A 56,573-nucleotide genomic window follows, 5' to 3' on the forward strand; every position below is an offset into this window, starting at 1 on the left:
TCCTCAAGCCGCTGCCGTCTGCGCCCGGCTTGGCTGGCTGACAGGTTCAGATGCTCGCCCAGATCCTGCGCTGTCATCTGCGCGTTGCGCTGCAACGTCTTGAGCAGTTTGCGATCCGTTTCATCCATACGCGTATATCCCGCAATATCTGGTCTAGTGTGCGTAAAGTGCGCAAAATACCCATGAAATCATGCAAAGAATGCGCGGAAAATTCAAGCATAATGCAGGATAGTCACTCCATAACGTGTTAACGAACAGGAGTGAGCCAATGGGTCCGTTTCCACATGACGCGCCACGCGCCGAAATCAATGCCGAAAACCCCGCCGGGACAGACGGGTTCGAGTTTGTCGAATTTGCCCATCCCGAACCGCAAGAGCTGCGCGATCTGTTCGCCAAGATGGGGTTTGAACACACCGCCAACCACAAAGCGCGCAAGATCGAGCTGTGGCAGCAGGGCGATGTCAGCTATCTGATCAACATGGAGCCCGGCAGCCACGCTGCAGAGTTCATCGCCAAACACGGCCCCTGCGCGCCGTCGATGGGCTGGCGGGTTGTCGATGCCCAGCACGCCTTCGATCACGCGGTCAAGATGGGCGCCAAGCCCTATGAAGGCGACGGCAAGGCCATGGACGTGCCTGCGATCTATGGCATTGGTGGGTCGCTGATCTATTTCATCGACCAGTATTTCGACACCAGTGCCTATAATGAGGAATTCGACTGGATTTCGAACGCCCATCCCAAAGGCGTCGGTTTCTATTACCTCGACCACCTGACCCACAACGTGTTCAAGGGGAACATGGATGTTTGGTTCAAATTCTATGGTGATCTGTTCAGCTTCCGTGAAATCCGGTTCTTTGACATTCAGGGCAAGCATAGCGGGCTTTACAGCCGCGCGCTGACCTCGCCCTGTGGCAAGATCCGCATCCCGATCAACGAAGACCGGGGCGAAAAGGGGCAGATCGTCGCCTATCTTGAAAAATATAAAGGCGAAGGCATTCAGCACATCGCGGTCGGGACCGAAGACATCTATGCCTCGGTCGATGAGATCGCATCGCGTGGTCTGAAGTTCATGCCCGGCCCGAACGAGACCTATTACGACATGTCCTATGACCGGGTGAAAGATCACGAGGAACCCAAGGACAAGATGATGAAGCACGGCATCCTGATCGACGGCGAAGGCGTGGTCGGAGGGGGCGAGACGCGCATCCTGCTGCAAATCTTCTCGAAAACCGTGATTGGGCCGATTTTCTTCGAGTTCATTCAGCGTAAAGGCGATGACGGGTTTGGCGAAGGCAACTTCAAAGCCCTGTTCGAATCCATCGAACGCGAGCAGATCGAGAACGGAGAGTTGGGCGACGTGGCCTGACCCCCAATCTGCATAATCGAATTGAAGCGCCCGGTGGTCCATCTGCCGGGCGTTTTATCGTTCAACCGAAAGGCAGCACCTCTAACGTGATGGACCGCGACCCTTTCTTGTAGACCAGCGCCGTGGCCGAGATCGACACGACCTTGCCGCCGTCCAATCGGCTGCCGACGCCCACTTTCTGATAGCGGCCGGAGGGCAGGCGGACGAGCGCCCGGCGGGAAGAGGACGATCCATAAATGCCGATCAGGCTGATCTTGCGCAGGTTGATCGCATTCTTGATCGTGGCCTGCTTGGCAACCGATGTGCGCGTCGGGATGCTGGGCGTCACGCTTTGTTGTGCCGACGCGGCGGCCACGGCAACCGATCCGTCCGACGCATCGTCGCGGGCGGCGTTGCTGCGGGCGACGATGCGGTTGAACCCTGACGGGCGGTGGCGCGGCTCAAGCGATGTGGCGATGGCCTGTTCGGTCGGGGCGATGATCCCGGCCGTGGATGGGTTGCCCGCTTCCTGATTGGCGGAAGGTTCGCCCGCGGCTTGCAGCGCGGCGGTGATGGCGGCGGCCTGAACCGCGGCCTGCGGTGTGGTCGGGCGCGCGCGGGGACGCAAAACGGCCAGTTCGGTTCGGGTCCGACCACCCAGCAGCAGACGTTCGTTGCCTTCGATCAGCCCCTCGGGCCGGGCGCGCGGGCGCACACGCGGAAGGGTGGTGGTGGCATCCACAGTGGCTTCGGTGGCAGGGGCGGTGACCGCGCTGCCGGGGCGTGGCGCAGGCACAAGCGCGGGCTTGCCGGCAAAGACCATGATCCCCTCTGGCGTCAGCGCACCATCAGGCGTGGCGATGACGAGACCGTTTTCGTCCAGCGCGAAAGTGGTCCCCAATGGCGGAGGCGGGGCGGTATTGATCTCTGCCGCCGCCCCTGCGGGCAGGGTCGCGTCAGGCAGGGCCACGGCATCCTGCGCCGTTGTGGCCGGGTCGATCGACGCGATATAGAGGTCATCCAGATCGGTGGTTTCAGGGCTGGTCAGTGGTTCGGGCGCGCGTTGCCAGATGCCGGTCGCCGCGTATCGGGCCTGAGCGGCCTCTGGCGTCAGCGGATCATGTGCGCCAGATACGCCCGACGACGCGGGGGCCGGATCGGCGTCGCCATCCGGGGCGGTGGCGATACCGTCCTGTGCGTCATCCGGTAGGCTGGCATCCGGTTCGACCGAGATCGCGGCCTCGAACGGATCATCACGTTCGGGAAACAGCCAGGTGGTGCTGTCGTTCAGGAAGAACATCGACCAGATCGCCACGATGGCCATGAGAAGCAGAAGGCCCAGAACCAGAAACAGGCCCAGATATCTGGGCTTGCCGCCGACCGCCTGCGTCTGCCTGGCACCAAAAACGGTCATTGTTTCGGCTTCGCGGGCGCGTGGCGAGGGGGCTCTGGCAGGCTTCGGCCCGCGCGCGTGGGGCGTAGCCGGGCCGTCACCCATACGCGGCGGAGGCGGCGCGACGGCGGTGTCGCTGGGGTGGGTGCTGTCGTCGCTCTGGCCCGTGTCGCGTTTACGCAATTTGGCAAACGATACTTTGGGCCTGTCCGCCGGACCCGCGTCGGATTTTTCGCGCCGGCGGTCATCGAATTTCTGCGCCGCCTTGCGCCCGAACTTGCCCGCAGCATCCGCCGCACTGGCCAGACCTGACGCCCCCTTGCGGGCCGCAGCGGTCAGTTTTTCGGCCCCCTTGCGGTCGCCCGCGCCGGGTTCCTTCCGCCCGCGTTTGCCAGATGCAGGCGAAGGGGTCAGTGCAGGATCATCACCAAACGCGACGGGCGCAGTCACAGGCACATGGACGGGTGTTTGAACCGGCGGTTCGGCGGGGGTGGGCGGCGGCGGCGCCTTGCCATCCGGTGCCGTACGGTCGACCCCAAAGGACAGACGGGGTTTGACTTCGATCCCGGTGGGTTCGGGCGCAGGGGGGCTGGAGCGGTCTGCGGCAACCGCCGCCTTGCCCGGCTCATAGTCATCTGTCCGGCGGGACGAGAAGGTCGGGGCGTCGGACGTGTCGGGGGCGACGGCTTCGGACGCATTGTCCGGCGCCAATGGCGGCGGGGGTGGGGGTACGATGCCCGATATTTTTGTCCGGGCGTCTTTCGCGGCAGGCAGCGATGCGGTGTCTTCAGACGACGGCGCGTCTGTTCCGGCATCGGGTGTGGCGGGTGACGCGGTCGGGACGGGTTTCGCCGGTGCATCGACTGCCGGAGGACGGACCGGGGCGGGTTCACTCTTTCCAACACCTCCGGCCTGCGGTTCGGACTTGGACACAGGCTCGGGCGAAGGCTCGGGAAAAGGCTCGGATACAGGCGTTGGCGCGGGTGTCGATGAGCCGGCAGGCGCAGACGCGGGCGGCGCGGACGGTCCGCTGGGCGCGGGCACGTCGGGGGTTGGCGGAAAGGGTGCAAGCTCGGGCAAGGGAGTCCCCCCGGCAGAGCTTTTGGCGTCCGTACCGGTCGTCGCGGGCTGGTCCGTCTGCGCCGCATCCCGGGCTGACAGCTTTGCCTGCCGGTTGTCAGCCAGACCGCCCAGAACGGCGGGCACCGGCGCGTTGTCGGGTTCAACCGTGGCGCGCCCCTTTGCCACGGCGCTGTTTGTGGGGCCAAAGAACGCCTCGCCCTCGAAACTGCCCGACGGACGGGCCACGAAGCTGAGCGGGTTCAGCTTGTGGTCATTGGCAAAGGTTTCCGCCTCGTCCAGTGTTTCGCGCGCCACGACGGCCACGTGAACCATTCCGTCTTCCTGCGGATCGGCGCGCCAGTCAAAGACCAGATCGTCAACTTCATAGGGGGTCAGACCCTCAAGCCCTTCGCGAATGCGCGCCACACGGGTCGCATCGTCGGGGCCGGGCGCGGTCATGCTGGTGAACAAAAGCTGCGAGGGCGGGATGATCAGCTTGCAGGAAAACCCGCCGCTTTCCAGATCAGCCGCCTTGCGGCGCAACAGGTCCAGCCCGCTGGACAGGTCGGGATGATCCAGCGACACCTCGCCCACCAAGACCCAGCCGCCCTTGCCGCGATGGACAAGGCCGATGCCGTCATGGCTGAGATCAAGCGCAAAATTGGGCTTCATGTCGTTTGTCGTCCTGCTAACACCCGTCCGGAAAATGCCGGACCCCCCGAACGTGCAGATAAAACCCACTGGCTGGGCGCACCTCTTTGAAACTATAGCAGCTTTTCGCTCATGAAAAGGGCAGCCGGTATTCCTGTCTTGCACCCGGCAAAGATCGGCGCAGAGTGGCCCAAAACAGGAGAGCAAGATGCGGAAAATGATAGCGGTTTTGGGTCTGATGATGACGACGGCATCGCCAGTCTGGGCGGATGACGCGGGCGCGCGGTTGACCGTTACCGGGCAGGGCATCGCCGAGGTTCAGCCCGACATGGCGCGGATCAGCCTTGGCGTGACGAAAGAAGCGACCGAGGCAGGCGCTGCGCTGGATCAGGTCGCGCAGGTCGCACAGGATATCTTTGCGCGGCTGACCGAACAGGGGATCGAGCCGCGTGATATGCAAAGTTCGCAGATCAACCTGTCACCGAAATATGACTACAACCGCAACGCGGACGGCCCACCGAAACTGGTGGGGTTCACCGCCAACACGATGGTGTCGGTGCGGGTGCGCGATTTGGACAAGTTGGGGTCAATCATGTCGGCGGTGACGGCGGATGGGGCCAATCAACTCAATGGGTTGCAGTTCGATCTTCAGGATCGTGGTCCAGCCGAGGATATGGCGCGCACGAACGCCGTCAACGATGCAATGGCGCGGGCGAAGGTGCTGGCGGAGGCGGCAGGTGTGAAGCTGGGGTCAGTCGTGTCGATCCAGGAAGGCGGCGGATATTCCCCTGCGCCCGCCTTTGGCCGTATGGCGATGGAAGCCGCGCAATCGGATATGCCGATTGCGGCGGGTGAGCTTGAGATCGGATCAAGCGTGACCATGGTGTTTGAGCTGGATCAGGAATGACGTGCAACAGACTGATAGTAAAACAGAAAAGGCCGCATCCTATGCGGCCTTTTCCCGTATGAAGGTTCGGTTTACGCCGTGGCCTTCGCCAGCGCCTGATCCAGATCGGCGATGATGTCTTCGGCATCCTCGGTCCCGATGGAAATGCGCACAACGTTGGGGGCTGCGCCTGCGGCCTCTTGCTGCTCGGGCGACAACTGCCGGTGGGTGGTGGACGCCGAGTGGATGATCAAGGACCGCGTGTCGCCAAGGTTGGCCACATGGCTGAACAGTTCCAGACTGTCCACCAGTTTGACGCAAGCGTCATAGCCACCTTTCACAGCAACCGTGAACAGCGCACCCGCGCCTTTCGGGCAGACGGTCGCCACGCGGTGTTTGTAGGGCGAGCTGTCCAGCCCGGCATAGGTCACGGCATCCACGCGCGGGTCAGCCTCAAGCCATTTGGCGACTTTCTCGGCGTTGGCGACGTGTTTTTCCATGCGCAGCGACAGGGTTTCGATCCCCATCAGCGTGTAATGCGCCGCTTGCGGGTTCATCGTCATGCCCAGATCGCGCAGGCCGATGGCGATGGAGTGGAAGGTGAAGGCCATCGGGCCTAGTGCCTCGGCGAAAACCAAGCCGTGATAGGCCGGCTCTGGCTGGCTGAGCGACGGGAACTTGTCCGACGCCATCCAGTCGAACTTACCCGAATCCACCACGCAGCCGCCCATGACGGTGCCGTTGCCGGTCAGGTATTTGGTGGTCGAATGCACGACCAGCGTCGCCCCCAGCGAGATCGGATTGCACAGGTAAGGTGTGGCCGATGTGTTGTCGACGACCAGCGGCACGCCGGCCTTGTCGGCAATCGCGGCAATCGCTGGAATGTCGGTGATGTAACCGCCGGGGTTGGCGATGGATTCACAGAACACCGCGCGGGTGTTGTCGTCGATGGCGGCGGCCACCGCAGCCTCGTCATCGAAATCGACGAATTTGGTTTCCCAGCCGAAACGTTTGATCGTCTGGCTGAACTGCGTGACCGTGCCGCCGTAAAGACGGGTCGAGGCGACCAGGTTCTTGCCCGGCCCCATCAGGGGAAACAGTGCCATGATCTGCGCGGCGTGACCCGAGGAACAGCAAACAGCGCCTGCGCCGCCTTCAAGGGCTGCGATGCGGTTCTGCAGCGCGCCGACAGTGGGGTTGGTCAGGCGGGAATAGATGTATCCGACCTCTTCCAGATTGAACAAACGCGCGGCGTGTTCGGCGTCTTTGAACACATAGGCGGTGGTCTGGTAAATCGGCACCTGACGGGCACCCGTCGCGGGGTCAGGCTCGGTCCCTGCGTGGATTTGCAGTGTGTCAAAGCCCAGTTGGCGGTCGTCGGACATGGATGTCTCCCTTGTTTTGTTGCGCGCAGGCTAGGGCAAAGGGCGCGGGGCTTCAACGGGTCAAAGACGCAGGAATGGTCCAATTTGCGCATCGGAACCATGTCCGGCCCTGCGCTTTCGGGTGGTCCTTTTTTCGCGCCCTGCTATGATTTTCAGAACCTTTTTTCGGAGCCTTCCATGCTGACCCCGTTCCACCTTGCCATCAATGTCACCGATCTGGATGCCGCGCGTGCCTTTTATCGCGATTTGCTGGGGTGCGAGGAGGGACGATCGACCGATTCCTGGGTCGATTTCAGTTTTTCCGGTCATCAACTCAGCCTGCATCTGGGCACGCCATTTGTGACGGCGGACACCGGTAAGGTCGGCGCGCATATGGTTGCGATGCCGCATTTCGGCGTGGTGCTGGCGTATGATGACTGGCGCGCGCTGGCAGATCGGCTTGAGGCAAATGGCACCGAATGGGTGATCCCGCCGACCGTCCGGTTTGAAGGCGAGGCGGGGGAACAATGGACCATGTTCTTTCGCGACCCGTCCGGCAACCCGATCGAGGTGAAAGGCTTTCGCGATCTTGAACAGGTCTTTCACAGGTGATGCGCGTGGGCGACTGCGCAGAAATCTTCCGATCAATCGCCGTACAAGAAAAACACTTGTATTCCAGACGCAAGAGCCCCATGTAGGGCCTGCGACGTTACCACTATCGACTACACTGCTCCTGAAGGCTCAGTCTCTCGATCTTGTACTGACTTTGCCGACCTGCCGCATAACGTGGGCAGACTAACTAGGAGAAGAACTATGGCTACTGGAACCGTCAAATGGTTTAACGCAACCAAAGGTTTTGGCTTTATTGCACCCGAAACAGGTGGCAAAGACGTATTTGTGCACATTTCTGCTGTCGAGCGCGCAGGCCTGACCGGTCTGGCAGACGACCAGAAAGTGACTTTCGACATCGAGCCCGGCCGTGACGGCCGCGAAAGCGCGACGAATATCGCTCTGGCATAAGGACCGGCCCTTGAGCCAGTCCTTTGCAGACAAAGAAGGCGTATCGGAAACGATGCGCCTTTTTCGTTTGCGCGGGCAGCCCGGTCACCGCATCCAGAACCCTTCGCGCTTGATCATGTTGCGGATCTTCTGTTCGCGCCGGGGCAGGGCGTCGCGATCAAACATGGCACGCACTTTCTGGCCACGCCCCTGATAGATCATCCGCTTCATCGGCTCGTATTCCTTCAGGATCTTCTTGATCTTGTTGGGCGCAGACGCGGTTTCGATCACATCAATCACCCGGTCGCTTTCGCGCGCATAGGCCAGGGGCAGGATGCGCCAGTGACAGGTGATGTCGCCGTCCAGCCCATCCAGTTCCGGCCCCGGACGACCCCCTCCGAAACTTGACACGACGAGGGGCAGGGCGATCTGATCGAGCCACGGAAACAGTTCTTGACAGACCAGCGCGTCGGGCCGGTCATCGCGGATCGCACACGCATAGTCCAGAAATCTCTGCCCGAATGCCTGCGGGCAGGGGCCAAAGAACCAGCCCGCGTTGAAATAAAGATAGCGTTGCCAGTATTCGTCCGGCTGGCTCAGGTCCAGCGACGCAGCATAATCCAGCCCGAACTTGTCATACAGCGATTTCCACGTCTCGCCATAGCCCGGCCCGTAAAGCTCCACCTTAGGCCATGTCCCCTCGCGCTTCATCGAAGCGGATGGGTGGGCAAAATCGAACGGCACCTGTGACAACGGACCGGTGATCACTGTGTCGGTATCGAAAAACACGAACGGCACCCCTTCGGGCATTGCAGAAAGCGCCTCGATCTTGTTGCCATTGGGGTAGTCATGTCCGAAATGATGGTTCTTGAAGGGAATGATCCGGGCACCCAGCGCTTCCAGCGCCTCGCGGATATGGAGTTTAAGACGCGGATCGTTCGGCCAGAGGTCCGATGGTTGCGGTTCGGCCACCAGCAACTCCCCACGAAAACCCGGATCCGACAGGCGCAGGGACGCGGCAAACAGCAGCGCTTCATAGGACAAGCGCCCCGCCTGAGCGACGATCACGATGTTGAAATCAGGGCATGTTTTCGCCGATTTTTCGGGGGCGGTGGTCATCTGTGCTTTGCCTGCTCTTGGTGTTTGGGGCAGTATAGGCACCATGGGTGCGAGTCTGAAAGCGTTTCAGACCGGGCGCAGGTCTGTCGGGCTGGCGGCGCGGGGCAGCGACCGTGCATCACATTGTAAACATTGGCGTGTCACTGTGCCCTTGAAGGAGTTGAGTATGCTGAGAACACTGACCACAACGGCCTTTCTTGTGGGATTTGCGGTGCCGGCACAGGCACAGAACTTCACCACGGCGAACGAGGTGCGACCCATTCTCGACGCCACCAAGGGCAGTTGGGTCGCCGTGCGCGAATATGACGGCAAGGATCTGTTGTATTTCACGCATCTGCTGGCATGGCGCTGCGGGCTGGACCAGATCCATTATGCGCTGAATGGCGGGAGTGAACGGCAGTTCGACGCTGAACCGTGCTATGAGGACGAGCCGCAGCCCAATGCGATCAAGGCGGAAGACAAACTGCCCTATGTCGCATTCGACCTGAAGTCGATCGACTTGGTGTCGGTGCGGCTGGTCTATGATGACGGGACCGAGGCGGTGACCAGCTATGAACGTGCGCAGATCATGACGCCCTGATGGGCGCGGGCGGCGGTCATGGCGCGTCGCCAAACCCGCCGAAACGGCCGGCATGAAAGGTCAACGGGCGGCCTTCATGCGCTGTGACCCGATGCACGTGCCCCAACACGATCGAATGATCCCCGGCATCGACAATCCGTTCGGTTGTGCAGTCGAAGCGTGCCAGACATGGCTCGATCACCGGCACGCCGTGAAAATCCTCGCGGCAGGACAGGCCCGAGAAATCCTCGCCCTGATGGGCAAAGCGGCGGGCGATATCGACCTGGTCATCGCACAGCAGATGGATCGCGAAATGTTCGGCGGTGACAAACGCATCGTGGCGGGCCGAGACCTTGGCCGGGCACCACAGAATCAAGGGCGGGTCCAGCGAGACCGAGGTGAAGCTGTTCACCGTCATCGCCAGCGGGCCGCGCGCGGATTTGGCCGTCACGATGGTGACGCCTGTGGTGAACAGGCCAAGGGCTGCGCGAAACGCGGCGGCGTGATCCGGGCTTGGGGTGAAATTCGTCATGACCCAGCGGTGTCCTGTCTTCCTGTTCGTCCGATTGCGGGCAACCGGGACGGTTCAGGGGCGGACCCTAGCTTGTGGAAACATGCGTGAAAAGGGCGAATGCACCCTGACGCGGCGTGGCGTTGCAATTTCGGGGCGGTTTGGCAAGGTAGGCGTCATTCGGCGACGGCAAAGCCGGAAATCAACTGCCGCAATCCAAGCGCGGCCCCGGCGACGATCGCCAGGAATGTCACCGGCGCGCCGTAGTACAGGATGGCGAATGCAGACAGGCCTTGCCCGATGGAACAGCCGAAGGCAATGACCGCGCCCAGCCCCATGATTGCCGCGCCGCCAATCTGCCGTTTCAACTCGCGCGGGTCCTCGCAGGCTTCCCATCGGAAATGCCCCTTGAACAGGCTGCCGGTGAATGCCCCGATCAGCACGCCCGCGACGCTGCCCACACCGAAGTTCAGCGATGATCCCGACGAGGTCATCAGATAGATCATCGTATCCCCCAGGGGGGCCGAGAATGTGTGGCTTTCCACCGGAGTGGGTGCAAACCCGTTGCCAAAGACCCAGGCTGTGCCGCCCCAGCCGATCACCACCGCAAGCCCGGCAATGGCCGCCCAGAACGCGGCCAGGGGGCTGTGGCGCATCTCTTTCGTGGTGAACATGGCGAGGATCAGAATGATCCCGGCCCCGATGCCGATGGCAGGGGCCGGCAGTCCCGTCAGGCTTTCCAGCTTGACCGAAAGCGACGGCAGCGCGGCGGGGTCGGCCAGCGTTTCAGGGAAGGCCAGCACCCGCAGATGGGCCAGCGGACCGGATATGGCGACATAGGCGGACAGCCCCATCACCACCACGATCACGAAGGCGAGCAGATCGCCGCCGCCCAGCCGTGCCAGCGCGCCGAAGCCGCAATTCCCCGACAAGGCCATGCCATAACCGAACATGAGACCGCCGAGGATCGAGGCCAGCGGGCTCCATCCGAGCCGCAGATAGATCGCCTCGGCCGCGGGAAGAATGCCCGTTCCGATCAGAAGATGCGTCCCGATCATCGCCACGCCGATGGCGATGCCCCACATCCGCATCCGAAGCGACGACCCGGCATAAAGCGCGTCTTCGATGGCCCCCAAGGTGCAGAACCGCCCCAGCCGGGCCGACAGGCCCAGCATCACGCCGCCCACAAGCCCGATCAGGGCGGTAAGGTTGGCGTCGCTGATCCAGTCGAACATGGGTGAATGCTCCTGTATCCCGAACCGGGAGGTGAGCCGCCAGCTTTTCGGTCAGCGGCGAAAACCGTTTGTCTGCCGTCGTCATGGACGGGGTGGGTGCGGGGCGTGGCAGGACGGAGGTTATTCGGCCGCCTTCTTCATGCCTTCCGTGTCACCGGTCGAACAAAAAAGTTCGTAGATCACTTCCAGAATGCGGCGCGGACGTTCATCCGTCAGCGAGTAGTAGATCGTCTTGCCCTCACGGCGCGGGGTCACGAGGCCCTCAAGCCTCAGGCGCGCCAGTTGCTGGGACACGGCAGCCTGACGGGCGTGCAACAGATGCTCCAGCTCGGTCACCGATTTCTCGCCGGTGACAAGGTGGCACAGGATCATCAGCCGCCCTTCGTGGCTGATTGCCTTCAGAAGAGTCGAGGCGTCGCAGGCGCTGGTCATCATCTTGTCCAGATCGTCGCTCGTCATATCCTCGCGGATGACAGGCAGTGCCATAGTGGTGTCCTTTTCGTTGATACCGCTTTGTCTTGTCATATAGACGCATTGCGGTTTTTGCAATCTGGGCGCGGTGTCGCGCCCCCGCGGCGTGGTCCGGCAGGCACAGCCGCACCGCCCGGATGGCACGCGGCTTAGTCGGGCGTCTGGTCGGTGGCCCCGGCCGGCGGCGTGGCGTCGGGTGTAAACCCGGTTTTCTCGACCAGCATCACCTTCAGAAGACCCCAGAAGAAATCCTCGCCCGGATAGCCTTCGATCCGCGCCAGTTCACCGCCGTTTTCGATCAGCAGAAAGGTCGGGGTGAACATCACCGGACGCTCCAGCGCGATGCCAAGGCTGTCAGGTCCGCCCTTGCGGCGCAGATCATGCAGTTGCACTTTGCGCAGCGGCGCGGCCTGACCCTCGGCGGTCTTGGGATAGATCGCGCCCAGTTCACGCTCCCACTTGGCGCACCAGGGGCAGCCGGGTTCTTCAACCATGACCAATTCCACCGCCAGGGCGGGCAGGGTGAAGACCCCCAGAAAGACGGCGGCCAGAACGGCACGGAAAGGCGACATGATGTAATCCTGTGGTTGAGCCGATTTCGGGAAGTGGTTGACCTTGTTTCGATACAACATCTAATTTGAATATGTCCTGAGTTCAAGGAATGGTCATGCTCGACATCTCATTCGCCGGTGCAGCCCTTGCGGGGCTGCTGTCTTTCTTCACACCCTGCATCCTGCCGATGGTGCCGTTCTATCTGTGCTATATGGCGGGCATTTCGATGAGTGAGCTGACGGGCGAGGGGCGGATCAGCCCTGGGGCGCAGCGGCGGCTGGTGATCTCGGCCATCGCGTTTGCCCTGGGGGTGACGACGATTTTCATTCTGCTGGGGCTGGGGGCGACGGCGCTGGGGTCTGCCTTTGCACGTTACAAGGAGCCGCTGAGCTATCTGGGGGCGGCGTTGCTTCTGGCGTTCGGCCTGCATTTTCTGGGCATCGTGAAGATCCCGCTTCTGTATCGCGAGGCGCGGCTGGACAGCAGCGCCGCCCCCAGCACCCTGATCGGGGCCTATCTGATGGGGCTGGCCTTCGGGTTTGGCTGGACGCCCTGTGTCGGGCCCGCGCTGGCGTCGATCCTGATGATCGCCTCGGGGATGGGGGATCTGTGGCGCGGGGCGCTGCTGTTGGCGGTGTACGGGTTGGCCATGACCACGCCCTTTGTGATCGCGGCGCTGTTTGCGCGTCCGTTTCTGGCCTGGGCCGGGCGCAATCGAAAATATCTGCCATGGGTCGAACGCACGATGGGGGTGATGCTGGTGGTCTTTGCGATTCTGATCGCCACCAACAGCGTGAACGCCATCGGGCAATTCATGTTGGAATGGATGCCCTGGTTTGGCAATATCGGCTGACCGACGGCGCGGTCCTGGCATCGGGTTGACGCTTGCCAGAAAGGCCTTGCGCAGGGCCGGGCGGGCTTAGCCCCGATTGGCGCAAATAGAAATTCAAAAATTAGAATTTGATGTTGCGGAAATTACTTAGCATGTTACGTTAGCACACAGTTGTGCACACAACGGTCATGGGAGGTATCATGAAGCGGACAACGATCACGCTTTTCGCTCTGCTTGCGGGGCTTGGGATGGCAAATGCAGAAACGGTAGCGCCTGCGGATGTCACATACGAGGACGGGGCGATCGCCCAGTCGCTGACAGGTGTCGCGGGCAACCCGACAGAGGGCGCCAAGGTCATATCGACGAAGTCGCTGGGCAACTGCGTTGCCTGTCACGAAATCACCGATCTGGCGGATGTGCCGTTCCACGGTGAAGTGGGGCCGCTGCTGGATGGCGCGGGCGACCGCTGGAGCGAAGCCGAACTGCGCGGCATCGTGGCAAATGCCAAGATGATGTTCGAAGGGTCGATGATGCCGTCATTTTACAAGACCGATGGATTCATACGCCTGGGCAATGCCTATACAGGCAAGGCCCATGAGGGCGAGGTTGAGCCGCTGCTGACAGCGCAGCAGATCGAAGATGTTGTCGCCTATCTGATGACGCTGCAATAAGCGCACGGATCGGCAAACCCTATCTACAGGAGACTCAGATGAAGTTCACACGACGTGAAGCTCTGGCACTTGGCCTCGGCGCGACTGCCGTTGCGATGTTGCCGATGCGCGCCGCCGCGGCTGCGGATGACGCGATTGCCGCCTTTACCGGCGGCGCTGACATGGGCGAGGGCGGGATCACCCTGACCGCGCCCGAGATTGCCGAGAACGGTAACACGGTTCCGATTTCGGTCGACGCGCCCGGTGCGGAAAGCATCATCGTGCTGGCCGCGGGCAACCCGACCCCGGGCGTGGCCCAGTTCAACTTTGGCGAAGCGGCAGGCAGCCAGGCAGCCTCGACCCGGATGCGGCTGGCCGGCACGCAGGACGTGATCGCCATTGCAAAGATGCCCGATGGCAGCTTCGTGAAAGCGTCATCCACGGTAAAAGTCACCATCGGCGGCTGCGGCGGCTAATCAGAGGAGCTTGAAGACATGGCAAAAGGTGTAAAACCCCGCGTGAAAGTCCCGAAATCGGCAAGTGCCGGTGAAGTGGTGACCCTGAAGACCCTGATCAGCCACAAGATGGAATCGGGCCAGCGCAAGGATGGCGACGGCAACCTGATCCCGCGCTCGATCATCAACCGGTTCACCTGCGAGCTGAACGGCAAGATGGTCATCGACGTGACGCTGGAGCCGGCGATCTCGACCAACCCGTATCTTGAGTTCGATGCCCGCGTCGACGAGGGCGGCGAGTTCAAGTTCACCTGGTACGACGATGACGGCTCGGTCTACGAAGAATCCAAGCCGATCGCGGTCAGCTGAGCCTGGCGCAAGGGAGGAGACATAATAATGAAAAAATTTCACGGCATTGCAGCCCTGGTCGCTGCCTCGTTCACCGGGGCGGCGATTGCCACAGCCGATGAAAACGCTGAACTGGTCATCAATGGCGACATCGAGATCGTCACCAAGACCGCCGCGCCGGCGCATTTGTCGGACGCGCTGGACGAGGTCATGTCCGGCTGGCGGTTCCGGTCGGATCAGACCCAATCCATGCAGATGGATGATTTCGACAACCCCGGTATGCTGGGGGCCGAAAACGGGGCCGAGATCTGGGCCACGGCGGATGGGACCGAAGGCAAATCCTGTGCCGATTGTCACGGTGCGCCGGAAGAAATGGCCGGTGTGAAAGCGGTCTATCCCAAGTGGAACGAAGAGGCGGGCGAGGTGCGCACGCTTCAGATGCAGGTCAATGATTGCCGCGAAAACCGCATGGGGGCCGAGCCGTGGGGCTATGACAAGTCCGACGCCATCGACGTCGAGGCGCTGCTGGCCTCGGTGTCGCGGGGGATGCCGGTCAATGTCGCCATTGACGGTCCCGCGCAGGAGGCTTGGGAAAAGGGCAAGGAAATCTATTACACCCGCTTTGGCCAGCTGGAGCTGAGCTGCGCGAACTGCCATGAAGACAATTATGGCAACATGATCCGCGCCGACCATCTGAGCCAGGGCCAGATCAACGGGTTTCCGACCTATCGCCTGAAGAACACCAAGCTGAACGGGGCGCATTCGCGTTTCAAAGGCTGCATTCGTGACACCCGCGCCGAGACATTCAGCCCCGGGTCGCCTGAATTCGTGGCATTGGAGCTTTACGTCGCTTCGCGCGGTAACGGCCTGTCGGTCGAAGGACCCTCGGTCCGCAACTAAGCCATTCACCCCGTCCGGGTTGTGCCGGGCGGGGTTTCTTTACGCGTATACATTCAAAGCACTGCATGGATCGTGTTGGTCCCTGCGCTGACGAACAAAGGGAAACCGCACATGATCTCTCGTCGTGATTTTCTTCAGGTCTCGATGGCCGCATCGGCGCTGTATGGCGCGTCGGGCTTTGGAAACTGGGCGCGTCTGGCCGCGCAGCAGGCGCTGACGCAGGATGACCTTTTGAAGTTCGACACGTTCGGCAATGTCAGCCTGATCCACATCACCGACATTCACGCGCAGCTGAAACCAATCTATTTCCGCGAGCCCGAGATCAATCTGGGCGTCGGGCCCGCCAAGGGGCAGATGCCGCACATCACCGGGGCGGCCTATCGCGAATTTTACGGTATCAAGGATGGGTCGCCCTCGGCCTATGCGCTGACGTATAATGACTTTACCGCCTTGGCGCGCGAATATGGGCGTGTGGGCGGGATGGATCGCGTTGCGACCGTGGTCAATGCCATCCGGGCCGACCGCCCCGATGCGCTGCTTCTGGACGGGGGCGACACCTGGCACGGATCCTACACCTGCTATCACACCGAAGGGCAGGACGTGGTCAACGTGATGAACGCGCTGAAACCCGATGCGATGACCTTCCACTGGGAATTCACGCTGGGGTCGGACCGGGTGAACGAGATCGTTGAAAATCTGCCCTTTGCCGCGCTTGGTCAGAACATCTTCGATGCCGAGTGGGACGAGCCCGCCGAGCTCTTCAAACCCTACAAGTTCTTCGAACGCGGCGGGGTGAAGATTGCGGTGATCGGGCAGGCCTTCCCCTATATGCCGATTGCCAACCCCGGCTGGATGTTCCCCGAATACTCGTTCGGCATTCGTGACGAGAACATGCAGGCGATGGTGGACGAAGTGCGCGCGGCGGGGGCCGAGCTTGTCGTCGTGCTGAGCCACAACGGCTTTGATGTCGACAAGAAGATGGCGGGCAAGGTCACGGGGATCGACGTGATCCTGTCGGGTCACACGCATGACGCTCTGCCCGAACCGGTGCAGGTGGAGCAGACCTTCATCATTGCCTCCGGATCGAACTCGAAATTCGTCAGCCGCGTCGATCTGGACGTGCGCGACGGCAAAATGATGGGCATCCGCCACAAGCTGATCCCGATTTTCGCAGATGTGATCACGCCGGACGCCACGATCACCCAACTGATCGACGAACAGCGCGCGCCCTATAAGGCCGAGTTGGAAGAGGTGATCGGCACCACCGACACGCTTCTCTATCGTCGCGGCAATTTCAACGGATCGTGGGATGACCTGATCTGCGACGCGCTGATCAACGAACGCGAGGCCGACATCGCCATGTCGCCCGGCGTGCGCTGGGGGCCGTCGATCCTGCCGGGGCAGGAGATCACGCGCGAGGATATCTGGAACGTGACCTCGATGTCCTACGGGCAGGCCTATCGAACCGAGATGACCGGCGAGTTCATCCACACGATCCTTGAGGACGTGGCCGACAACCTGTTCAACCCTGACCCCTATTACCAGCAGGGCGGCGACATGGTGCGCATCGGTGGCATGGGCTACCGGATCGACATCACCAAGCCGCAGGGCAGCCGGATCACCGAGATGACGCTTTTGAAAACCGGCGAGGCGATTGATCCGGCCAAAAACTATGTGGTCGCAGGCTGGGCCAGTGTGAACGAAGGCACCGAAGGGCCGCAAATCTGGGACGTGGTGGAAAGCCACATCAAGAAACAAGGCACCGTCAAACTGGACCCGAACAACTCGGTCACAGTGGTCGGCGCCTGACCTGACACGGCCCGACCCTTTTTTGGGGCGGGCCATTTTTCCAAGCCTATCCATGCACATAGGCGAATGTTGAGATGTTAAAGGAGAGATGCCAAATGACTGACAGCTCTGCAAAATCCGGGGCGTCACGCCGCGCGTTCCTGAAAGGGGCCGCCGCCACCGGGGCAGCACTTGGTGCCGCCGGGGCCGCGCATGCCGAGGGTGATCCGTTGATCACCGAGGTGCAGGACTGGGCCGCGGGCCTGGGCGACGGGGTGGACGCCACGCCCTATGGGATGCCGATTGAATTTGAGGATCACGTGATCCGGCGCACGGTCGAATGGCTGACGGCAGATACGATTTCGTCGATCAACTTCACGCCCATTCACGCACTGGACGGCACGATCACCCCGCAGGGCTGCGCGTTCGAGCGCCACCATTCAGGCGCAATCACGCTGCGCAAGGAAGATTACCGGCTGATGATCAACGGCATGGTCGATACGCCATTGGTCTTTACCTATGAAGACCTGGAACGCTTCCCGCGCGTCACACGCACCTTCTTTCTGGAATGCGCCGCCAACACCGGCATGGAATGGGCGGGCGCGCAACTCAATGGCGCGCAATACACCCACGGTATGATCCACAACATGGAATATACCGGCGTGACCCTGCGCACTTTGCTGGAAGAGGCCGGGCTGGACGCGGCGGGCGATCTGGCGGGCAAATGGGTCTATGTCGAAGGGGCGGATGCGTCCTCGAACGGGCGGTCGATCCCGATGGAAAAGGCACTGGACGACTGCATGATCGCCTTCAAGGCCAACGGCGAGGCGCTGCGCATGGAGCACGGCTATCCGGTGCGCCTTGTGGTGCCTGGTTGGGAAGGCAATATGTGGGTCAAATGGCTCCGCCGGATCGAGGTGATGGACAAACCGGTCGAAAGCCGGGAAGAGACCTCGAAATACACAGACACGATGGCCGATGGCACGTCGCGCAAATGGACCTGGACGATGGACGCCAAGTCGATCATCACCAGCCCCAGCCCGCAAATGCCGATCACCCATGGCAAGGGGCCTTTGGTCATCACCGGGCTTGCCTGGTCCGGCAATGGCGCAATCACGGCGGTCGATGTGTCGCTGGATGGCGGTGTGACCTGGCAAGAGGCGCGATTGGCCGAACCCGGCAAACCCATGGCGCTGAGCCGCTTCTATCTGGATATCGACTGGGACGGGTCCGAGATGTTCCTGCAATCACGCGCGATGGACGACACCGGCTATGTCCAGCCCACCAAGGCGCAACTGCGCGAGGTGCGCGGGTTGAACTCGATCTATCACAACAACGGCATCCAGACATGGCACGTGAATGCTGAAGGGGAGGCAAACAATGTCGAAGTTTCCTAAGGTCTTGATGGCAACCGCGCTTGCCACCCTGACAGCCGCACCCGCTTTGGCCGAAAAGCTTGGTCTTGGTCGCGCCGCGACCGAGGCCGAAGTGGCCGCGTGGGATCTGGATGTGTTCCCCGATGGCTCAAATCTGCCCGAAGGGTCGGGCGACGTGTTCACGGGCGAAGAGGTGTTTGCCGAGCATTGCGCCGTTTGCCATGGTGATTTCGCCGAAGGTGTGGGCAATTGGCCGAAACTGGCGGGCGGTGAAGATACGCTGGCGGACGATGATCCGCTGAAAACCGTCGGGTCATACTGGCCTTATCTGTCGACCACATTCGATTATGTGCGCCGGTCGATGCCGTTTGGAAACGCGCAAAGCCTGTCCAACGACGACGTGTACGCGATCGTGGCCTATATCCTTTATTCGAACTATCTTGTGGATGACGATTTCACCTTGTCGAAAGAAACGTTCCTGGATGTTGATATGCCGAACGCGGACGGGTTCTTCGTCGATGACCGCCCGGAAACGGAATACCCGGTGTTCACCGAACGCTGCATGGAAAACTGCAAGCCCGGTGCGGTCGAGATCACCAAGACTGTGGTATTCAAAGGCGATCCCAACGCAGGCGCGAGCGCGGACGAAGTTGAAACGTCCGCCCCCGCTGCATCGGACGAAGCCGCTGCACCGGCTGTCGAAGACGCGGCCCCCGTGACCGTGGCATTCGACGCTGAACTGGCCGAGAAGGGCGAGAAGGTGTTCAAGAAATGTAAAGCCTGCCACAAGGTGGGCGAGGGCGCGAAGAACGGTGTTGGCCCGATGTTGAATGGCGTCTGGGAACGGGCTGCGGGCACGGTTGACGGCTTCAAATACTCCAAGCCGATGATGGCGGCGGGCGAAGACGGGTTGGTGTGGAATGCTGAAACCCTGTCAGGCTATCTGGCCGACCCACGCAGCTATCTGAAAGGCAACAAGATGTCTTTTGCAGGTCTGAAGAAGGACGCGGATATCGAGGCCGTGCTTGAGTTTCTGAAATCTCACAGCCAGTAGTTCGGCAAGCGGTTCATACTCTGACTGGGCGCCGTTGAATGACAACGGCGCCCTTTTTCGTTGGTTTGGCGAATGACGGCGTCTGTGCTAGTTTTTCACAGCTACATACAGGAGGGTCAAATGCGTGTTCTCGCTCTATGTCTTGGCATTCTTGCCTTGGTGCTCGGCTTCCCCGCAAACGCGGCTGAACTGGGCGATGACGGGTTGCACAAGCAGCCGTGGTTCACCGACAGTTTCCTTGAAATGCCCGATGATCTGGCCGAGGCGGGGGCGGAGGGCAAAGATCTTCTGATCCTCATTGAACAGCAGGGCTGCCCCTATTGCCGTGAGCTGCACGAGGTGAATTTCGCACGCCAGCAGATCGTCGATCACCTGACCGAAAGCTTCATGGTCGTGCAGTTGAACATGTTCGGCGCGCGCGAAGTGGTGGATTTCGATGGCGAAGCACTGGAGGAACGTGATCTTGCGGTGAAATGGGGTGTGAATTTCACGCCGACCGTGGTGATCTTTCCCTCTGATGCGCCCGATACCAGCACCGCCCGGGCGGCCGAAGCATTCCGTATGCCCGGTTATTTCAAGCCGTTTCATTTCCTGAAATCGCTGGAATACGTCACCACGGACGCCTATCGCGATCAGGTGTTTCAGCGTTATCTGCAAGACGTGTTCCAGAAGATGGAGGAAAACGGCGAAACGCCGGATGTCTGGTAGGTGACGCCCGAATGCACGCATCAATATATGAAATTTATTGAGTGGGTTAACTTAACAGGTTAGCCTTCGGTCATGGGGTGGAATCGACACATTATATTGGGCTTGGTTGCAACTTTGGTCTGGGCAAGCCCCGCGTCCTCCAACGAACTCGGTGATGCCGACAAAGGGGTCGAGGTGTTTGATGAATGCGCAAGCTGCCATTCCGTTGGGCAAGGGGCAAAAAACCGCGTCGGGCCGCATCTGAACGGTCTGTTCGGGCGCCGTGCCGCCGGGATCGAGGGATTCAGGTATTCGGCCGGACTGACGCGCATGGGCAAGGATGGGCTGGTCTGGAATTTTGACCTGCTGGATCGCTATGTCGAAAACCCGAAGGCCTTTACCTCGGACACGCGCATGGCTTACAAAGGGTTGAAGGACGCGGGGCAAAGGGCTGATTTACTTGCGTATTTACGCCGTTTTTCGGACGACCCCGCGAATATCCCCGAGGCCGCTCCGACCGCCTCGGGCACCGACCATTCGGTCGATCCGACGATCCTGGCCATTCAGGGCGACCCGGACTACGGCGAATACCTGTCCTCGGAATGCACATCCTGCCACCAGCTCAGCGGAGACAATGACGGCATTCCACCCATCATCGGCTGGCCGGCCGAGGATTTCGTGGTCGCCATGCATGCCTACAAGGACAAGTTCCGCCCGCATCCCGTGATGCAGATGATGGCAGGCCGCCTGTCCAACGAAGAGATTGCCGCCCTGGCCGCCTATTTCGCGGCGGCCGGGTCATAGGCAGGGGGGCCGGGACGGGCCCGCCCAACGCGACAGGTGCGCGCGGTTTTCGCACCAAACCGGGAGGAAACCAGATGAAACTGAACAGACGTCTTTTCATGGGCGGTGCTGCGGCAGGGGCGGCTGTGGCCACGTTGGCGGCCCCGATGGCGCAGGCCTCTAACCATGGCAAACCCAAGGTGGTTGTGATTGGCGGCGGGGCAGGCGGGGCGACCGCCGCACGCTATATCGCCAAGGACAGCAAGGGCGAGATTGATGTGACGTTGATCGAACCCTCGCGCAGCTATTACACCTGTTTCTTCTCGAACCTCTATATTGGCGGCTTTCGCGAGCTCAACTCGATCGCGCACAGCTATGGCACGCTGGCCGCGGAATATGGCATCAACGTGGTACATGACTGGGCCGTCGGGATTGACCGCGACGCGCGCACCGTCACCCTGGCCGGGGGGGCTGTGCTGCCCTATGATCGTTTGATCCTGTCCCCCGGCATTGATTTCGTCGATGGCGCGGTTGATGGCTGGGATGTGTCCCACCAGAACGCAATGCCCCATGCCTATAAGGCCGGGTCGCAGTCCGAGCTTCTGAAGGCGCAGATCGAGGCCATGCCCGACGGCGGCACCTTCGCCATGATCGCGCCCCCAAACCCGTTCCGCTGCCCACCCGGGCCGTATGAGCGGATTTCGATGGTGGCGCATGTGCTGAAGGACCGGAACCCGACCGCGAAGATCATCATCGCCGACCCGAAAGAGAAGTTTTCGAAAATGGCCCTGTTTCAGGAAGGCTGGGCGGATCATTATGACGGGATGATCGACTGGATCGGGCCGGAGTTCGGGGGCGGCAATGTCTCGGTCAACCCCGAAGCGATGACGGTGACGATTGATGGCGAGGAAACCAAGGTCGATGTCTGCAACGTGATCCCGGCGATGAAGGCCGGACGGATCTGCGAGATTGCGGGCGTCAACGATGGCAACTGGGCCCCGGTCAACCCGCATACGATGCAATCGCGCGCGGACGAGAACATCCATGTTCTGGGCGATGCCAGCCACCAGGGCGACATGCCCAAGTCGGGCTTTGCCGCCAACAGCCAGGCCAAGGTGGCCGCGATGGCGGTGCGCGCCGCGCTGACCGGGTCAAAGCAGTTCCCGGCGAAGTTCACCAACACTTGCTGGTCGCTGATCGACACCGATGACGGCGTGAAGGTGGGCGCAAGTTACGAGGCGACGGACGAGAAGATCGCCAAGGTTGACGGCTTCATCAGCCAGACCGGAGAGGACGCCGCGCTGCGCAAGACCACCTATGAGGAAAGCATTGGTTGGTATGCGGGGATCACTGCTGACATGTTCGGCTGATCCTGTTGCTAATATTCGCCTGACCGAATATGTTTCAGGCAAAGGCGGGGGTCACCGATCCGGCCCCTGCAAAACCAAAGGACGAGGCAGGGGCCTTGGCCAAAAACCGCAAGGGAAGTCTTCATGAAACCGTTTCTGACCCTCACCCTGACCGCCGCGCTTCTGGCCACCCCGGCCTTGGCGGACAATCATGCCATGCAGGAAACCGACCACGCGATCACCTATGCGTTTGAAGGCGATTTCGACGACGCCACTTTCGCGGTGGAGACAGCCATCGTCGGCAAGGGGCTGGTGATCGACTATGTCAGCCACACCGGCGCGATGTTGGAACGCACCAAGGCCGATGTCGGCTCCGACGTCAAAATCTATGACGCCGCGGATATTTTCCTGTTCTGTTCGGCCCAGATCAGCCGCGAAGTGATGGAAGCTGATCCGATGAATATCAGCTTCTGCCCCTATGGTATCTTCGTCACCGACAAGGACGGCGAGGTGCGTGTTGGATACAGCAAGTATCCCGAGGGCGACATGCAGAAGGTGCAGGCGTTGCTGGACGAGATTGCGCAAGAGGCCGTTGCAAACTGACCCGTGCCAAAACCCTTGTAAAAACAGACCCCGCATGTCCGAATGGCAGGCGGGGTTTTGCATGACGCCACGGCAGGAATAAAAACATTCAAAAAAATGAATGTAACCCTTGTTCCCGGCGTGGGCCGCCATTAACTTAACGTGCGAACTGGATGAATGGTGAGGCAAACATGATTGAAACGGATTTCACACCCTGGGCCTCTGCTCTTGGAGGCGCGCTGATTGGCTTGGCCTCGGTGCTGTTGATGTGGCTGCGCGGCAATGTGCTGGGGGCCACCGGCATTCTGGCAGGCTTTTTGCAACCTGACAGTTCGACCGACTGGTCGTGGCGGGCCGCGATCCTTGCGGGGATGCTGACCGGTCCGCTGGTCTTTCTGGCGGCAACGGGCGGTTTTCCGACGATTCAGGTGCCGGTCTCGACCCTGTCGATGATCATCGGCGGGCTGATCGTCGGGGTTGGCGTCACCTATGGCTCGGGCTGCACGTCCGGGCATGGGGTCTGCGGCATGGCGCGGTTCTCGCCACGTTCGATCGTTGCCACGCTGACCTTCATGGCGGGCACGGCGGTGATGGTGTTTCTGACCCGTCACGTGTTCGGCCTTTAGGAGGATTGGCGATGAAACTTCTTCTGATATATCTGACGGGCGTCGTGTTTGGGCTGGGGATTGCGATCTCGGGCATGGCAAACCCGGCGAAGGTGCTGAATTTCTTTGATGTGTTCGGCGCGTGGGATCCCAGCCTGGCCTTCGTGATGGGCGCGGCGCTTCTGGTCGCGGCACCGGGCTATGCGCTGGTGTTCAAGCGCCCGAAACCGATCTTTGCCCAGTCCTTCAAGCTGCCCGGCACAAAACTGATCGACCGCAAACTGGTGCTGGGGTCGTTCACTTTCGGGCTGGGATGGGGACTGGCCGGGTTTTGCCCCGGTGCGGCGCTGCCGGTGATTTCGACCGGCAACCCATCGGTTCTGACCTTCACGGCCTCGATGATCGTGGGCCTGTTTCTGGCCCGCTGGATGATTGCGACCACCGCCCGACGCCAAGATGCGGCGCAGGCCAACTGACATCGGGGCGACAATCGCACCCGCACAGACAGGAAAGGACATGACATGAAAAACTATCCCGTCAACACGTCCCTCAAACCCGAGGTGAAAGCCTTTTTCGAGGAAGATTCAAACACGATTTCCTATGTGGTCAAAGACCCGGCGTCGAAATCATGCGCCGTGATCGACAGCGTGATGGACATCGACTATGCGGCCGGGCGGATCACCCATGACCATGCGGACGAAATCATCGCCTATATCAAAGCCGAAGGGTTGGAGCTTGAATGGCTGATCGAAACCCATGTCCATGCCGACCACCTGTCCGCCGCGCCTTATATTCAGGACAAACTGGGCGGCAAGATCGGTATCGGATCGAAGATCACCGTGGTGCAAGAGGTCTTCGGCAAGGTTTTCAACGAAGGCACCGAGTTTCAGCGCGACGGCAGTCAGTTCGACCGGCTGTTCGAGGATGGCGATACTTACAAGATCGGCACGATGGACGCCTTCGTGATGCACACGCCGGGCCACACGCCTGCCTGCATGGTGCATGTGATCGGGGACGCGGCCTTTGTGGGTGACACGCTGTTCATGCCCGATGGCGGATCGGCACGGGCCGATTTCCCGGGCGGCGATGCGGGCGAGCTTTACGACTCGATCCAGAAGGTGCTGGCGCTGCCCGATGAAACGCGGCTATTCATGTGCCACGATTACGGGCCGAATGGGCGCGACATTCAGTGGGAAACCACGGTGGCGGACGAAAAGGCGCACAATATCCACGTGGGCGGCGGCAAGACAAAAGAGGAATTCGTGAAGTTCCGCACCGAGCGTGACGCGCAACTGGACATGCCGCGGCTGATCATCCCGTCGCTTCAGGTCAATATGCGCGCGGGCGACATGCCGCCTGCGGACGAGGATGGCAGGACCTTCCTGAAAGTGCCCGTGAACACGTTGTGAATTGTTGCTTGGAAAGGCAGACCAGATGCAGATGAAGAAACTCGATGACAAGGTGACGGTCGCGCCGCAGATCACCGTGGATGACATCCCCGCCATCAAGGCGGCAGGGTTCACCGTGGTGATGTGCAACCGACCCGATGGCGAAGAGCCAGGGCAGCCGGCCTGGGCCGAGATCAGCGCGGCAGCCAAGGCGGCCGGGCTGGGCACATCATTCCTGCCGATGTCGAACCGGGACGATGCCTTCGCCGTGATGGACGCGTTCAAGCGCGTGGTCGAGGATGCATCGGGACCGGTCTTGGCCTATTGCCGGTCCGGCGCACGTTGCGAGATTTTGTGGATGACGGCACAGGCCAACGCGTGACCTGCGCGGGGTAAGCCGCTTGATGAACTAGGAAAAATCTCATGAGCCAGGTGTCGAACAAGGTGGCGCGCGGCGCTGCCCTCAGACGTTTTGTGCCGATTTTGGACTGGGGCGCGCGTTATGACAACGCGGCTTTCACCTCGGACATGGTGGCGGCGGTGATCGTGACGATCATGCTGATCCCGCAATCGCTGGCCTACGCGCTTCTGGCGGGCCTGCCGCCGGAAATGGGGTTGTATGCGTCGATCCTGCCGCTGGTGGCTTACGCGATCTTCGGCACCTCGCGGGCCCTGGCGGTGGGGCCGGTGGCTGTGGTTAGCCTGATGACGGCAGCGGCCGTGGGCAATCTGGGGCTGACCTCGCCCGCAGAATACGCCGCCGCTGCAATCACGCTGGCCTTCCTGTCGGGGCTGATCCTTCTGGTCATGGGCGTGTTCCGTCTGGGATTTCTGGCAAACTTCCTGAGCCACCCGGTGATCGCGGGTTTCATCACCGCCTCGGGGCTGCTGATCGCCACCAGCCAGTTGAAACACATCCTTGGCATTGAAGCGCACGGGCATTCGCTGTTTGACCTCGTGGGCTCGCTGCTGTCCCATATTACGCAGACCAACCTGATCACGCTGGCCATCGGCGCGGGCTCGGTCGCGTTCCTGTTCTGGGTGCGCAAGGGGTTGAAGCCGCTGCTGTTGTCCTGGGGGCTTGGCCCGCGCATGGCCGATATTCTGGCGAAAGCCGGGCCTGTCGGGGCGGTTGCCGTCACCACGCTGATCACCTGGGGGTTTGACCTGCAATCGAAGGGGGTCGCCATCGTGGGCGACGTGCCGCAGGGTTTGCCACCGCTGACCTTCCCCAGTTTTGACGCTGACCTCTGGACCAGCCTGTTTGGTTCGGCGCTTCTGATCTCGATCATCGGGTTCGTCGAAAGTATCTCGGTCGCGCAGACGCTGGCCGCCAAGAAGCGCCAGCGCATTGTCCCGGATCAAGAGCTTGTGGGTCTGGGGGCCTCCAACATTGCGGCCGCCATGTCGGGCGGCTATCCGGTGACAGGCGGGTTTGCACGCTCGGTCGTCAATTTCGACGCCGGTGCAGAAACGCCCGCCGCCGGGGCCTTCACCGCCATCGGTATCGCCGCGGCCGCCCTGTTCCTGACACCGCTTCTGTTCTTCCTGCCCAAAGCCACGCTGGCTGCGACCATCATTGTCGCCGTGCTGAGTCTTGTGGACTTCCATATCCTGCGCGCCACCTGGGCGTATCACCGCGCCGATTTCACCGCCGTTCTGGCGACCATTTTGCTGACCCTTGGTTTCGGGGTCGAAATCGGCGTGTCCGCGGGTGTCGTCCTGTCCATTGTGCTGTATCTTTACAAAACCTCACGCCCGCATATCGCCGAGGTCGGCCTGATCCCCGGCACGCAACACTTCCGCAACATCAACCGCCACGCGGTGCTGACCCATCCCGAACTGGTAACGCTGCGGCTGGATGAAAACCTGTACTTCGCCAACGCACGCTTCATCGAGGATTACCTGCTGGCCCGTGTCGCAAAAGGCGGCATCAAGCATGTGGTTCTGATGTGCTCGGCGGTGAACGAGATCGACCTGTCCGCGCTGGAAACGCTTGAGGAACTGAACCGCCGTTTGGGCGAGGCGGGCATCACGCTCAGCCTGTCCGAGGTCAAGGGCCCGGTCATGGACCGCCTGAAGCGCACTGATTTCATTCAGAACCTGACCGGCTGTGTCTATCTGACCCAATTTGCCGCAATGCAGGCGCTGGGGCCGGTGGATGGATCGGTGCCGGTTTGCGCGGAGCAGGGCGACGCTGCGTAACTTTGGGCGGCCTATCGTGATTTATTGAACGCTTGTGCAATTCTTGCTAGGCCAAGCACAGACTTCACGGAGGGTTCCCCATGCAGATCACCAACAACACCGTTGCCATCGTCACCGGCGGCGCATCCGGGCTTGGCGGCGCCGTGGCCCAGACACTGGCGGACGCAGGTGCCAAGGTCGGCATTTTTGACCTGAACGAGGATGCCGGGCAGGCGATGGCGGAGAAAATCGGCGGCGCATTTGCCAAGGTGGACGTGTCCGATCCGGCGTCAGTGGCTGAAGGCTTCAAGACCCTGCGCGCGGCGCTTGGGCAGGAACGCATCATGGTGAACTGCGCGGGCATCGCGCCTGCATCGAAAACTCAGTCAAAGGGCGAGCCGCATGATCCGAGTGTGTTCGCGAAAACCATCGGTGTGAACCTGATCGGCACGTTCAATTGTGCCAGCCAATCGGCGGCGGGCATGGCGCTGGCGGACCCGGTGACGGAGGACGGTGAACGCGGCGTGATCATCAACACCGCGTCGATTGCAGCCTTTGATGGGCAGATCGGGCAGTTGGCCTATGCCGCATCCAAGGGCGGCGTGGTGGGCATGACCCTGCCCATGGCGCGCGACTTGATGCGCGACGGCATTCGCGTGATGACCATCGCACCGGGTATCTTCAAGACCCCCATGGTCGCAGGCTTGCCGCGAGAGGTGCAGGACAGCCTTGGCGCACAAGTCCCGTTCCCCTCGCGCCTTGGCGACCCGGCGGAATATGCCGCCATGGCACGCCACATCGTGGAAAACAGCATGTTGAACGGCGAGGTGATCCGGTTGGACGGCGCGATCCGCATGGCGCCGCGGTAACGGCAAAACCGCCCCGATGCGCGAGGCTCTGGCCTTGCGCCCCGCCATCGCTTAAGAAGCGCGCGATGAGCACCCGTCACGACATACGCGCCGCCGCCCGCCTGTCCGTCGCCCCTATGATGGATTGGTCAGACCGCCATTGCCGATACTTTCATCGGCTGATGAGCCGCCGCGCGCTTTTGTATACCGAGATGGTCACGGCCCCTGCCTTGGTGCGGGGCGGTGCGGTGCATTTGCTGGACTACAATATCGAAGAACATCCCGTGGCCGTGCAGCTTGGTGGGTCGGACCCCAGGGAACTGGCCGCGGCCACCAAATTGTGTGTCGAACGGGGGTATGACGAGGTGAACCTGAATGTCGGCTGTCCCTCGGATCGGGTGCAGTCGGGCACGTTCGGGGCGGTGTTGATGCGGGATGCGCCATTGGTGGCCGACTGCATGGCGGCGATGAAAGATGCGGCGCAAGATATTGAAGTGACAGTAAAATGTCGGATCGGTGTTGATGATCAAGCGCCCGACGATGTGTTGCCAGCGTTCATCGAAACCGTCGCCGCGGCAGGTGTCACACGGTTCACGATTCATGCCCGCAAGGCCTGGCTTCAGGGCCTCAGCCCGAAGGAGAACCGGGATATTCCCCCCTTGGACTACCCGTTGGTGCATCGGATGAAAGAGGCGTTCCCTGATCTGCATCTGTCGATCAACGGGGGCATTACGAAGCTTGATGACGCCCGCGCGCATCTGGATGTGATGGACGGGGTGATGATCGGGCGGGCGGCCTATCACGACCCGGCGTCTGTGCTTTTGGAGGCCGATCAGGCGATTTTCGGTGATCCTGCACCTGCGCGCTCGGCGCATGAGGTGGTCGAGGCGATGTATCCCTATATCGAGGCGCAACTCGCTCAGGGTGTGCGTCTGCATTCGATCACCCGGCACATGCTGGGTGTTTTCACCGGGCGTCCCGGTGCGCGCAAATGGCGGCGTATCCTGTCCGAGGGGGCGTCACAGGACGGGGCAGGGGTTGCCTTGCTGGCCGAGGCGCTGTCACATGTGCCAGACCACGTCCCTGCAAGCTGAGACCATCCATGCCTGATCTTTCAATCCTTCTGCCGATGGCCGGGCTTTTGCTTGTAATCGGTGCTTTCGCCGGCGTTCTGGCGGGACTTTTGGGCGTTGGCGGCGGGATCGTGCTGGTGCCTGCATTTTTCTATGCCTTCACCGCGTTGGGTTACGCGTCGGATCAGTTGATGCAGGTCTGCCTGGCGACCTCGCTGGCGACGATCATTGTGACCTCGCTGCGCTCGGTCCATTCGCACAATCGCAAGGGCGCGGTGGAATGGGACATCCTGAAAACATGGGCACCGGGGATCGCGGTGGGCGCTGTGATCGGGGTGCTGGTGGCTTCGGGACTGCGCTCGACCGTGTTGCAGGCGATCTTTGGCGGGCTGGGATTGGTGATCGGCGCCTATCTGGGGTTTGGGCGTGCCGATTGGCGGTTGGCCGAAGCGATGCCGACAGGACTGCGCCGCGCGGTTTTGTCACCGATGCTTGGGTTCCTTTCCGTATTGATGGGCATTGGCGGCGGCAGTTTCGGGGTGCCCTTGATGACCCTGCACGGGCGGCCCATTCACAACGCGGTGGCCACGGCGGCCGGGTTCGGCGTGCTGATTGCGGTGCCGTCGGTGCTGGGCTTTCTGATGGTGACCATCGCGGCGGATGCCCGGCCACCTTTCACCGTCGGGGCCGTCAACCTGCCCGCCTTTGCCTTGGTGGTGGCGATGACGATGATCACCACGCCTTATGGCGTCAAGATCGCCCACGCGATGGACTCCAAGCCGCTGAAGCGGGTCTTCGCGGCGTTCCTGACGCTGGTGGCGCTGAACATGCTGCGCAAGGCGCTGCTGGGATAGCTGTTACGCCGGCCCTTCGGCCCCTTCGGCCCGGAAGGCCGCGATGGTCTCAGGCCGCAGTGGTCGCTTTGTCACGCCGTCCTGTTCCAGCGTCACGATCACGCTTTCCGAGCCGCACATCAGCTCGCCATCCACAAACGTGCCGTATTCCATCACGAAGGAACTGGTGCGAAAGCTTTTGGTGCGCGTGGTGATCACGTAATTGTCGCCCAGATGCAGGGGTTTGAAATAGCGTGCATAGTTCGTGGCGAGCACCACCTGCGGATCGCCGTCCTGATAGCTCGTCACGTGAACATGCGCGAAATAGGGGATGCGGATGGACTCGAACCAGCGGAAATAGGCGACGTTGTTCACGTGGTTCAGGGCGTCCAACTCGTGAAACCGGACCCGGTCAGCCAGTCCATAATGCCAGCCTTCCGGCACACCCACGCTTTGCAACTGTGCGGCGTTCAGGGGGGTGACAAGCGGGATATGGGCGAAGGGATCAGACATCAGGACACCATGCGGTCGGCCAGCTGCGCTGGTATCGGCATCCGGCGGGGAGTGGAAAACTGGAGCGGGTGAAGGGAATCGAACCCTCGTCGTCAGCTTGGGAAGCTGCTGCTCTACCATTGAGCTACACCCGCCTTTGGCTTTGGTTATGCCACCGGCGCCGGGCCGTCAAGTGGCCCTGTGCGCGGTCAGCCGCGCCTGCGTCTGCGGCGTTGTCGGCCCGTATCGCCCTCGCCGCCGCCAGCATTGAAGCTGAGGTCGGGCAGGGTGACGATCCCGCGCAGGATGGGGAACGGATCCACCGCGTTGGGCATGGCCGAGGCATTGACGAAATGCTCCTGAAAGCGTGGTTCGACCGCGGTTTCGATCTTCTGGATCTTGCGCACGGTGTCTTCGATCTCGGCCCGTGCGGCCCGGTTCAGAAGCGCGATGCGCGCGCCGGTGCCCGCGGCGTTCCCGGCCGAACTGACCTTGTCCAGCGGGCAATCCGGGATCATGCCCAGTACCATCGCGTGCTTGGCCGAGATATGCGCGCCAAACGCGCCGGCCAGCACCACGCGATCCACCTGATCGACACCGCGCTTGTCCATCAACAGGCGCGCCCCGGAATAAAGCGCCGCCTTCGCCATCTGAATTGCGCGGATATCGGCATTGGTGACGGCAATCGGTCCATTGGCGTCGTCACCGTCCCACAGGCGATAGGAATAGGTACGCCCGTCTGCGAAACACCGGTCGGTGCCGGTCTGTTCAGGCGATCCGATCAGTCCGCCCGCATCGACCAGCCCGGCCATCCGCATTTCGGCGATCACCTCGATGATGCCGGACCCGCAAATGCCAGTGACGCCGGTGGTGGCGATGGCCAGGTCAAAGCCGGGATCGGTGGACCACAAGTCCGACCCGATGACCTTGAAGCGCGGTTCCTTGGTCGCGGGGTCGATCTCGACCCGTTCGATTGCGCCGGGAGCGGCGCGTTGGCCCGCGCTGATCTGCGCGCCTTCAAAGGCGGGACCAGTGGGCGAGGAACACGCCAGCACACCGGTCTTGTCGCCCAGCAAAATCTCGGCATTGGTGCCCACATCGACCACCAGCACAAGGTCGTCGGACTTGTCAGGGGCTTCGGACAGGGCCACCGCCGCGGCATCCGCGCCCACATGGCCCGCGATGCACGGCAAAAGATAGACGCGGGCCGAATGGTGAACGGACAGGTTCAGATCATCCGCCCGGAGCCTGAGCGCATCGGAGGTGGCCAGCGCAAACGGCGCCTGACCCAGTTCGAACGGGTCAATGCCCAACAGCAGGTGATGCATCACCGGGTTGCAGACCACGACCACATCCATGATCAGCGAGGTGTCGATCTCGGCCTCGGACGCGATTTGCGCAAACAGGGTGTTCAGCCCCTCGCGCACCGCATCGGTCATTTCCTGCGCGCCGGTGGGGTTCATCATCGAATAGCTGACCCGGCTCATCAGGTCTTCGCCAAAACGGATCTGCGGGTTCATCAAGCCTGACGAGGCCACGACCTCGCCCGTGGCCAGATCGCACAGATGGCCGGCGATGGTGGTCGAACCCAGGTCGATCGCCACGCCGTAAACGGCGCCCTCGTAATATCCGGGCCACAGGTGCATGATGCGGGGCGGGTTTTCGACATCGCCCAGATGCACCGCCACCGTGACCTTCCAGTCGCCTTTGCGCAGGATCGGCTGCATGGATTGCAGGATATGCAGGTCCGCTTTCACATCGTCCAGATCCCACTGCTCTTTCAAAGCCAGAACCAGCCGCTCCAGATCGCCGGACGGTTCATGCATATCGGGCTCTTCCACGGCGACGTAGAACAGCTTGACCAGCGGGTCCAGCGTGATGTCCCGCGCCTCGGCCCGTTTGCGCACGACCTGTTTGTGCACCTGGCTTTCGGGGGGCACGTCGATCACCACATCCCCCTGAACGGTCGCCTGACAGCCCAGTCGACGCCCCTTGGGCAGGCCGCGAATGTCGTCATAGCGTTGTTCGACCTTGTTCCAGTCCGACAGGGCATCCTCGTGCACCGTGACCCCATGTTTCGGAAACTCGCCATAGGCAGGTGTGATCTGACATTTCGAACAAATGCCGCGCCCGCCACAGACGCTGTCCAGATCGACGCCCAACTGGCGCGCAGCGGTCAGAATGGGGGTGCCGACGGCAAATCGGCCCCGTTTGCCGGAGGGGGTGAAAACGACCAAAGGATCCTGTGACATGCGCGCGCGTTCCCTGCAAAGTTTCGCCCAATCTACGGATGCCGCCAGCAGGTGCAATGCCTGCCAGCGGCATCTTCGGGAAGGAAACGTCTTTTTCGTCGGAACCGGGGAAATCAGACGCTTAGCAGACCCATTGCATCACCGGGCAAGGGGCGTGCCGGTTTCACATTGCTCAAGCCACGCCAGTATTTCGGCGCGGTCCCCATCCAGTAGGGGCGCTGGCCCGGCCACGGTCATGTCGGGCATGTCTGACATCTTGATCGGGTTGCCCGCCGCCTTGAACGGTTGGTCATCCCCCGGCGCGGGCCCCGGCGCGGGCATGTCCACGACCATGTTACGCGCCAGGATCTGCGGATCCCGCATCGCTTCGGCCACGTCCTGAATGGGCGCACAGGGGATGCCGGAGGCGGTAAAGAGCTTGATCCAATAGGCGCGCGGATGGGCCAGAGTCACCGTCTCGATCTTGCGTCTGAGCAACATGACATTCTCGCAGCGGGCAAGATTGGTGGAGAACGCATCGCGTTTGGCCCATTTCGGCTTGCCGATCACCTCGCAGAACTTCCGAAACAGCGCGTCATTACCGCAGGCGATGACCATCAGGCCATCCTTGGTGTGATAGGTCTCGAACGGTGCGATGGACGGATGGCGCGCCCCGGACGGACCCGGCGGAATGCCGGTTTCGCTGGTGATCGCGACGGCATGTTCCAGAATGGCCAACTGGCTGTCCAGCATCGCCACGTCGATCTTCTGCCCCTTGCCGGTTTTCTGCCGTTGATACAGCGCGGCCAAAAGGCCATGCCCCAGGAACATCCCCGCCACGATATCCCCGACCGAGGCGCCCACACGCACCGGTTCGCGGTTCTTCTCGCCGGTGATCGACATCACGCCACCACGGGCCTGCACCACCATGTCATAAGCGGGACGCTCGGCGTCCGGTCCGGTATGACCGAAGCCCGAGACTGCGCCGTAGATCAGGTGGGGGTGCTTGGCCGAGAGGCTGTCCCAGCCATAGCCCAGACGCTCCATCACGCCGGGACGATAGTTTTCCATCACGACGTCGACCTGACCCAAAAGCCGTTCGAAAACAGCGCGATCCGCGTCGCTCTTCAGGTTCAGGGCGATGGATTTCTTGTTGCGATTGATGGTGGCGAAATAAGCGCTGAACCCATCGCGAAACGGCGGGAAGTGGCGGGTGTCATCGCCGGTTTCAGGTTGTTCCACCTTGATCACCCTGGCGCCCAGATCCGACAGGATCATCGAACAATAGGGGCCTGCCAGCACATGGGTCAGATCGAGTATGGTGATGTCGTCGAGGGGGGCGCTCATCGGCCGGTCCTTTCCTGTTACGCACAGGCACTGGGTAGAGATCACGCACCCCGGTGACTTTGAGATGTGTCAAATCCAGCGATTGACCGAAGGGAAGGAGGAGGATTTCTGCACCTCGTAAGCCGCGTTTGACACCGACTTGCGTCGTACAATGCGCAGTGGAAGAATTAATAAAGTTACATAAGGCATAGATAATATTGCTATAATAGCAAATGTGATTCAACGAACTGATAGTGTTTGATGGACCGTGATTCAACCAGTTCTGCTTCCGCCGGGTCGATATGGGGGCTGGAAATGTCCTCACCGACAAAGGCTTTCAGCGCGTCGATGTTTTCCCAAACCATGACGAAACAGAATTCTCTGGGCCTGTCGGGCAGCGGTGCGCCCGGGATCACATGGACCAGTCCCTTGGTTCTTTTCATCAACGGAATTGCGGTGTCGTGGAAGAATGCGCTGAACGCCGCTTCCTTGCCGGGTCGTGTAACGACTTGAAATATCCTCACAATCATGGGTTCACCCTCCTTTGGTGTGACGCCTGAATGCAAGACCTTCTCAACCTCGGTATTCTAGCACAGAATACTGTTCGGGTCAGCGACGGGAAGTGATTTCACCAATAAAAAAGGCCCGCGCAGGGCGAGCCTTGATCTTTTGCATCGTGGGTGAGGTCAGCCCCGGCGGCGGCGTCCGCCACGACGACCACCTGCGGCCCCGGCAGCCCCTGCATTGACCGAGTTGAACTTGATCCATTCAGCCCCGCCATCGTCGTTGTTGGTCAGGAAATTGGCGGCGCGAATTGCCTCCATTTCCTTGCCGGCCTTGGGTTTGGTCGAACCAAGCCCAAACAATTGGCAGAAGGTCTCGTCATCCATGTCGGCGGGGATCACGATGCCCTTGGCTTCCACTTCGGCCTTCTTTTCAGCCAGTTTTGTCGGGCCAACAGGCAAGGCGACCGGGTTCATGATCGCGGACGTCATGCCAGCGCCCATTGCCATCGGCAGGAATGCGTTATTGATGCCGTGCCGGTTGGGCAGCCCGAACGAGATATTCGAGGCGCCGCAGGTCGTGTTCACGCCCAGTTCTTCACGCAACCGACGCACGAGGGTAAAGACCTGAAGGCCCGCCGTTCCCATGGCTCCGATGGGCATGACCAGCGGATCCACGACGATGTCATGGGCGGGGATGCCGAAATCGGCGGCGCGTTCGACAATTTTCTTGGCAACCGCAAAACGCACATCCGGGTCTTCGGAAATCCCCGTATCATCGTTTGAAATCGCCACCACTGGCACGTTGTATTTCTTGACCAGCGGCAGAACCATTTCCAGCCGCTCTTCCTCGCCCGTGACCGAGTTCAGAAGCGGGCGGCCCTTGGCGGCTTTCAGCCCGGCTTCAAGCGCGCCGGGAACGGACGAATCGATGCACAGCGGGCAATCCGTCACCGCCTGCACGGTTTCCACCAGTTGCCGCATCAGGTCCGGTTCGACGAAGTTGTTGTCGGCATAACGCGGGTCTTCCGCCATCTTATTGGAAAACACCGCGCCCGAGTTGATGTCCAGCACCGTCGCCCCTGCCGCGACCTGCGCCAGCGCATCGCTTTCCACGCGGCTGAAATCGCCCGCTTCCAGTTCGGCGTTCAGCACCTTGCGCCCGGTCGGGTTGATGCGTTCACCGATCACGCAGAACGGTTGGTCAAAGCCGATGATCGCGGTTTTCGTTTCAGATTCAACGATGGTACGGGTCATTCTTTATCCTTTGGTCATGTTGACTGGGGCGGTGTTTTCGCCGCCGTTTTCGATGGCCCAGTTCGCATTGGTCTTGATCCCGCCCAGCGGGAAGAAATGCACCTGAGTGATGTTGAAGTCGGGGTTGGCCGCCTTGTGGTTGGCCAGGTCGTTCAGAACGTCGGTGGGCTCATAGGGCAAGAGCAGCTTGGTCACGTCCATCGCGCGTTTTTGCAGCACTTTCAGCGATGGACCGACGCCGCAGGCAATGGCAAACTTGATTAGCGTTTGCAGCTTGGCAGGGCCAGCGATGCCGATGTGGATGGGCAGATCGACGCCTGCATCTTTCAGGTCGTTGGCCCATTTGATGATTGGCCCGGCCTCGAACGCGAATTGCGTGGCAATTGCCATCTGCGCATCGGTGCGCTCCGAGAATTTCTGTTTCCAAAGAAGGGCTTCCATGACGTTCTTGCGTGACCCGTCCGGGTCGATATCCTTGTTCCCTTCCGGGTGGCCGGCCACGTTCAACTGGGTGAACCCGGCCTTGTCGAACAGCCCGGTTTCCAACAACTGCATCGAGCAGTGGAAGTCACCATGGGGTTTTTCCACCCCACCGGCCAGCAGCAGCGCCTGTTTCACGTTCGCTTCACCCTGATAGCGGGCAATCCAGTCTGCCAGCGTGGTTTCGTCCTTGATGATGCGCGCAGGGAAGTGCGGCATGACCTCGAACCCTTCGGCATTGATGCGTTTGGCGGTGGCGACCATGTCTTCGATCGGCGTGCCGTCGATATGGGCGATATAGACGCGGGTGCCTTCGGGAAGCAGATCGCGGAAATCCTCGACCTTCTCGGCGGTGCGCGGCATCACCTCGATCGAATAGCCTTTTAGGAAGTCCTGAAGGGCAGGGGACGCGGGCGTCGCCTGACCATCGGTCGGCTTCTTGCGGAAGTTCAACAGCGCCATGGCTGCCTCCTTTATACGGGACAGGCTTACGCCCATCCGTCGTTGCCAATCAGAGCGATCAGGCGCTCTTTGTCATATTCCGCGTCGATCCGGGCGGCCTCGGCCGCTGCAACCTCGTGCGGGTCTCCGTCCACGGTATAGGGGGCAGCCTTGCGCCATTCCGCCAGATAGGCGTCGCTGTCTTTTGCGTTCACCTTCATGGCGGCCCGGTCAATGGCCTGTTCGAACCGCTCGGGCAGCGGTGCCTTGGCCCCGCGACGCCCTTTGCCAACGATCACCTGGGCGGGAATGTCCCTCCAATACACGATGGTTACGTCTGGCATGCGAATCTTCCTCCTCCGCTGTCCCTTACCTACGCGTGGGTGGGGCGTTTCCTGCGTCGTTTTTCGACGTCACACGGGCCACAAGCGACCCCGCGCGACTTTGATTGACCCAATGGGGATACGCCAGAGCAGCGCGTCGGGCCATGGGGGTAGGGCTGAAAACTTCTCAACATGATTATGTGCGACAACGAAATTCTGCATCTCGGATCGCGTGAGGGGATTGCCAGACCCCCGGTGCAGCCCTATCTTTAATCCAACTTGAAATGGAGGGCGTAAGCTATGGCGCCCAAGCGTCCCGAAGGTGCGGGCGCGTTCCCGAAAGCGGTCGATACCCCCGCGCCGTCACCCGTGGATCCAGCCAGCCTCTATGCGGCTCTGGACCTTGGAACCAACAGTTGTCGAATGCTGGTTGCCCAACCGAAGGGAAGCCAGTTTCACGTCGTGGACAGCTTTTCGAAATCGGTGCAGCTTGGAAACGGGTTGGAGGCATCGGGCCGGCTGAGCCGGTCGTCCATGTCGCGCACCGTTCAGGCACTGCGCATCTGCCGCAAGAAGCTGATCAAGCATGACGTGAAACGGATGCGCCTTGTGGCGACCGAAGCCTGTCGGCGTGCCTCGAACGGCAAGAGCTTCATGAATTATATCCGGCGCGAAACGGGCCTTGAGCTTGAGATCATCAAGCCCGAGGAAGAAGCGCGCCTTGCCGTGGTCTCCTGCGCGCCGCTGGTGTCCACCAAGACCGAACAATTGCTTGTCGTCGATATCGGCGGCGGCTCGACCGAGCTGGTCTGGATTGACCTGTCCAAAGTGCCACCGATGGAGCGCGCGCGCTCGATCATGCGGATGGGGCGTGGTTTTGTCGGCAGCGCCAGCGAGTTTCCGGCCGCCAGCGTGGTGGACTGGATTTCGGTCCCGTTGGGTGTGGCCACATTGCGCGAGATGTTTGATGATGTCGAAGACGATGCCGGGCGCTATGCCCTGATGTCGGTGCATTTTGAAGAACAACTGGCGGGCTTCAGCCCGTTCCACCACGAACCCCCGCGCGCCGGGTTCCAGATCATCGGCACATCCGGCACCGTGACGACCGTGGCCGCGACCCATCTGGGGCTGCGCCGCTATGACCGGACCAAGGTGGACGGGCTGCGCATGACCTCGGACCAGATCGAGCGTGTGATCCAGGGGTATCTGGCGCTGGGGCCACAGGGGCGGCGGATGAACTCGCATATCGGGCGTGACCGGCAATCGCTGATCATGTCTGGCGCTGCGATCCTGCAGGCGTTATTGCGGGTCTGGCCCACGGATCGGCTGAGTGTCGCGGATCGGGGGTTGCGCGAGGGCATCCTGTATTCGCAGATGTCTGCGGACGGTGTTTTGGAAGGCGGACCATTCTGATGACAGGCACAGGTGGCAAAAAAGGCGGACGGGTGCGCAAAAGCTCGGGTCGCGGGCAGCGGGATTTGACCGTGAAGGTGAAAACCGCGCGCGGGCGGCGCAACAGTTCGACCCGGTGGTTGCAACGCCAGTTGAACGATCCTTACGTGCAACGCGCCAAGGCCGAAGGGTATCGCGGGCGCGCGGCCTACAAGATCATGGAGTTGGACGACAAGTTCCGGTTTCTGGTGAATGGTGCTCGCGTGGTTGATCTGGGCTGTGCGCCGGGGGGCTGGGCGCAGGTCGCCGTGCCGCGCATCAATGCGCTTGGCGAAAAAAGCGGCAAGAAGATCGGCACGTTTCTGGGTATTGACCTGCAAGAGGTTGAACCGCTGGCAGGCGCCACCTTCCACCAGCTCGATTTCATGGAAGACGATGCGGATGTGGTCGTGAAAGATCTGTTGGGCGGCAAGGCGGATGTGGTCATGTCGGACATGGCCGCTTCAAGTTCCGGCCACAAGCAAACCGACCACCTGCGCATCATCGCGCTGTGCGAGGCCGCGGCATATTTCGCCTTTGACGTGCTGGACGAGGGCGGCACCTTCGTCGCCAAGGTTCTGGCAGGTGGGGCCGAGGGCGAGTTGCAGAAGCTGCTCAAGCAGAAGTTCGAGAAGGTGATGAACGTGAAGCCGCCGTCCAGCCGGTCGGACAGTTCCGAGAAATTCGTGGTCGCGATGGGGTTCAAGGGCTAGGCACGCACAGGGCCGTTTGGGCAGGGGTCGAAAGCGCGCCTTGGTCCGTCGCCTTTTGGATGGTTCTTCCCAGCCCATCCTGAAAGACTTGGTCAAATCCATTGATAGGTGCGAATCCCGCCGCCCGGCGGCTGAGACCGCACGATGCAGAGAGGCAACGGCATGAGAGCGCAACCCAAAGCAAGCCATTTCATCGGCGGTGAGTATGTCGAGGATACCGACGGCACGCCGTTCGACGTGATCTTTCCGGCCACCGGCGAAGTGATCGCGCAGCTTCATTCGGCCACTCCCGCCATCATCGACAAGGCGCTGAATGCCGCAAAAGCGGCGCAGGCCGATTGGGCGGCGATGACAGGCACTGAACGCGGCCGTATCCTGCGCCGCGCCGCCGATATCATGCGCGAGCGCAACCACGACTTGTCGGTGTTGGAGACGCTGGACACCGGCAAGCCCTATCAGGAAACCAGCGTGGCCGATGCGACCTCGGGCGCGGATGCGTTGGAGTATTTCGGGGGGATCGCGGGCAGCCTGACCGGCGAGCATATCCAGCTGGCCAACGGCGATTTCGTCTATACACGGCGCGAGGCCTTGGGCGTCTGCGTCGGCATCGGCGCGTGGAACTATCCGACCCAGATTGCGTGCTGGAAAGCCGCGCCGGCGCTGGCCTGCGGGAACACCTCCATCTTCAAACCATCCGAGACCACCCCGCTGTCAGCGTTGAAGGTCGCGGAGATCCTGATGGAAGCGGGCGCGCCTGCGGGCGTGTTCAACGTGGTGCAGGGCATGGGCGAGGTCGGCGCGGCGCTCGTCACCGATCCGCGTGTGGCCAAGGTATCGCTGACCGGATCCGTGCCCACCGGCAAGAAGGTCTATGCCGCGGCGGCGGCCGAAATGAAGCATGTCACCATGGAACTGGGCGGCAAATCTCCGTTGATCGTCTTTGACGATGCCAATGTAGAAAACGCTGTTTCAGGAGCTATTCTGGGCAATTTCTATTCGTCCGGGCAGGTCTGTTCCAACGGCACGCGGGTCTTCGTGCAAAAGGGCATCAAAGAGGCGTTTCTGACGCGGTTGGCAGAACGGCTGGACAACGCCATTATCGGCGACCCGCTTGACCCGGAAACAAGTTTCGGTCCGATGGTCAGCGAAGGCCAGTTGACCATCGTCCTGAACTACATCGAGAAGGGTGAAGAAGAGGGCGCGCGTCTGCTCTATGGCGGTCGTCGGATTGACGGGGACGGGTTCTTCCTGCAACCCACCGTCTTTGCCGATGTGACCGATGACATGACCATCGCGCGGGAAGAGATTTTCGGCCCCGTCATGTCAGTCTTGGATTTCGAGACGGAAGACGAGGTGATGGCCCGCGCCAACGCAACCGAGTTCGGGCTGGCCGCCGGGGTGTTCACCAATGACCTGACCCGCGCGCATCGCGTGGTGGCCGGATTTGAGGCCGGTACGTGCTACATCAACACCTATAATGACGCGCCGGTCGAAGCGCCGTTTGGCGGCACCAAGGCGTCAGGCGTCGGGCGCGAAAACTCGAAAGCAGCGATCGAACATTATTCCGAGCTGAAAACCGTCTATGTCCGGCTGAGCGATCTGGAAGCGCCGTTCTGAATGTCTGGCTGGGGTCAGGCCTTGACCGATGCGTTACGGATCGCAGTGCTGGACACGCGCGGGGTGCGCGGCAGATAGCGTACCTCGCAGAACTCTTTCAACTCGTCGAACTTGCCTTCCCAATCACTGCCCATCGTGAAGATGTCGGCCTTGTGGGTGCGGATGTCATCGGGTTTCTGTTCCCAGGTGTTTTCCGGAATGATCAGGTCAACACAGCGCAGGCTGAGCAAAAGATCCCGCCGCATCTCATAGCTGAGATGTGCTTTTTTCCCCTTGGTGGCGTTAAAGGTGTCCGTTGACAACCCGACGATCAGAAAATCGCCCATCGCCTTTGCGCGTTCCAGCAGCAGGATATGCCCATAATGCAGGGTGTCGAAGGTTCCATAGGTGATGACTCGCAAGGTCCATTTCCTTTGTTGCCATGAAAGGTGACTGCACGGTTAGCCGTTTCGGTGAGCGGCGTCCATAACTTCTGCCAGTATTTTGGCGGATCGTGACGCGGCAAACAGTGGCAGCAGGTCCTGAAATGCTGCGACGCCGATGCGGTGTCGCAGGTCGGGGTCGCTGATCAAGGTCCCGATGGACCGGGTCCAATCCTCTTTCGTCTGTGCCAGAATGGCCGTTTTCTGGTCGTCTACCACATCTGCAAAGGGATGAGAGGGGGACAAGATCGTCGGGATCCGGTGCTGTGCCGTTATGATCAAGCGCGTATCGTCCCTGGACCGGCTGAACGCAAGCGGGGCAACGGGGGTCAGGTTGATGTCCATGCGGCCCAGAAGGTGGTGAAGGTCCGCACCATTCGGCTCCGGATGGCGCCTAACCTGATCCCTGTGACCTGCCATCCCAAACGCGTCAATATCCGGCCCCCCGATCAGGTGAAGCTCCAGGGAAGGGTGGTGTGTCAGCAGTTCGGAGACGGCAACACGGCAGAGGGAAAAATCAGCGAGCGGTGTGAAACGGTCCGGGATCAGGCACAGCCGGATCACCCCGTCATCGCGGCTGATGGCGGGCAGATCGGTCGGATGGCTCATGTCATCAGGTGTCAAAACACTGGGTACAACGGTGCCGGATGTTCCGACCTGCTCAAGCATCCGGGCGAGACCGGGCGTTGAAACCGTAACGTAATCGGCCGTTTCAATCATGCTTTGGGTGCGCTCAGCCTGTATCAGAAAATCACCCGAAGCATCGGGATCGCCAAGAAACAGATCAGTTTCGCTGACCGCGCCAAAATCATGTGTTGCATTGGCCAGGTCAAAGATGACCTTGCCACCATGTGCCTTGAAGGTTTCGCAGAGATCCAGAAGGTTTTCGGTCATTTGCCCCCCGCACAGGACCAATGTCCGGGTCTGGCGCAGATGTTTCGGGCGCAGCTGCTCGTCTTGCACGACGGTGCACCTCCAGCCCTGTTTGCGCAACGGGTCAAGCAGCGCAAGCAAACGGTGTGAAGTTGTGCCACCTGCCGGGTCCGATGCTGTGACAAACGTCACCGTTCGGTCCGGCGTGGTCTGTCCCGGTCGCGACGCCCAAAGCAGTTTTGATCCGGCATAGGTGTCTCGGACCCTGTCCACCACACGCTTGCTGCTGTCCGCGTCGCGGAAACGGTGGAAGAAGTTGACCTTCCAGTCATAGGCCGCGCGGTCCAGGTCTGATATAGGGCGGACAGAGCCCTCTAACGCCTGCATCAACCCTTTGAAATCCGTGCAGATCGGTCCCGGAAAAACGAGCTTCATATCATAATAAAGACCACGTTCGTTCTGTTCGTAATGCTCCATGTCGAAGGCAAAGCTGATCACCGGTCGCCCGGTCAGCATGAAGTCGATGAAGCAGCTGGAGTAATCCGTCAGCAAGATGTCGGCCTCGCGATACAACAGCTCGATATCCGGGAAATGGCGTTCGGAGGCGTCAAAGAAGCAGTCCCCCTGAAGTTGCGAACTGTAAAGGCGCGCCTGGTCGGCCATGTGTTCGCGCACCCCCATCACCATGCCGTGCCGGGTCAGCCATTGGGTCAGGTCGCTGACCTCTTGCTCGGAGAACCTGTAATATCCCGTTTCCTGATCCGCACGAAAGGTCGGCGCGAACAGAACAAATTTTCGGCCGTTCAGGGTCTTGCGCAGATGGTCAAGCCGGGGTTGGAAGTCTGGGGGCAGCAGGGTCTCGTCCGTCAGGATATAATCGTGTCGCGGCAAGCCCGTGACCCAGATGTCGTGATAGGAGAGCGGCCAATAGGCTGCTGTCATGGCAAGACGGTCGACATCCGACGAGGCGATGACCGATGTCAGGCGCCCGTTCTCACGGGCAACATCATCCAGCGCATGCTGGGTATCCAGCGAAGTGTAACCGATGCGCTTTAGTGGAATACCGTGCCACAGATTGTGGAACTTGTGCAGATCACCCGATAACGGATAGCCGATATTGGACTGGACGCCATGTCTCAGGAACACCTGCCGCGCGCGCAGAAGATAGGTCTGCCCTTCATGACTGTCGAGCGGGGCCACGACCACGTTCACCCCTTCCGCTTCTATCGGCACGCTTCGGGTCAGAACGATTTTCTTGATCGACGGGTCATTTTTTACGCGTTCAAACACCGCGCGGGTGTTGTCGGAAAACTGGTGGCTATAGGCACAGACCGGGAACGCCCACCAATGATCGTATTTCGGGGTGATGCGATCCTCATAGAACATCCCCGCCGCAGATCGTGGAGCGGGGGAAAGACCGGGGGTCTTGGCTACGCGGAAGGCAGCGTGCAGGCGCCCGGCATCGGAGCGGCGCAGAAGGTCACGCTCGATCGCGTTTGTGTCCAGATCGGGGTTGGCCCGTGCGATCCGAGCCTTCCAATGATGCAGGCCGGGCTGCCGAAACGGGTTGGCACCCAGCAGCGCGCAATCGAGCAGGGGAAATCCGCCGTCAATCAAGGTGAAAGCCTTGGTTGTCAGGGTCGGAAGGTCGGCGGCGACGTCCTCGACAAGTGTTTCGAACGCGTAGCCATGCCCGATCAGGAAACGGGTCAGTCCGATATCGTATTTGCGGGCCCTTAGACGGGGGTCATCTTCGCGGGTGACGTGATCTAGAACGCGCCGGAACTTCGGGTCGCGCAGGATGGCCGACCTTAAACCAAGCATCCCCGCGCCGACATGGAAATCATAAATGTCATCCGCTTCATATGCGGTCAGATGCTGCGCCTTGATGTCGGGCAGGGGGATCGGCGTGTCATATGGTGTGCCATCGCGCGGGGTGTCGGGGATGAACCCCTTGCCGGCCACCAACCCCCACCACGCACAGGGCTTTTCGGCCATCGCATCCAGCGTATCCTTCAAAGAGTGCACCAGATAGCAGCCGTCATGGGCAAGGATCAGTTCGTCATATGTCTCGATCCGGTTCCACCCGACCAGTTCGCGCGCCAGGATCGAGTAGGCCCCGAATTCGAACATGCCGTGGCGTCTTGCCCAGGCCTGTTCAACCACTCCGTCTAGCTTAGCGAGCTCGGTATCGACGGTGGGACCATCGGCAAGGAAGAACACATCCGCATGGCGCGACACCTCGCGCAGATAGGTCACAACCGTATCGTCGACCCGCCCATCCGGATCGGTCCCGGCAAACAGGCAGATCCGCCGGGGCGACGGGACGAGGGGTTTTGAAAACTCCGGCCGGAACTCCACCTTCTGCGGGGGACGAGCCAGATGACCGCGCGCTTGACCGACCTTGTTGTAATGCCACAGGGGGTTGGCGTCCTGATCGGCGGTCCCCAGCAGATAGTTCTGCGTGTACCACCAAATGTCAAAATCCGCGCGCGGGTTGCGCAGTTCGCGATAGCCTATTGTGTTGAAATGCTCATGCCCGCTTCCACCGCCGACAAGCGCATCCCTGTTGTGCCGGGCATAGTATTTCTCATCGACAGGCACGTTCCATGCGCTGGCATATCTGCGAAATCTGACGCGTGATTTCAACTGCGACAGTGGTTTCAGGCGCAGCCGCGCCCCGATCTTTTCCAGTACCTCTAAACGTGTGAGAGAACGGATATCCTCAAGAGACCTCGGACGTTTCATTGGACCCAATCGTGCAAAACCCGTTCCACAATACAGTTATTTCTCAACGGGAAGGGCGTCAACAGCTGCAGGGATGTGGAGATCGCGGCCCGCCCCGGGTTTCACGTGTTTTTCGAGCAGAGTAACGCCACGTAGGAACGCGCAATTCACCCTTAATCATGGCTGACAGACACGCAGCCCACGCCTGAGATAAGGGTGTAAATGGCGGAGAGACAGGCAGCCATATTCCGGTCCGAACCGATCCTACTACGTTCACTAAAATCCTTTTATACATAGTGTTTTAAGCATAATCGAGTTCCACTAACGTCTTGCATATTCCCACAGTATCCGGCATTCACTGGGGGATAATATGGGGGATATATTTGTGACCGCTTCAACTAAGCCAAAGCCAAATTCAGGTTTAACAGCCGCTTTTGTCAGCAAGGCGCGGGAGCCTGGCAAGTATCACGATGGCAAAGGCACGGGGCTTTACCTACGGATCGACAAGGCGGGGCGCAAGCAATGGGTGCAGCGCGTGGTTGTCGGCGGCAAGCGTGTTGAGCTTGGACTTGGCAGCTATCCGATTTGCACCTTGGCGATGGCGCGCGAGGATGCGCTTGAGAACAAGCGTATGGTGCGCAATGGCAAAGACCCGCGCGTCGAGCGCAACAAGCACAAGGGTAACATGACCTTTGCCAATGCTGTGGATCGCTATCTTGAGATCAAGTTGAAAGAGTTTCGCAACGACAAGCACCGCAAGCAATGGCGTTCGACCCTGGATAACTATGCGATGCCGGTGATTGGACATTTGTCGATGGAAGCGGTGATGGTGCAGGACGTGTTGCGCATCCTGGAGCCGATCTGGTTGACCAAAACGGAAACGGCCAAGCGCTTGCGAGGACGGATTGAGAAAGTCTTTGATTGGGCCATTGTTGCCAACCATCGCAAGAGCGACAACCCGGCGCGTTACAAAGGGTTTCTGTCCGAGCTTTTGCCTAAGCCCGAGAAGATCACCAAGACCCGCCACCATGCCGCGCTCACGCTCAAGGACGCGCCGCGCTGGTGGGACGCCCTTGCCAGGCGCGGCGGCAATTCGGCCCGTGCCTTGCAGTTTCTTTGCCTGACCGCCGCGCGCTCGGGTGAGGTGCGCGGCATGACCTGGGATGAGGTGGATTTGGATGAAGCGCTGTGGGTCATCCCTGCGGATCGGATGAAGGCAGGGCGTGAACATCGCGTGCCGTTGCCGGATCAGGCGGTTAAGCTGTTGCGTGACTTGCCGCGTCTGGAAGGCAGCGCGTTTGTGTTTTTTGCGCCTCAAGGCGGAATGCTGTCTGACATGTCGCTATCTGCCGTTATGCGCAAGATGCAGAAATCCGAGGAACAGACGGGCGGTGTTGGCTATCTCGACGCCCGCTCGGGCCGTCCAGCGGTGCCGCACGGGTTACGGTCCACCTTTCGCGATTGGGCGGCTGAGAACGGCTATGACCATGTTTTGGCCGAGCTCGCGCTGGCGCATACGGTCGGCAGCGAGGTAGAGCGCGCCTATCGCCGGACAGATATGCTGAGTCGCCGCCGCGCGATGCTTGAAGACTGGTCAGAGGTGTTGAACGGCCAATCAAGCCCCTCAAATTGAGCGCGCGCGGGCCAAAAGGAAACTTTTTTGGCGGTTTTTCAAATTATTTTTCGCCTACGTATATGTAATCCCCCCGAAAGACTGACAACTATATGTCATAATTAGATAATTACGACCCTCTGCAGGGTCATTTGACGCGCGGAATTTGCGACCCTAATTGGGTCTCACGCGGCGCTAATGGGCAGTTGTTGTCGCGTGTCGGACGCGGTGCTGCAACACCGGAACCAACGAGACTTCAGGACGCGCAAAACGGCACTCCCTGACCTCTCCATACTGTCCAAAGGGGCCCAGGTCAAAGCAGGATCGACCTGGGGCAAATGGGAGGCGGTCACATATGACGCAGAACAAAATCTATCGACGCCCGGATGTGGAACAATTGGTCGGGCTGTCACGCTCGACGCTTTACGCGATGATGGCGGAGGGGACATTCCCCAAGCCGATCAAGCTGGGCAAGCGCGCGGTGGGCTGGCGGGCCATCGACATTGAGGCCTGGTTTGAAGCCCGCAGCCTGGGCGGGGTGTTTCAATGACCATACACACGCGTAATACCGCGCGCGCCGTTGATCTGAGCGTGCGCGAGACCTCAGACACTTACCGCGCCGAGCTGTTCCGCATGGGGAAGTATCGGGTCATCGTCTGTCGCCAAGGGCTGCAATGGGTCTTGCAAAAGCAGCGCTTCAAAACATCCGTGTTGGGGGCGGCTTGGCGCAATATTGGCTACTGCACCACCAAAGAGGCCCTGATCCGGCTTCAACAGGCGTATAACGCCCCTCAGCATCCATTCATGGACGCCTTGCCCGCACGGTTTGCCTGCGAGGTGCGGCAATGATCTTGGCCGAACACATTACCCGCACGCTTAGAGGAACCTGGCGCGGACAAAACGGGCTTGCCTGTTGTCCCGCCCATGAAGACCGCACGCCCAGTCTCAGCCTGGGCGTGGGGGTGGATGGCAGACTGCTCGTACATTGCCATGCGGGCTGCTCTTATGGGGCCGTGATGGACGCGCTCAAGGCGCGCGGGCTTGTCGATCACACAACCCGCGCCACCCTGGGTGGTATGTTGGCAAGCCGGGTCGAGATCGCGGCGAACCACAAAGCAAAACAGGCCGAGGCGGAGAAGCGCGCCCACCAAGCCCGCGCGTTATGGGATAGTGCGCGACCCATTACCAATACGTTAGGGGAGCGTTACCTACGTAACCGGGGGATCACCTGCGACTTGCCGCTTACGTTACGATACGTAGAGGATTGCTGGCATAAGAGCGCCCAACGATGGCCCGCCATTGTGTCGCGTGTCGATGGGGTCGAACGCTTTGCCGTCCATCGCACATATCTTGGTCACGATGGCACCACCAAGGCCGAGATTGACAGCCCCAAGGCGATGTTGGGGTCGGTGCGCGGTGGTGCGGTGCGTCTGACGCCTGCCTCACACACATCTAACCTGGTGATTGCCGAGGGGATTGAGACAGCCCTGTCCTTGCCCAGCGGATTGATGAACCGCCCCGCCGAGGTCTGGGCCGCGTTGAGCGTGGGCGGATTAGCTAACGTAACGCTCCCCGCGTGCGCCGGTGATCTGATCATCGCTCCCGATGGGGATGCGCCAGGGCGGGACGCGGCGCAAACACTTGCGCGCCGCGCGCACGCCCTGGGCTGGCAAGTAATGATGCTGCCCGCGCCCGACGGGTTTGATTGGAACGATGTCTTAACGGGAAAGGCGGTGGCTGCATGACCGTACATCTGAAGCCCATACCTTACGTAGAGGATTGGGCCGAACCCTCGCCGCGTTTCTTACGTAAGGGATTGCCGCCCGCGCCTGAATTGCCGCTCGAGCGTATCTTTGCCCCGCAATGGGCGACATGGATCAGGGATGCCGCCGAGGCCAAGTCTGCCCCGCCGGATTACGTTATGGCGGGTCTACTTGCCACGGCGGGCGCGGCGATTGGCAACACACGGTGGGTCTCGCCTTGGGCGGGTTGGTCCGAGCCGCCGATCCTCTGGACCATGCTGATCGGTGCGCCATCCTCGAACAAATCACCGGGGCTTGATGCGGTGCTGAGCCCGTTGAAAGAGCTTGAGCGCGATATGCGCAAACAGGCTGAGGCTGATCTTGCGGAATGGTCTGAACGGGTTGAGGTGGCAAAGATCGCGCAAAGCGCCTGGAAAGAAGCAACCAAGGCCGCGCTCAAGGCCGGGGAAGACCTGCCGCCCAAGCCCGACGAAGCCGATCCTGGGCAGGAACGCCATTTGCCCTGCCTGTCGGTGACGGACAGCACGGTCGAGCGGTTGGGCGTGATCCTGGCAAACCAGCCACGTGGCACGTTGATGGCACGTGATGAACTGGCCGGGTGGCTGATGGGCATGACACGCTATGCGGGCGGTGGGTCTGACCGCCCGTTCTGGCTGGAAGCCTATGGCGGGCGGGGCTACCGGGTTGAGCGCATGGGCCGTGAGCCGCTCTATATCGACCGGCTGTCGGTGGGGGTCACCGGATCAATCCAGCCCGACCGGTTGCGCAGCCTGTTGATGAAGTCCGATGATGACGGGTTGCTTGCGCGTTTCCTGCCGATCTGGCCCGATCCGGTGCCGATCATGCGCCCGCGTTCGGCACCCGATGACGCGTTCATCAATCGCGCTTTGGGGCGGCTTCACGACCTTCAGCTTATGACCGATGAATACGACCAACAGCGACCCTGGGTCTTGCCGTTTGATGAGGGGGCCAAAGACCGGTTGGATGCGTTTCGCCATGACGTAAGGGACTGGGAGAGCGGCGCCGAAGGCCTAATGTTATCTTACATAGGCAAATTGCCAGGGCTGACAGCACGGATTGCCTTGATCCTGGCGCATCTGGATTGGGTTGCCATGACCTGTGATCAGCCGCATGAGATTGACGCGCAGACCTTCAGCCGGGCAGCCGACCTGGTGGAGCATTACGCGCTTCCGATGGCGCGCCGCGCCTATGCGGAGGCGTCTGTCTCAAAGGTGGAACGGGCCGCCATGCGCCTGGTCGAAATCATCCGTGAGCACGCTTGGCAGCGCTTTACATCGCGCGACGTCTTGCGCCTGGATCGCGCGGGGCTTGGCACCGCTGCCGAGGTGAACCCCGCCTTGCAAGCGCTTGAAGAGAATCATCTTTTGCGCAGCGTGGAGGTGCAGAAAAACCCACGCGGCGGGCGACCCTCGCGGGCCTTCCTGGTCAATCCGGCGGTGTTCAACGGCTAAGTCCTGTTGGGGCGGGTTGCATCAACACCCGCCCTGACAGAACTGACTTAACTGACAAAACCGGGTGTGTAGCCCGCCAGAACGGGGTTGTGTCGGTTTAGTCGGTTTTGTCAGGGGGCATGGGCGGAGAGCAGTCATTCGCTGCGGGTGCTAACAATTCGGAACAACACACCAAAGCCGACATTCGATATTGCAAATTTCACGCACCCAACGGTAGATTTGCGTGGCAGTACATCTCTCTTAAGCTATCCATCTAGACCTTTCCGAAACAAGTATTGGTATCCCGCTATGCAGACCGAGGCCATAAAGTTTGAGCTATTTCAACTTATTAGAAACACAGAGATAGGTGCTGAGGTCACAAAATCACTCATTCCGGAAGGAAAGCCGATTTCATTCGAAACGGAACTCTGGGATTTCAAAAGAAAAGCTCCTGCCTTGGGAGACAAGCCAGATACGGCGGCTAGAGAAACTCACAAACTAGAGACGCACGAGCTCATTAAAGATATTGTGGCATTTCACAATTCCTATGGCGGATACATAATTTTTGGCATTGAGGATGCCGGAAAAGACCGAGTTGTTGGATGGGACCAAACATTGGACCTGGGGGACATTTCCAAAAGAATAAAGTCTCACACAGGTCAAGACATAGAGCTATTTCAAAATAATTTGAAGGTTGGAGAACGAAGTATCCTAGTTTTGCTGGTTCCAAGAAGGCGGAGGTCGGAAGAACCTGTGAAATTCATCAAGCAAGGGCCTAGTACACCGACAAATAAACCCGCTTACCAAAAGGGTTCAATCTACATTCGCAAGCTAGATGAGTGTCGGCCAGCAGAAAACTCTGCTGAAGACTGGGCGTTTTTATTTTCGGACAGAATTTTTTCTTTAACAAGTGAAAATCCAGCGAAAGAAGTTATTCCGTCAAATCTCCCGCCAAGAGATCCTGACATGGTTCAGTTTGTAGGCAGGCAAAAGGAATTATCGGCACTTAGGTCTTGGGTTCTGGACAAACGTAGCCCGGTGAAGCTGATTTCAGGAATTGGAGGCTTGGGCAAAACCTCAGTCGCATATCATTTTTGCGAAGAGTTGGCGTCGGTAGGAGCTGGAGACTTTGAATACTTAGCTTGGGTTTCAGCTAAAAAAACAACCTACGCGGCTTTACGCGGCAGCATGGTCAGAACGACGCGTCATGACTTCTCTACTGTCAAGGAACTTCTTCAAAGTCTAGCCGCTCTGTTAGCGGGGCAAAGTTCGATCGAAGTTGATACGGATGAAGACGAGTATGCAGACATTATTGTTGATGCGTTAACTTACACGCCATCATTTATCGTTGTTGATGATCTTGATAGTCTATCGCCTGAAGAACAGCGAAAATGTGCGACGGTTATGCAGGAAATCGGCTTCCGAACGGTGGATAGAGAGCACGCTGCTAGCAAATTCCTTTTGACATCACGACTTGATCAAGGGCTCTCTCCCACCTCCGTCGTCAAGATTTCGGGATTGGATGAAGAAGCATTTAACCTTCATGTTGACAATCTTTGTGACCAATTCGAGCTGAATAGGTTTGTGCCACGACTTAAAAAGCAAATTTATAGCACGTCGTCGGGATCCCCATTGTTCGCAAGTGCAATTGTCAGAATGGCCAGTATGGGCGAAAGGCCAAAAGATGTCTGTGATACATGGGCATCTCATGACGGTGAAGATGTGAGAGAGTTTGCGTTCAAGAGAGAGCTAGACAGGCTCTCTGTCGGGAGCGCTTCGGTGCTTTTAGCGGTAGTTAAGCTAGGTGAAGTAAGCTTGGACGAGCTGCTCGAGGCAATCGAAGTAACAAGAAAATCACTCTTTGAACACATAAATGAGCTGCAATCATTTCATCTACTCGGCAAAAAAGAAAACAACCAAGGGGACGTTGTTCTTTCCACTTCAAAAGAACTAATTGTTTCTGCGGGAATTCTGAAGAAAAAACTCGGACAGAGGGCGCAAGAGGTTGAACGCCGATGCGCAATCATACGCAAGAATCAAGGCGATCAGTCGCGCGAAGTTGGGCGGGGTATTCGGAAAATCTTACGGTGTCTGGAAGAAGGCGAAACAAAGCAGGCGCTGATTTTGGCCACCGATCTGTCTAAACGCAATCCGCAAAACGGAGACACGTGGTGTATCCTTGCGCGGGCTCACCTAAGTGTAAACCCGAAAGAATACCGAAAAGCTGATGATGCCTGTTCAAACGCCATAAGGTACTCCTGCACTCGCACAGAGCTTTTCGATTATGTGGTGGAATCCAAAAAGGGTATTGGAGATTGGCAAGGTTTGAAATCTTATGCTGATGGGAAACGCTTCAAGTCAAGAAATAAAGATCCGGGGTTGGATTCATACCTATTTGCTGTTTTCAAACTTGTTGCCCTAGCTGCTGAAAGAGGCAGTCATTTCGAAGCGTCGAAACACGCGATGGATGGCGTTAGAAAGATTTCAGAGAAAGTACAAAACAGCTACCTTCTTCCTGCATTTTTTGACAGCCTGGTGCAAGATCAGAACCGTCTGGCTGGATTGGCTCTTAAGCACCAAAAAATGTCAATTGAACGCCCAAGAGACAGCTTGAACGTCGCGGCTCTCGGCTTCGAATTGGTTAACTTAAACATCCAAACAAAAGAGGTTGTTAGCGCAGTATGCAAAGGGTTACAGAATTGGGCTAATGAAGTAAAAAGTGGAACAGTTCTCGATGACGCAGAGGCGGATATCATTGCAAACAACATTGGAAAACTAGATCGTTTATCAAGTTTGCTGCAAACTTGTAACCGAGCTATCGAATCCGATCTCAATTTGATTGCTTCAACCCAGAGACAGCTCGGATTTGTAGGGGCCGCATTTTCATAGCCTCAACTAGTTTGACATTCACGTGCACTACTACGCGCCCCCCGAATACGCACATGCAGCGAATGTCTACAATGTGGGTTGCGACTGCAGCATCGCGAAGACACGGCCAAGGTCCTTAATGGGCCGCTTCCGTCTCTGCCGATGGCTATTGTCGAGAACGGTTTCTTCGCGCTCCTCGAACGCTTCTAGGGGATTAGCCGGACGATCCGACGTTTTGTCCAAATCGGATGTTGTAACCATTCAGATCTAGCGCGTTGAACTCGCGCATTCCCCAAGGATATGTCTCTGGCTCCCGTGTAACTTTCACACCGTTGGAAGTTGCGCGATGGTACATTTCGTCCACGCCATCGATGTCGAAGTAAAGCCAGTTGGCACCGAGCTGTGGTTTGCCCGCCCAGAAATGTACGCATGCCGCGTCCAGGAGAATGGCGCCGTGGGTCGGTGGATCGCCCCAAAGAAATCTGAGCGTGAACCCTAGGCGGTCTACGTACCAGTTGCATGTGGCCGTAACGCTCGGCACCGCAAGGGTCGGGTAGACGGCAGAACAACTTATTGATGTCGGCATGCGTTCCTCCGCGTGGTAGATTCTTCCCATTGCTGCGTCGCCGATGTCAAATCCGGACGAGAAAGAAATAGAAGATGTTTGTAGGTTCGATCCTCTATGCAAAAGACTTTAGGGTGTTAGCCTCATTCTATGCGTCACTGGCTGATGAGTGCACTGCCGAAATGCATGACGACTATGCTGCCCTGATATCTGGCAAAAGTCAGATGATCGTCCTTCAGATACCTGAACCTCTCTCTACTCAGATTAAGATAGAGCGGCCGCCTCAGTTACGCGCATCCACACCTCTTAAGCCCATTGTGCGCGTCTCATCTCTCCAAGACGCCCTGGGCGCTTTGGATACCTTGGGTGGAACTGTGCGCCCTGGGTCGCCCCAATGGGAATTTCAGGGTAACCTCGTACAGGATATTGTAGATCCGGAAGGAAACGTCGTGCAGCTCTGGCAGTCAATTGACGAATAGACGTACTGGTCGCCCAAGCACGTTCTCAATCTGATCAAATCGTATGGCGGCGTAGGTCATTTGATACAAGGTGGACCGGCAGCAGATAGAAATCACCGTTTTCAATGCGGAGACTCGGTCAGGAATGGCCGACAACGTGCCCTTCGAGATTTCCGACGAGCGTATAGCTTCGCCCAACGTTCCAGCCTTTCTCCCTCACCAACTCCCGTACTCGATTGCTGCTGAGGTGTTTGTCACGAGACTTCTTGTTGCACGTGACGATCATGACGTCCTGCCGAAGCTCGGCGTTCTTGGCTAGCCAGTTCCGCAGTTCATCCTCGCTAGAGACCTTTACTCGCTTCAGTTTTGGGATGTGCATAACATGCCTCGGCGGATCTATTGTTTCTTATTGGCACAAATTAAGCACTCGCGCAAAACCAAGGGGGAAAGATGCCTCTTGGATGACAACTTGCGGTTCCACCAGAATACGGCTCGGCCTGCGAATGTCTGCAAACCGCGCTGCAAACGCAGCATTGCGACATAGTGTCGAGTGACGGCTCTGGGCCGCCCGCGAAGACGGCCCAAGTTGCTAGATTTCAATGGCCTCTGCAATCGCAAGGGCATCTTCCAGTTCCACGCCGAGATACCGGACGGTGCTGTCCATTTTGGTGTGCCCAAGTAGCAGCTGGACCGCCCTCAGGTTGCCCGTCTTCTTGTAGATCTGGGTCACCTTTGTTCGCCTCATCGAATGCGTTCCGTATGCGCTGGCCTCCAGACCGATCGACGTGACCCAATCTCGGACGATCCGGGCGTACTGGCGTGTCGAGATGTGCAGACGTTCATGGAACCGACCCGGCCAAAGGTACTCCGAGCCGACCATGAGCTCATCTTCCATCCACTTTTCGACAGAGGCGCGTGTGCCCTCGGATATCTCAAATCGCACAGGTTTCTGGGTTTTGCTTTGAAGGACCGATGCCCGTTCTTTGATCTGACCAGACGCCATGACGTCGACGACTTTCATCTTCACCAGGTCGCAGCCGCGCAGTTTGCTGTCGATTGCCATATTGAACAGCGCAAGGTCGCGATGGTTCTCGGCCAGTTCAAGTCGAACGCGGATTGCCCAAACGTGTTTGGGTTTCAAAGGCCGCTTCTGACCAACGATGCGACCCTTGTTCCATGCGGGGCGAAGCGCACGAATGGCCGGTAAGTTTGGTGTTTCCATGACTGATCCTCCGATCCGCCATGCCCTCCCACAACGACAACCCGACGTTGACGATGCCACCATATCACAGGATGCTGCGTCGCATCCGAGGTCGGCTTGGAGCCCAAACCTACCAAGTTCGCAGCTGCAGAATGTTGCCTGCGCAGAAAAACTGCATCCTCGCTGACGGCCCTTAGCAGTCGGTCAACACGTCCGGGTGCTTCTGAACCCTTACTTCAACGCAGTTGTTCGATAGGCGCAGCAACAAGGCGTCATTATCTGATGGAGCCACATAATGGCGCCGATATCCGAAATTGAGACACGTTTATCTTTTTTCGCGGTCGAGGCAGGTTTCGACCAAATGGAATAGACGAGATAAGGCTGCACAAACTGCTCTGTTCGCACTGAGGACGCCCAATGGTGAGTCAGCATACACATTCGCTCCAGCTCAACTCTTGCGCGAAACAGTAGATGCCGTTCGAAGTCAAAGAACCTTGCTTGGCGGTTAAATTCCCGAGACATTGGGGCAGATGGAACGCCATCTGTGTAATTCAAGACAGTAGGACTACAGGTTCGATGAGTGACGAAGAAAATGAAATGAAACAAGGGCCGGCTCTGCGGGCGGGCTTTAGAAGGGGTGATGTTTTAGGGGCAGCCGGGCTGGTTTTAGCGATGACGGCACTGGGGCTTGTCATCTTCGCCATCTCCGTAGTGGTGGTGTCGATGCTTGGTGAAGGCGTGCTCGACCCTATGACACTTGAACCTGGCCTTGGCCTGTCCGCTCAAGCGTTAGGGCTTGCCTTTGCTTTGGCAGGTGCGCTGGCTTCCACCGTTGTTGCCTATTCCGCACTGAAAGCGCAGAATTCTGCTGTCAATGCGCAACGGTCGGCTGAAATTGCCCGCGACGATGCCGCCCGGCGCGAGTCGTTGGAGAGGCGATCTGTCCAGTTGCGCCATGATATCCAGCGCCATGCCGAATTGTCTGACGCCACCCGCGCGGTCTTTACTGCGGCGGAAACCGTGGTCGAATTCGTGAGCGAGGATATTCGGCGTCTGCTGTCGGTACCCCTAGATCACAAAGGCGACCTTCCAGCCTTTGATGTTTATCGCTGTACGGGGCCGCTGATAACCGCACACAAGCATTTCTGGGAAAACCTGCACCGCGCCTGCGAAACGAATAGTCGTGATCTATCGCTTGACGCTTTGTGGTTGCAGCGGTCGGAGGAGCACCCTCTGCATCTGGAACGCCTGTCGGCCGCGGTCGGGCTGTTCGGAATGGGAGGGGCGCGCGGACATAGCGTAACTCCATCCACTCTGTCCGTGTTGGGAACGCCCATGACTCCGGTTGTCGCCAGCAATTTGATGACAATCATCTGGGCTGTAGCCTGCGATCAAGCCGCCGAGAAAATGGCGGAGGAAATGGGCGAGCTGACCGACGAGGTGACGCGTGGTCCCAACCACGTTCAGAAGCGCGTCGATGCCGATCTTGCCGATGCCCGCGGCGTGATCGACCAAGTCTTGGACAGTCAGGGCAAAGTCATGGCCCTCTCGGCACAGGCTAATGCTGTGATGCAGGAGATTGAAACGCTCTCGGGCTCGCTTGCCCCGGATACCGTCCCAACTTCGCTGGTCGAGCGACTAACCGCAGCTGATGTGGCACTGGATAGGCTTGTTCGGGATGCCACTGACCTACGCCGATACTTGCCCGATCCAAGCCAGGCAGCGCTTGAACTAGACATGGTAGAGCGTCAGCTTGACGAGGTTTTGGACGAGGTGCGCGAAACGGTCACCAGAATGACCGAGCGGCTGCGCGAGTCGAACGCCGAAATGGGCGCGCGTGTCGCCGAAGCGCTAATGGTAGCCCGCCATTCGCCGAATCCCAACCGAAGCGATCCACTGGCGGAACTTGCGGTACTGGTGGCTGGCGCGATCGTTTT

Annotated in this window: 54 protein-coding genes and 1 tRNA gene (2 of these 55 running past the window's edge); 35 read left to right on the forward strand and 20 right to left on the reverse strand. The window is 59.8% G+C overall.

Annotation, left to right across the window (positions count from 1 at the left end; all coding sequences use genetic code 11):
• On the reverse strand, positions 1–128 hold the start of the coding sequence (locus tag IE188_RS07180; protein ID WP_191285775.1) for an Lrp/AsnC family transcriptional regulator. It extends 334 nt beyond the left edge of the window; only the first 128 of its 462 coding nucleotides appear in the window; it begins with the start codon at positions 126–128; its stop codon lies beyond the left edge, outside the window.
• Positions 129–268: 140 nt separating this feature from the next.
• Between IE188_RS07180 and hppD the strand changes: the two genes are divergently transcribed.
• Positions 269–1,366 carry a 4-hydroxyphenylpyruvate dioxygenase gene (hppD, locus tag IE188_RS07185; protein ID WP_191285776.1) on the forward strand — a complete coding sequence of 366 codons (1,098 nt, stop codon included), beginning with the start codon at positions 269–271 and terminating at the stop codon, positions 1,364–1,366.
• A 61-nt stretch (positions 1,367–1,427) separates the two neighbouring features.
• On the opposite strand, the gene IE188_RS07190 is transcribed toward hppD, so the two are convergent.
• Positions 1,428–4,472, reverse strand: a complete 3,045-nt coding sequence (locus tag IE188_RS07190; RefSeq protein ID WP_191285777.1) for a hypothetical protein — start codon at positions 4,470–4,472, stop codon at positions 1,428–1,430.
• Between the two features lie 187 nt (positions 4,473–4,659).
• Here IE188_RS07190 and IE188_RS07195 point away from each other — a divergent pair, with 187 nt between their 5' ends.
• Positions 4,660–5,358, forward strand: coding sequence for an SIMPL domain-containing protein (locus IE188_RS07195; protein ID WP_191285778.1), 699 nt, complete (start codon positions 4,660–4,662; stop codon positions 5,356–5,358).
• A gap of 71 nt (positions 5,359–5,429) precedes the next feature.
• Here the strand turns inward: IE188_RS07195 and IE188_RS07200 are convergent, their stop codons facing one another.
• Positions 5,430–6,722: an O-acetylhomoserine aminocarboxypropyltransferase/cysteine synthase family protein gene (locus tag IE188_RS07200; RefSeq protein WP_191285779.1), complete on the reverse strand. Its 1,293-nt coding sequence runs from the start codon at positions 6,720–6,722 to the stop codon at positions 5,430–5,432.
• A 177-nt stretch (positions 6,723–6,899) separates the two neighbouring features.
• On the opposite strand from IE188_RS07200, the gene IE188_RS07205 reads away from it, so the two are divergent.
• Together IE188_RS07205 and IE188_RS07210 are read left to right on the forward strand one after the other, a co-directional pair.
• Positions 6,900–7,313 (forward strand): VOC family protein, encoded by a 414-nt coding sequence (locus IE188_RS07205; protein WP_191285780.1) that lies wholly within the window; start codon positions 6,900–6,902, stop codon positions 7,311–7,313.
• Between the two features lie 201 nt (positions 7,314–7,514).
• Positions 7,515–7,721, forward strand: coding sequence for a cold-shock protein (locus IE188_RS07210; protein WP_191285781.1), 207 nt, complete (start codon positions 7,515–7,517; stop codon positions 7,719–7,721).
• 84 nt (positions 7,722–7,805) lie between these two features.
• Here the strand turns inward: IE188_RS07210 and IE188_RS07215 are convergent, their stop codons facing one another.
• Positions 7,806–8,819 (reverse strand): hypothetical protein, encoded by a 1,014-nt coding sequence (locus IE188_RS07215; protein WP_191285782.1) that lies wholly within the window; start codon positions 8,817–8,819, stop codon positions 7,806–7,808.
• 166 nt (positions 8,820–8,985) lie between these two features.
• Here IE188_RS07215 and IE188_RS07220 point away from each other — a divergent pair, with 166 nt between their 5' ends.
• Positions 8,986–9,399 carry a hypothetical protein gene (locus IE188_RS07220; protein WP_191285783.1) on the forward strand — a complete coding sequence of 138 codons (414 nt, stop codon included), beginning with the start codon at positions 8,986–8,988 and terminating at the stop codon, positions 9,397–9,399.
• Between the two features lie 16 nt (positions 9,400–9,415).
• Here IE188_RS07220 and IE188_RS07225 read toward each other — a convergent pair whose 3' ends face one another.
• From IE188_RS07225 to IE188_RS07240, 4 genes are all read right to left on the reverse strand, one after another.
• Positions 9,416–9,910, reverse strand: coding sequence for a flavin reductase family protein (locus IE188_RS07225; protein ID WP_191285784.1), 495 nt, complete (start codon positions 9,908–9,910; stop codon positions 9,416–9,418).
• 155 nt (positions 9,911–10,065) lie between these two features.
• The gene (locus IE188_RS07230) at positions 10,066–11,124 is read right to left on the reverse strand and encodes a YeeE/YedE family protein (RefSeq protein ID WP_191285785.1); all 1,059 of its coding nucleotides are present in this window, start codon (positions 11,122–11,124) and stop codon (positions 10,066–10,068) included.
• A 120-nt stretch (positions 11,125–11,244) separates the two neighbouring features.
• Entirely contained in the window at positions 11,245–11,610 is a 366-nt protein-coding gene (locus IE188_RS07235; RefSeq protein WP_191285786.1) for an ArsR/SmtB family transcription factor, read from the reverse strand.
• A 134-nt stretch (positions 11,611–11,744) separates the two neighbouring features.
• Positions 11,745–12,167 carry a thioredoxin domain-containing protein gene (locus IE188_RS07240; RefSeq protein ID WP_191285787.1) on the reverse strand — a complete coding sequence of 141 codons (423 nt, stop codon included), beginning with the start codon at positions 12,165–12,167 and terminating at the stop codon, positions 11,745–11,747.
• Positions 12,168–12,262: 95 nt separating this feature from the next.
• Between IE188_RS07240 and IE188_RS07245 the strand changes: the two genes are divergently transcribed.
• The 20 genes from IE188_RS07245 to IE188_RS07340 all read left to right on the forward strand — a co-directional run bounded on the left by IE188_RS07245 (position 12,263) and on the right by IE188_RS07340 (position 29,903).
• Positions 12,263–13,000, forward strand: coding sequence for a cytochrome c biogenesis CcdA family protein (locus IE188_RS07245; protein WP_191285788.1), 738 nt, complete (start codon positions 12,263–12,265; stop codon positions 12,998–13,000).
• 179 nt (positions 13,001–13,179) lie between these two features.
• On the forward strand, positions 13,180–13,650 hold the full coding sequence (gene soxX / locus IE188_RS07250) for a sulfur oxidation c-type cytochrome SoxX (protein ID WP_191285789.1): 471 nt from the start codon (positions 13,180–13,182) through the stop codon (positions 13,648–13,650).
• Between the two features lie 38 nt (positions 13,651–13,688).
• Complete coding sequence (soxY, locus tag IE188_RS07255) at positions 13,689–14,105, forward strand: thiosulfate oxidation carrier protein SoxY (RefSeq protein WP_191285790.1); 417 nt, start codon at positions 13,689–13,691, stop codon at positions 14,103–14,105.
• 18 nt (positions 14,106–14,123) lie between these two features.
• Complete coding sequence (gene soxZ / locus IE188_RS07260) at positions 14,124–14,453, forward strand: thiosulfate oxidation carrier complex protein SoxZ (protein ID WP_191285791.1); 330 nt, start codon at positions 14,124–14,126, stop codon at positions 14,451–14,453.
• A 27-nt stretch (positions 14,454–14,480) separates the two neighbouring features.
• The gene (gene soxA, locus IE188_RS07265) at positions 14,481–15,332 is read left to right on the forward strand and encodes a sulfur oxidation c-type cytochrome SoxA (protein ID WP_191285792.1); all 852 of its coding nucleotides are present in this window, start codon (positions 14,481–14,483) and stop codon (positions 15,330–15,332) included.
• A 111-nt stretch (positions 15,333–15,443) separates the two neighbouring features.
• Positions 15,444–17,141 (forward strand): thiosulfohydrolase SoxB, encoded by a 1,698-nt coding sequence (gene soxB / locus IE188_RS07270; RefSeq protein ID WP_191285793.1) that lies wholly within the window; start codon positions 15,444–15,446, stop codon positions 17,139–17,141.
• A 95-nt stretch (positions 17,142–17,236) separates the two neighbouring features.
• Positions 17,237–18,517 (forward strand): sulfite dehydrogenase, encoded by a 1,281-nt coding sequence (gene soxC, locus IE188_RS07275; RefSeq protein ID WP_191285794.1) that lies wholly within the window; start codon positions 17,237–17,239, stop codon positions 18,515–18,517.
• Positions 18,501–19,550, forward strand: coding sequence for a c-type cytochrome (locus IE188_RS07280; protein ID WP_191285795.1), 1,050 nt, complete (start codon positions 18,501–18,503; stop codon positions 19,548–19,550). The genes soxC and IE188_RS07280 overlap by 17 nt, the downstream gene beginning before the upstream one ends.
• A 120-nt stretch (positions 19,551–19,670) precedes the next feature.
• Positions 19,671–20,258, forward strand: coding sequence for a thioredoxin family protein (locus IE188_RS07285; RefSeq protein ID WP_191285796.1), 588 nt, complete (start codon positions 19,671–19,673; stop codon positions 20,256–20,258).
• A 72-nt stretch (positions 20,259–20,330) separates the two neighbouring features.
• Positions 20,331–21,041 carry a c-type cytochrome gene (locus tag IE188_RS07290; protein ID WP_191285797.1) on the forward strand — a complete coding sequence of 237 codons (711 nt, stop codon included), beginning with the start codon at positions 20,331–20,333 and terminating at the stop codon, positions 21,039–21,041.
• A gap of 74 nt (positions 21,042–21,115) precedes the next feature.
• Positions 21,116–22,390, forward strand: coding sequence for an NAD(P)/FAD-dependent oxidoreductase (locus IE188_RS07295; protein WP_191285798.1), 1,275 nt, complete (start codon positions 21,116–21,118; stop codon positions 22,388–22,390).
• 123 nt (positions 22,391–22,513) lie between these two features.
• Complete coding sequence (locus IE188_RS07300; protein ID WP_407648181.1) at positions 22,514–22,972, forward strand: DUF302 domain-containing protein; 459 nt, start codon at positions 22,514–22,516, stop codon at positions 22,970–22,972.
• A 170-nt stretch (positions 22,973–23,142) separates the two neighbouring features.
• Positions 23,143–23,577: a YeeE/YedE family protein gene (locus tag IE188_RS07305; protein ID WP_191285799.1), complete on the forward strand. Its 435-nt coding sequence runs from the start codon at positions 23,143–23,145 to the stop codon at positions 23,575–23,577.
• Positions 23,578–23,588: 11 nt separating this feature from the next.
• Entirely contained in the window at positions 23,589–24,032 is a 444-nt protein-coding gene (locus IE188_RS07310; RefSeq protein ID WP_191285800.1) for a DUF6691 family protein, read from the forward strand.
• A 45-nt stretch (positions 24,033–24,077) separates the two neighbouring features.
• Positions 24,078–24,965: an MBL fold metallo-hydrolase gene (locus IE188_RS07315; protein ID WP_191285801.1), complete on the forward strand. Its 888-nt coding sequence runs from the start codon at positions 24,078–24,080 to the stop codon at positions 24,963–24,965.
• A 25-nt stretch (positions 24,966–24,990) separates the two neighbouring features.
• Complete coding sequence (locus IE188_RS07320; RefSeq protein WP_191285802.1) at positions 24,991–25,326, forward strand: TIGR01244 family sulfur transferase; 336 nt, start codon at positions 24,991–24,993, stop codon at positions 25,324–25,326.
• Between the two features lie 41 nt (positions 25,327–25,367).
• A complete protein-coding gene (locus IE188_RS07325; RefSeq protein WP_191285803.1) occupies positions 25,368–27,149 on the forward strand; it encodes a SulP family inorganic anion transporter in 1,782 nt (593 codons plus the stop codon).
• Between the two features lie 80 nt (positions 27,150–27,229).
• The gene (locus IE188_RS07330) at positions 27,230–27,997 is read left to right on the forward strand and encodes an SDR family NAD(P)-dependent oxidoreductase (protein WP_191285804.1); all 768 of its coding nucleotides are present in this window, start codon (positions 27,230–27,232) and stop codon (positions 27,995–27,997) included.
• Positions 27,998–28,062: 65 nt separating this feature from the next.
• Positions 28,063–29,070, forward strand: a complete 1,008-nt coding sequence (gene dusA, locus IE188_RS07335; RefSeq protein WP_191285805.1) for a tRNA dihydrouridine(20/20a) synthase DusA — start codon at positions 28,063–28,065, stop codon at positions 29,068–29,070.
• A gap of 8 nt (positions 29,071–29,078) precedes the next feature.
• Positions 29,079–29,903, forward strand: a complete 825-nt coding sequence (locus IE188_RS07340; protein ID WP_191285806.1) for a sulfite exporter TauE/SafE family protein — start codon at positions 29,079–29,081, stop codon at positions 29,901–29,903.
• A 3-nt stretch (positions 29,904–29,906) separates the two neighbouring features.
• On the opposite strand, the gene IE188_RS07345 is transcribed toward IE188_RS07340, so the two are convergent.
• From IE188_RS07345 to IE188_RS07380, 8 genes are all read right to left on the reverse strand, one after another.
• Positions 29,907–30,395, reverse strand: coding sequence for an acyl-CoA thioesterase (locus IE188_RS07345; protein WP_191285807.1), 489 nt, complete (start codon positions 30,393–30,395; stop codon positions 29,907–29,909).
• A 60-nt stretch (positions 30,396–30,455) separates the two neighbouring features.
• Positions 30,456–30,529 (reverse strand) — tRNA-Gly (locus IE188_RS07350).
• Positions 30,530–30,583: 54 nt separating this feature from the next.
• Positions 30,584–32,626: an ASKHA domain-containing protein gene (locus IE188_RS07355; RefSeq protein ID WP_191285808.1), complete on the reverse strand. Its 2,043-nt coding sequence runs from the start codon at positions 32,624–32,626 to the stop codon at positions 30,584–30,586.
• A 138-nt stretch (positions 32,627–32,764) separates the two neighbouring features.
• Positions 32,765–33,952, reverse strand: coding sequence for a CaiB/BaiF CoA transferase family protein (locus tag IE188_RS07360; protein ID WP_191285809.1), 1,188 nt, complete (start codon positions 33,950–33,952; stop codon positions 32,765–32,767).
• A 200-nt stretch (positions 33,953–34,152) separates the two neighbouring features.
• Complete coding sequence (locus IE188_RS07365; protein ID WP_191285810.1) at positions 34,153–34,461, reverse strand: putative quinol monooxygenase; 309 nt, start codon at positions 34,459–34,461, stop codon at positions 34,153–34,155.
• Between the two features lie 156 nt (positions 34,462–34,617).
• Positions 34,618–35,691 carry a methyltetrahydrofolate cobalamin methyltransferase gene (locus IE188_RS07370; RefSeq protein ID WP_191285811.1) on the reverse strand — a complete coding sequence of 358 codons (1,074 nt, stop codon included), beginning with the start codon at positions 35,689–35,691 and terminating at the stop codon, positions 34,618–34,620.
• Positions 35,692–35,694: 3 nt separating this feature from the next.
• Positions 35,695–36,633 (reverse strand): methylenetetrahydrofolate reductase, encoded by a 939-nt coding sequence (locus tag IE188_RS07375; RefSeq protein ID WP_191285812.1) that lies wholly within the window; start codon positions 36,631–36,633, stop codon positions 35,695–35,697.
• Positions 36,634–36,659: 26 nt separating this feature from the next.
• Positions 36,660–36,956: a virulence factor gene (locus tag IE188_RS07380; RefSeq protein ID WP_191285813.1), complete on the reverse strand. Its 297-nt coding sequence runs from the start codon at positions 36,954–36,956 to the stop codon at positions 36,660–36,662.
• A gap of 279 nt (positions 36,957–37,235) precedes the next feature.
• Between IE188_RS07380 and IE188_RS07385 the strand changes: the two genes are divergently transcribed.
• The 3 genes from IE188_RS07385 (at position 37,236) to betB (ending at position 40,696) form a co-directional block, all read left to right on the forward strand.
• Positions 37,236–38,348 carry a Ppx/GppA phosphatase family protein gene (locus IE188_RS07385; RefSeq protein ID WP_191285814.1) on the forward strand — a complete coding sequence of 371 codons (1,113 nt, stop codon included), beginning with the start codon at positions 37,236–37,238 and terminating at the stop codon, positions 38,346–38,348.
• On the forward strand, positions 38,348–39,079 hold the full coding sequence (locus IE188_RS07390; protein ID WP_191285815.1) for an RlmE family RNA methyltransferase: 732 nt from the start codon (positions 38,348–38,350) through the stop codon (positions 39,077–39,079). The genes IE188_RS07385 and IE188_RS07390 overlap by 1 nt, the downstream gene beginning before the upstream one ends.
• Before the next feature lie 162 nt (positions 39,080–39,241).
• Complete coding sequence (gene betB, locus IE188_RS07395) at positions 39,242–40,696, forward strand: betaine-aldehyde dehydrogenase (RefSeq protein WP_191285816.1); 1,455 nt, start codon at positions 39,242–39,244, stop codon at positions 40,694–40,696.
• Positions 40,697–40,710: 14 nt separating this feature from the next.
• Here the strand turns inward: betB and IE188_RS07400 are convergent, their stop codons facing one another.
• Both IE188_RS07400 and IE188_RS07405 read right to left on the reverse strand, forming a co-directional pair.
• Positions 40,711–41,097, reverse strand: coding sequence for an adenylyltransferase/cytidyltransferase family protein (locus IE188_RS07400; protein ID WP_191285817.1), 387 nt, complete (start codon positions 41,095–41,097; stop codon positions 40,711–40,713).
• 39 nt (positions 41,098–41,136) lie between these two features.
• Positions 41,137–44,739 (reverse strand): CDP-glycerol glycerophosphotransferase family protein, encoded by a 3,603-nt coding sequence (locus IE188_RS07405; protein ID WP_191285818.1) that lies wholly within the window; start codon positions 44,737–44,739, stop codon positions 41,137–41,139.
• A 364-nt stretch (positions 44,740–45,103) separates the two neighbouring features.
• On the opposite strand from IE188_RS07405, the gene IE188_RS07410 reads away from it, so the two are divergent.
• From IE188_RS07410 to IE188_RS07435, 6 genes are all read left to right on the forward strand, one after another.
• Entirely contained in the window at positions 45,104–46,351 is a 1,248-nt protein-coding gene (locus IE188_RS07410; RefSeq protein ID WP_229836589.1) for a tyrosine-type recombinase/integrase, read from the forward strand.
• Between the two features lie 334 nt (positions 46,352–46,685).
• Entirely contained in the window at positions 46,686–46,880 is a 195-nt protein-coding gene (locus IE188_RS07415) for a helix-turn-helix transcriptional regulator (RefSeq protein WP_191285820.1), read from the forward strand.
• Entirely contained in the window at positions 46,877–47,179 is a 303-nt protein-coding gene (locus tag IE188_RS07420) for a hypothetical protein (protein ID WP_191285821.1), read from the forward strand. Before IE188_RS07415 ends, IE188_RS07420 begins: the two co-directional genes overlap by 4 nt.
• Positions 47,176–48,075, forward strand: a complete 900-nt coding sequence (locus IE188_RS07425; protein WP_191285822.1) for a DUF7146 domain-containing protein — start codon at positions 47,176–47,178, stop codon at positions 48,073–48,075. Before IE188_RS07420 ends, IE188_RS07425 begins: the two co-directional genes overlap by 4 nt.
• Positions 48,072–49,565 carry a DUF3987 domain-containing protein gene (locus tag IE188_RS07430; RefSeq protein WP_191285823.1) on the forward strand — a complete coding sequence of 498 codons (1,494 nt, stop codon included), beginning with the start codon at positions 48,072–48,074 and terminating at the stop codon, positions 49,563–49,565. Before IE188_RS07425 ends, IE188_RS07430 begins: the two co-directional genes overlap by 4 nt.
• Positions 49,566–49,853: 288 nt before the next feature.
• Positions 49,854–52,433 carry an ATP-binding protein gene (locus IE188_RS07435; RefSeq protein ID WP_191285824.1) on the forward strand — a complete coding sequence of 860 codons (2,580 nt, stop codon included), beginning with the start codon at positions 49,854–49,856 and terminating at the stop codon, positions 52,431–52,433.
• Between the two features lie 193 nt (positions 52,434–52,626).
• Here IE188_RS07435 and IE188_RS16885 read toward each other — a convergent pair whose 3' ends face one another.
• Together IE188_RS16885 and IE188_RS07445 are read right to left on the reverse strand one after the other, a co-directional pair.
• Positions 52,627–53,028, reverse strand: a complete 402-nt coding sequence (locus IE188_RS16885; RefSeq protein WP_407648183.1) for a VOC family protein — start codon at positions 53,026–53,028, stop codon at positions 52,627–52,629.
• Positions 53,029–54,024: 996 nt separating this feature from the next.
• The gene (locus IE188_RS07445) at positions 54,025–54,657 is read right to left on the reverse strand and encodes a tyrosine-type recombinase/integrase (protein WP_093037018.1); all 633 of its coding nucleotides are present in this window, start codon (positions 54,655–54,657) and stop codon (positions 54,025–54,027) included.
• A 555-nt stretch (positions 54,658–55,212) separates the two neighbouring features.
• On the opposite strand from IE188_RS07445, the gene IE188_RS07450 reads away from it, so the two are divergent.
• Positions 55,213–56,573 carry the 5' portion of a hypothetical protein gene (locus tag IE188_RS07450; RefSeq protein ID WP_191285826.1) on the forward strand. Its footprint extends 499 nt past the window's final position, so only the first 1,361 of its 1,860 coding nucleotides appear in the window; it begins with the start codon at positions 55,213–55,215; the stop codon falls past the right edge of the window.

Origin of the sequence: Aliiroseovarius zhejiangensis (genome assembly GCF_014656375.1) — a bacterium.
Classification (GTDB): domain Bacteria; phylum Pseudomonadota; class Alphaproteobacteria; order Rhodobacterales; family Rhodobacteraceae; genus Aliiroseovarius; species Aliiroseovarius zhejiangensis.

Excerpts from the sequence above, each read along its gene's own strand:
- IE188_RS07405 (WP_191285818.1), bottom strand. The coding sequence starts at position 44,739 with ATGAAACGTCCGAGGTCTCTTGAGGATATCCGTTCTCTCACACGTTTA.
- soxA (WP_191285792.1), top strand. The coding sequence starts at position 14,481 with ATGAAAAAATTTCACGGCATTGCAGCCCTGGTCGCTGCCTCGTTCACC.
- soxC (WP_191285794.1), top strand. The coding sequence starts at position 17,237 with ATGACTGACAGCTCTGCAAAATCCGGGGCGTCACGCCGCGCGTTCCTG.
- IE188_RS07205 (WP_191285780.1), top strand. The coding sequence starts at position 6,900 with ATGCTGACCCCGTTCCACCTTGCCATCAATGTCACCGATCTGGATGCC.
- soxB (WP_191285793.1), top strand. The coding sequence starts at position 15,444 with ATGATCTCTCGTCGTGATTTTCTTCAGGTCTCGATGGCCGCATCGGCG.
- IE188_RS07415 (WP_191285820.1), top strand. The coding sequence starts at position 46,686 with ATGACGCAGAACAAAATCTATCGACGCCCGGATGTGGAACAATTGGTC.
- hppD (WP_191285776.1), top strand. The coding sequence starts at position 269 with ATGGGTCCGTTTCCACATGACGCGCCACGCGCCGAAATCAATGCCGAA.
- IE188_RS07330 (WP_191285804.1), top strand. The coding sequence starts at position 27,230 with ATGCAGATCACCAACAACACCGTTGCCATCGTCACCGGCGGCGCATCC.
- IE188_RS07290 (WP_191285797.1), top strand. The coding sequence starts at position 20,331 with ATGGGGTGGAATCGACACATTATATTGGGCTTGGTTGCAACTTTGGTC.
- IE188_RS07190 (WP_191285777.1), bottom strand. The coding sequence starts at position 4,472 with ATGAAGCCCAATTTTGCGCTTGATCTCAGCCATGACGGCATCGGCCTT.
- IE188_RS07305 (WP_191285799.1), top strand. The coding sequence starts at position 23,143 with ATGATTGAAACGGATTTCACACCCTGGGCCTCTGCTCTTGGAGGCGCG.
- IE188_RS07420 (WP_191285821.1), top strand. The coding sequence starts at position 46,877 with ATGACCATACACACGCGTAATACCGCGCGCGCCGTTGATCTGAGCGTG.
- IE188_RS07200 (WP_191285779.1), bottom strand. The coding sequence starts at position 6,722 with ATGTCCGACGACCGCCAACTGGGCTTTGACACACTGCAAATCCACGCA.
- IE188_RS07375 (WP_191285812.1), bottom strand. The coding sequence starts at position 36,633 with ATGGCGCTGTTGAACTTCCGCAAGAAGCCGACCGATGGTCAGGCGACG.
- betB (WP_191285816.1), top strand. The coding sequence starts at position 39,242 with ATGAGAGCGCAACCCAAAGCAAGCCATTTCATCGGCGGTGAGTATGTC.
- soxZ (WP_191285791.1), top strand. The coding sequence starts at position 14,124 with ATGGCAAAAGGTGTAAAACCCCGCGTGAAAGTCCCGAAATCGGCAAGT.
- IE188_RS07245 (WP_191285788.1), top strand. The coding sequence starts at position 12,263 with ATGCTCGACATCTCATTCGCCGGTGCAGCCCTTGCGGGGCTGCTGTCT.
- IE188_RS07295 (WP_191285798.1), top strand. The coding sequence starts at position 21,116 with ATGAAACTGAACAGACGTCTTTTCATGGGCGGTGCTGCGGCAGGGGCG.
- soxY (WP_191285790.1), top strand. The coding sequence starts at position 13,689 with ATGAAGTTCACACGACGTGAAGCTCTGGCACTTGGCCTCGGCGCGACT.
- IE188_RS07445 (WP_093037018.1), bottom strand. The coding sequence starts at position 54,657 with ATGGAAACACCAAACTTACCGGCCATTCGTGCGCTTCGCCCCGCATGG.
- IE188_RS07300 (WP_407648181.1), top strand. The coding sequence starts at position 22,514 with ATGAAACCGTTTCTGACCCTCACCCTGACCGCCGCGCTTCTGGCCACC.
- IE188_RS07235 (WP_191285786.1), bottom strand. The coding sequence starts at position 11,610 with ATGGCACTGCCTGTCATCCGCGAGGATATGACGAGCGACGATCTGGAC.
- soxX (WP_191285789.1), top strand. The coding sequence starts at position 13,180 with ATGAAGCGGACAACGATCACGCTTTTCGCTCTGCTTGCGGGGCTTGGG.
- IE188_RS07220 (WP_191285783.1), top strand. The coding sequence starts at position 8,986 with ATGCTGAGAACACTGACCACAACGGCCTTTCTTGTGGGATTTGCGGTG.
- IE188_RS07195 (WP_191285778.1), top strand. The coding sequence starts at position 4,660 with ATGCGGAAAATGATAGCGGTTTTGGGTCTGATGATGACGACGGCATCG.
- IE188_RS07425 (WP_191285822.1), top strand. The coding sequence starts at position 47,176 with ATGATCTTGGCCGAACACATTACCCGCACGCTTAGAGGAACCTGGCGC.
- IE188_RS07215 (WP_191285782.1), bottom strand. The coding sequence starts at position 8,819 with ATGACCACCGCCCCCGAAAAATCGGCGAAAACATGCCCTGATTTCAAC.
- IE188_RS07210 (WP_191285781.1), top strand. The coding sequence starts at position 7,515 with ATGGCTACTGGAACCGTCAAATGGTTTAACGCAACCAAAGGTTTTGGC.
- IE188_RS07390 (WP_191285815.1), top strand. The coding sequence starts at position 38,348 with ATGACAGGCACAGGTGGCAAAAAAGGCGGACGGGTGCGCAAAAGCTCG.
- IE188_RS07365 (WP_191285810.1), bottom strand. The coding sequence starts at position 34,461 with ATGATTGTGAGGATATTTCAAGTCGTTACACGACCCGGCAAGGAAGCG.
- IE188_RS07315 (WP_191285801.1), top strand. The coding sequence starts at position 24,078 with ATGAAAAACTATCCCGTCAACACGTCCCTCAAACCCGAGGTGAAAGCC.
- IE188_RS07435 (WP_191285824.1), top strand. The coding sequence starts at position 49,854 with ATGCAGACCGAGGCCATAAAGTTTGAGCTATTTCAACTTATTAGAAAC.
- IE188_RS07320 (WP_191285802.1), top strand. The coding sequence starts at position 24,991 with ATGCAGATGAAGAAACTCGATGACAAGGTGACGGTCGCGCCGCAGATC.
- IE188_RS07370 (WP_191285811.1), bottom strand. The coding sequence starts at position 35,691 with ATGACCCGTACCATCGTTGAATCTGAAACGAAAACCGCGATCATCGGC.
- dusA (WP_191285805.1), top strand. The coding sequence starts at position 28,063 with ATGAGCACCCGTCACGACATACGCGCCGCCGCCCGCCTGTCCGTCGCC.
- IE188_RS07340 (WP_191285806.1), top strand. The coding sequence starts at position 29,079 with ATGCCTGATCTTTCAATCCTTCTGCCGATGGCCGGGCTTTTGCTTGTA.
- IE188_RS07310 (WP_191285800.1), top strand. The coding sequence starts at position 23,589 with ATGAAACTTCTTCTGATATATCTGACGGGCGTCGTGTTTGGGCTGGGG.
- IE188_RS07430 (WP_191285823.1), top strand. The coding sequence starts at position 48,072 with ATGACCGTACATCTGAAGCCCATACCTTACGTAGAGGATTGGGCCGAA.
- IE188_RS07385 (WP_191285814.1), top strand. The coding sequence starts at position 37,236 with ATGGCGCCCAAGCGTCCCGAAGGTGCGGGCGCGTTCCCGAAAGCGGTC.
- IE188_RS07285 (WP_191285796.1), top strand. The coding sequence starts at position 19,671 with ATGCGTGTTCTCGCTCTATGTCTTGGCATTCTTGCCTTGGTGCTCGGC.
- IE188_RS07360 (WP_191285809.1), bottom strand. The coding sequence starts at position 33,952 with ATGAGCGCCCCCCTCGACGACATCACCATACTCGATCTGACCCATGTG.
- IE188_RS07345 (WP_191285807.1), bottom strand. The coding sequence starts at position 30,395 with ATGTCTGATCCCTTCGCCCATATCCCGCTTGTCACCCCCCTGAACGCC.
- IE188_RS07230 (WP_191285785.1), bottom strand. The coding sequence starts at position 11,124 with ATGTTCGACTGGATCAGCGACGCCAACCTTACCGCCCTGATCGGGCTT.
- IE188_RS07280 (WP_191285795.1), top strand. The coding sequence starts at position 18,501 with ATGTCGAAGTTTCCTAAGGTCTTGATGGCAACCGCGCTTGCCACCCTG.
- IE188_RS07325 (WP_191285803.1), top strand. The coding sequence starts at position 25,368 with ATGAGCCAGGTGTCGAACAAGGTGGCGCGCGGCGCTGCCCTCAGACGT.
- IE188_RS07240 (WP_191285787.1), bottom strand. The coding sequence starts at position 12,167 with ATGTCGCCTTTCCGTGCCGTTCTGGCCGCCGTCTTTCTGGGGGTCTTC.
- IE188_RS07225 (WP_191285784.1), bottom strand. The coding sequence starts at position 9,910 with ATGACGAATTTCACCCCAAGCCCGGATCACGCCGCCGCGTTTCGCGCA.
- IE188_RS07355 (WP_191285808.1), bottom strand. The coding sequence starts at position 32,626 with ATGTCACAGGATCCTTTGGTCGTTTTCACCCCCTCCGGCAAACGGGGC.
- IE188_RS07380 (WP_191285813.1), bottom strand. The coding sequence starts at position 36,956 with ATGCCAGACGTAACCATCGTGTATTGGAGGGACATTCCCGCCCAGGTG.
- IE188_RS16885 (WP_407648183.1), bottom strand. The coding sequence starts at position 53,028 with ATGGGAAGAATCTACCACGCGGAGGAACGCATGCCGACATCAATAAGT.